The sequence below is a fragment of the uncultured Dubosiella sp. genome (assembly GCF_964018005.1).
Lineage (GTDB): Bacteria > Bacillota_I > Bacilli_A > Erysipelotrichales > Erysipelotrichaceae > Dubosiella > Dubosiella muris.
Genome location: NZ_CAXHOA010000003.1, coordinates 99628 through 157298 on the forward strand (window position 1 = coordinate 99628; position 57671 = coordinate 157298).

Here is a 57671-nt window from a genome sequence, read left to right on the forward strand (position 1 = left end):
ATCCACCGCGTTCTGTTTAAATTCGGCTGTAAATTGTTTTTTCTTGTTTGCCATAGATCTTTGCTTCCTTTCGTAGATAGTATAGTTCCATGACATAGGTTTGGTAAGTTAGACTCTCTATTCGGATTATCCTATTTATATTCTAACTTCAAGGTTTCCATGGTGGATCGTCGGTATTTTTGGATCAGGATCTTCAATGCGAAGGCTGCTTCCTTTTCCGTTTCGAATCTCATGTGGTTGAATGATACATAATCTTCTTTCAATCCATGCATCCGCTTCAGCCGCGGGTCGATCTCGAAGAACATGTTTTCAATGGTTGATGTATCGACATTCATTTTGAGCTTGGGGTGATAGTACCGACGATAAGACCGATTGATGTCCCGTTCGTTTTTGAGAAGTACCCAGCGATAATCCCTGAGCAGGATGATCTCTTTAGTATCGGATGGAGTAAAGTCCCTGGGCCCAAGATGAGGATGGTTTCTGAGCCATTCTTTTTTCAATTTCTCCCTTTTACTGCGGATCAAATCGTTCAGATAAATGTTGAGCTGATGATTGATGAAGCTCATGACGTGGAATGAATCCAAGATAGAGGACGCATTGGGAAAGAAGCGAGGAACGTATTCCATATAAGGTTTGTAGGCATCGCTTATGATGCCTTTTACGATACAACGTTCATCCAGCGGGATGCGGTGAAAGTATTCCTCCAATGTAGACTGCCGGCGATTCTCGACGATGTCGATGATCTCGCCTGTCGCGAAATCCATGATGACGAAAGCGTAATTGTGTTCCGGATCAATATTTAGGTAAACTTCATCAATCGAGATATATTCGGTGAGAGGAAGTCGCTGCATATCGACATAAGCGGTGAACAGGTCATGAACTTGTGTGTCTGACATATTGAACCGTCGAGCGACTGAACGAGTGGAAGCGTTGAGATCCTTCAAGGCATCGAGCACAAGGATCGGAGTAAGGTTGGTAAACTGTTTATAACGTTCTACGAAAGGGAATCTTTCATTGAATTGAAGACCGCAAGCAGGACAGCGCCATCTACGCTGTTTGAGACGGATGGTAAGATGAATATTACGTGGCGACAAGCCCACCCAATACGCTGAAATAAGTCCAGTAAAAACAGTGGCGAAGGCCACTGAATCCGCTAGACAAGTCCACCGATTTCAACTCAATGATATAACCTCCAGTTGTAAGATATCTATGGATGAGTATTTTCATATACTCGTCCAATCTTGCAATTAGGAGGTGTTTTTATGCGGGATGTTAAAAAAGTTTTGGAAATGCGTTCCCAAAACTATAGTCAGCGCCAGATTTCTGTAGCGTTGAAGATTTCCAGAGATACGATTCGGAAAATTTTCAATAGGGCTGACTCTAAAAAAATCTGCTGGTCTTCGATCCAGGACCTGAGCGAGCCGGATGTTCAAAATCTACTGTTTAGTGAAGATTTGAAAATCAATCTATCCATCAAACAGCCTGACTTTGGATACATCCACAAAGAATTGTTGAAACCCGGCACAACGATCAAACTGTTATGGGAAGAGTATGCAGATGCCTGTCAATCCATCCAGGCTCCCTTTTACCAATACAGCTACTTTTGCGAAAAGTATCGGGACTATGTCAAAAAACATAATCTTACGATGCACATCAATCATAAGCCAGGAGATAAATTGATGGTCGATTGGAATGGAACAAAAATGGCCGTTTATGATCGCTATACCGGCGAAATGATTCCAGCTTACCTATTCGAGGCGACTTTGCCTTTTAGCATGTATAGTTACGTGCAAGCTTGTCCGAGTATGAAAATTGGCGACTGGATTGACTGCCATATCCAGGCTTATGATTTCTTCAATGGTGTGACACGACTTCTCGTTCCGGATAATCTAAAGACTGGCGTTGTCTCCAATAAAAAATACGAGGATCCGATCCTAAATAGGTCTTATCAGGAAATGGCCGATCACTATGACACGACGATCATTCCGACCCGAGTTCGCAAACCAAAGGATAAAGCAGCAGTCGAAGGCACTGTAGGTGATTGTACAGTAGCCATTGTCGGAAAACTTAGAAACAGGAAGTTTTACTCATTCGAAGACCTGAATCACGCCATCCTCAAAGAATTGGAAAAATTCAACACAAGACCATTTCAAAAACGCGAAGGATCAAGAAAAACAGTATATATGGAAGAAGAGCTTCCTTTCATGAAGCCCCTTCCTGAATATCCTTTTGAAATGAGTGTATGGAAAAGAGCCAAAGTCCAATTGAATTATCATGTAGCGGTAGAAAAAATGAATTATTCCGTACCTCATGAATATGTTGGAAATTATGTGGACGTCAAACTCACGCAAAGCACAGTCACGATCTACTATAAGATGAATCAGATCTGCACCCACGATCGCCTGTACGGGCGTGTAAATCAATATTCGACAAATGAAAGCCATATGCCGGAAAACCATCAGCGATTCCAGTGGAATAAAGAACGATTCATGAAATGGGCTGCTTCCATTGGCGAAAACACTTTGACCGTCATCCAAAAATTATTCGCCCGATACAAGGTGGAAGAGCAAGCGTATAAAGGGTGCATGTCGCTTCTAAAACTCGCAGACAAATATGGAAAAGCCAGACTGGAAGATGCGTGTCAATTGGCGTTGGAGCACATCAGTCAGCCTGGATACAAAAATATTAAAATGATACTCCAATCGAATCAAGATTTGAAAGATAAAAAGAGCGGTCGCCAAAAGGAAAGCGACGTATACGCCTTCGTAAGAGGGAAAGAGTATTACGGAGGAAAATCCAATGGATAAAAAAGCTCTGATGACCAAACTCAAGCATATGAAGTTGCCAGTCATGGCCGAACAATATGAACTTCAAATGGCAGATCCCGCTTATGGCCAATTATCTTTTGATGAACGGTTTTCGGAATTGATCGAAATGGAGTACGCCAGCCGAGTCAACCATACGATCGAGCGTTATATAAAGAACGCGCATTTCTATGATTCGTCCGCCAATATGGAAGCGATCAACTATGATCCCGAAAGAAGACTGGATCGCTCTCAAATGGAGGAGCTGGCCACAAACAATTACCTTGAAAAAGGATTGAATGTGATCTTTGTCGGGGCTGAAGTTAGAATATAAATAGGATAATCCGAATAGAGAGTCTAACTTACCAAACCTATGTCATGGAACTATACTATCTACGAAAGGAAGCAAAGATCTATGGCAAACAAGAAAAAACAATTTACAGCCGAATTTAAACAGAACGCGGTGGATTATGTCTACGCGCATCCTGACATGACCGTCCAGCAATGCGCCGATCATTTGGAAGTCGGAAAAAGCACCTTGGCCCGTTGGAAACGCGAAGCCAAAGCCAACCCAAACCACGAAGTTCCATTTGTAGGATCCGGTCATTATTCTTCAGAAGCCGAAAAAGAAAACATACGGCTTCAAAGAGAATTGCGTGACACGCAGGAGGCTTTGAAAATCCTAAAAAAAGCCATCAGCATTCTGGGAAATTAACACAAGTCATCTATGAACTTGTCACACTGGAACACAACGCCGGAGTTCGCTTCTCCGTGTCCAGAGTGCTGCATCTTTTAAAGCTCTCCACCTCCGGGTATTACGATTTTCTAAAAAGAGAACCAAGCCAACAGGCGCTTCATAAAGAAGAAGTGAAAAAACAGATCAAAGATATTTATGAAGAGAGTCACCAGAACTATGGAGCACCCAAGATTGCAAAAGTTCTCGAAAAACAAGGGATCGTGATCTCACCGCGTACTGTCGGGCTGTATATGCGCGAGATGGACATACAGGCTCAATGGGTCAAAAAAGGCGTAAAAACAACCGTGGACAGCTGTTTCCATACCGAGTTGAAAAACGAATTGCAGAGACAATTCTCACCAGAAAAGCCGAATGCGGTATGGTGTAGCGACATCACCTACATCCGAACGAGATTGTCCGGATTCGTGTATCTGACATGCGTCATGGATCTCTATTCCCGGAAGATCATCGCGTGGAAATTGTCAAAAACGTTGGAAGTGACCGAAGTGCTGGAATGCATCGAAATGGCGAAAACTGTACGTCACATCGACCAGCCGCTCATCATCCATACAGACCGCGGGATCCACTATACATGCGAATTGTATCAACAAATGACCAGGGGGATGAAGCGGAGTTATTCGCAAAAAGGCACGCCGTACGACAACGCGTGTATCGAGTCGTTTCATTCATTGATCAAGCGAGAATGGCTAGGACGATGCGAGATCCAAAACTATCGGCATGCGTCCCGTCTCGTGTGGGAATACATCGAAGGCTGGTACAACACGATCCGGATCCACAGTCATTGCGAATACCAATCGCCCAATGACTATGAAATGGAATGGCACAAGCAAGAACGTAAGAAGTAGCGTGAAAAGAGAAAAAATTCTGAAGCACTCTTTACAGCGGGCTTTCCCCTGATAAGCTAGGGAGGCCATCGAACCCAATGTATACGATCAAGAAATTGGGTGATGGCAAAGAAAGTGGTTCAGGGGAAAAAGGGACCCGGTGTCAAGAGAGGAAGCGGAAGAAATTTTTCGAGTCAGACTACCAAGCGCGCAGTCAGGAAATAAAAAAATCTATTTATTTTATCCGTTTTCTTGACATAGGACCACTGATCGAAAAGCTGTACGACAAGATCGAGGAAAAAGACGCGATCATCCGCAAGCAGCAGAAGATGCTCTTTGGACGACAGAGCGAGAAAGCGGAAGCGATCCAAATGATGGAAAACATGGAGCCGTTGTTCACGATGGACTATCCGGAACCGAAACCGGAAGAAAAGACCCGGAAGGTCAAGGCGCACGAACGCCGCCGCTGTCCAAACCGGACCGACGATCTGGATTCCCTCCCGCATGAAAAAGTTTTGATCGAAGCGAGCGAAGAGGAAAAGACGTGCCCGTGGTGTGGAGGACGGATGATAAAGATCGGCGAGGAGAAAGTGCGGACGATCGTGAAGATCCTTCCACCGCTGATCATCATTGAAGATATGTGTACGGAAAGTTACGCCTGCCCTGCGTGTACGAACGACGGGGAAGGCGTTCTTTATAAAACGAAAGCGCCAGACGCCCTGATACCCGGATTGTATGCCGGTGCGCAGACGATCGCCTACATCGCCAACGAGCGGTATGTCAAAGGCGTACCGTACTATCAGTTGGAAAAAGAGTGGGACCGCTGGAAGCTGCCGATCAGCCGAAGGACGATGTCGAACTGGATGATGCTTGCGTCCGAAAATTATTTCGAGCCGTTATTCGAACGCATGAAAGGCCATCTATTGAAAGAAGAATACATCCACTGCGACGAGACAACGATCCAAGTCAAAGGCGAAGAAGGAAGAAAGGATACGACCAAGTCCTACATGTGGGTGTACAGCTCGGTAAGGGAAAGCGAACATCCGGTCCGATTGTTCGACTACACGCCAGGACGAGGAGGAAAATACGCAGCCAGCTTTTTAAGCGGGTTCACCGGCATCCAGATCACCGACGATTACGCGGATACAATCAGGTGGATCACGACCAAAGAGCGCTATGCTGGGCGCATATTTCGTGGACGCGCTGGAAGTGATAGAAGAAGAAACAGCTGCGGCGTACTGTATTCCATTGTGGAAAGCGCGAAAGCGAACGAGCTCGTACCGTATCAATACATACGCTATGTATTGGAAAAGTTGAACGGAAAGCTCGGCCAGCTGACCGATGAGATCCTGGATCAAGTGATGCCGTGGAATGGCGAAGTCAAAGAGCAATGCGGATGAAGCAAAGAAAATGAGGCGTTCATCTGTGGGAAGAGGTTCTCACAGGTGAATGCTTTTTTTCTAAGTTCTAAAATATTTCAAAGTTTTTATAGTAATTAGTAAAATATCTATTAGTGTAATTGGTTTTCTATGTTAGAATGTTTGGTAAGAAATGCCTTTGAAATCCAATAGATAATGTTATATGTTAAATATAATCTGATATATGACTTTATTTACCGGATAAATAGAAAGAGAGGGGATAAGGCGGTAGAAGTAGAATAGAAAGATAAGAGGAAAGAGCCAATATAAATTGGATAAAGCGATGCTGATAAAATGGAACGTATTTGTTTAGAAACATTTCTAATATTCATTTTTCATTATCCACAATTATCTAGATGTATATAGTGGCGGAAGTTTTGATTAACCGACTCTTCTTATGGATACCATCCTGTGTGCATTGTAGGAGGGGAGGAGATTGTAAGTGTTTCTTAGTATTGGTTTGGTCTTTGAATATTAGCTTTTTCACTTAGCTAATCCAGTAAAGAAGATGTTAAGTTGTAGAGTAGAAGCCAATAAATGAATGGACGTTATTTACTGACTTCTAGAGGTTTTTGATAGCATTTTATGAGTGAAGTGAGGGATATATTATGAAATTTAAATCTGTTGTAAAAACGAATAGAGATCTGAAAAAAAACGGATATAAAATGATTAAAAAGCTACACAAGATGGAAAAGATAAAGGGTACAGAAAAGGCCTATAGGGCTATATATGATGATACTTATATGTTTATTCTTTATTGTAAAGGATTGGTAGAAATGATTGAATTGGAATATGGTGAGAAGGATGAGTACATTCTTTCATTTAAGAAAAAATGTGAAAAATTCATGAATTATCTTTTATGTTTTTCAAAATCAAAAAGTAAAATTGATAAAAACTATTTAGCTAGCTTTTTGAAGAGTTATACAAAGTTTTTCAATAAAATTATTGAAAAAAATTACCCGTTTCTTGTTAATCAAGAACTGGTTGAGAAATGGAATATGGATTGTTTGATGGCATATATTGCAACATGGGGAATTTAACTAGTGGGAAGGGAATTAATTTATGCAATATACCATGGATGAAGCCTTGCCAATACTTAAAAAGGTACTCTCTGAAGGGAGACTGTCCATATTTGCGGGTTCAGGTATTTCGGTGGAATCAGGATTGCCTGCATGGGATGGTTTTGTTGATAAATATATAGAAATATGTGAAAAGCTGAATGAAAGTTTAGATTCATGTGATCAATTTACGGATATAATTAATGACGCAAAGATAAATAAAGATAAAAATCTAATATCTACTATTACTGCCTTGAAGGGCAAAATCAAAGAAGTAAAGATGCATGGGATTAATACAGATTTTTGTGAAGATATGCTCAGTGAATTTTTTTTCAGTGCGAAACCGTGTGATTATCATGAAATAATTGTTTCGACGAACTACAAGCATATCATAACTACAAATTATGATAATTTGCTTGAACAAGCGGCAAGTAAAGAAGGTTATACAAGTCTTTTAACGAAATCATATAGTTATACAGAACAACAGAATCTTTCTATGGCAATATATTCTGGAAAAATGGCAATTATTCATGCACATGGAAAAATCGCGAATATTAAATTGGATGAATTCATTTTAACAGAAGATGATTATCTTGCGATTATGAAACATAATCCTGGATTTAGACTCATAATAAACTCTGTTTTTTTAACTAATTCTGTGATTTTTGCAGGCTATGGAGGAAGTGATCCTCATTTTGAAGATATAGTCAGCGATTTAAATATGACATTAAACTGGAACTCCAAAGGGAGAGACCTGCCAAGATGTTATATTATGCTAAAAAAAGATAAAGTAACCCCGATTAGAGAATTTTTGAGTGATAAGCACAGGGTTGATATTATTACCTTTGAGGAATATTCTCAAATGAAAGATTTTTTGAGAGAACTAGAGAAATGTTCTCCAAGGCCAAAACCTTAAAATAAAAGAGTTATCCTCAAGTGATAGATTAAGCGAATAATAGCAGCTATAATAATAAAAGTCTTAGCAAAAGGTTTAGAAAACCTTTTGCTAAGATAAATTTCTATTTAGCATTGGCGAATTCGTTGTAGAGTCAAATATTTTTTTGCTTTGTAAAAGCAAACACTAGCTTTTCTGTTACATGATGTTGTGTCATTTGATATAAAATTTTGCGTTAGAAAGTCAACTTGCGGATAGTAGAATACAGGGTTCAATAATATTGCGTAGTGAGCAATAACTGTTTTAAATTGGGGATTGTTAAGAAAGAGCATAACGGGAATAAAGAGAGTTAAAAAAGCAATATCATTACCGAAATAATAATAGATACATCCAAGCCATGCAGTTAAAAAATAGTGTATATTATTATGTTTTAGAAAGTGGTGTGGAGATGATAGGATATTCACTAAAATTCCACCCCCATTACCCGTTATAAATCCGGATAAGATAATTACAGAGGGATTACTTGTATATTCCATCGCTGTGTCAATGCCAATGACTATAAAAGCACTAAGACAGAATATATCTAAAAGATAAATGAATACATCGAAATCCTTAAAATATTTTTTAAATATCTTGGAATCAACGATTAGCAAATAAATTATTGAAACAAGAACAATCCAGATTAAATAAGGTAGCGCCGATATGGTCATGATCCAAGGGATGCGCTTAAGTAATAGGGTATCTCTTAAAAAGCCTCCTCCGAAGGAATTTAAGAGAGAATAGAAAATTTTCTCTACTTTCTTTTTAGCCTCTTTTTTGGCGCCCTGTAATGCACATGAACAAATTCCCCAAAAGTTAAATAGCGAAACGATAGTTTTTGAATTCATAGATAATCCTCCTTTACTTCTCAAAACTTGTCTCTGCCTTTTTGTGGGCGAGTTGATTTTAACCCAATCGAGAAGGAGAATTCGAGGGAATTTCTAAAAATTTTAGGGTAGAAAGAAGTTTTGTAACTCCCTTGATTTTTATTAGAAACCTTTAGATATTTTTTCAGTATGTCGGGCATGATGCACATCTAGCCGGTGAAAGTCCGGACCACGGGTAGTCTACTGCCAAGTGTAGCGAACCACAAGCCGCAGACCGTGAGGTCGAGGGTGAAGGAAGTGAGGGAGCAAAGTTCTCGAGTCTACGAACGGAAACGTGATAGAAGGCCAAATGGTGGACAAGGTTGCAACACAAACTAAAGTCCGAAGAGTAGAACGTAAAGACCAAACCGGTAAATCACGAGGCTTGGAACGAAAGATGGACATCTTACCCCGAGAGATCTTGCGGACATTGAATCCGAAACCTTTCAAACAGGGATCGGTAACGAAAATGATGGTCGAAAAAGGTTTGTCGCAAGAAGTCAGCTGAGGTCATAGTAGTCCGGATCAGGATGAAGGACCGATTGTTTGTATAGTGTTTCCCGCTGGGAACAAGCGATATGGAACTCGAAAGTTGTCCTATACAAGCCAAGCGAGGAGCAGAAGCGAAATCTGTATTAAAAGATATGGGGATGGCTGCGAAAATCTTGCAAAGTCAAACGGTTAAACGAATACAGATAGATCGCCGTATACGAGACTCGCATGTATGGTGCGACGAGAGGGGCGCAAAATGATTGTTTTCCCCTCTACACTATTTTAAGAAAGAAAGGGTTATAAAAGTGGGAATCAATAGAACAAAATTAGCATCACTTTTTGTACAGTTTTTTAGGGATAAAAAACAATATACAAACTATAAATTATCTTCTTTACCAGAAGTAAATAAATCGATATTAGAAAACTGGTATTGTGGAAAAACAAAAAATAGTGCATCAAACTACATTTAAAAAATTCATCTCGAATCTCAAAAAAAGTATTGTTGATGATTATGAGGAATTGTCTGATTATGTTGCTGAAGAGTTTTATAAGAACGGAATTTTATATGATGAGGTTAAAAAAATTTTTGATGAAAATAAAGATAAAAAAGACTTTCATAATCTGATTAAACAGCTATTAGACTTACAGCCTTCTTTAACCATGCAGGATTATATTGGGCGAACTAATATAATTGATAGCCTAAAAAGCAATATACAAGAACACCAAAAAAATTTGAATTTAAAAATATAAGGAGAAATGAAAAAAGTTCTATTTCTATTCCTTCTTTAGGCGGGGGAGAAGATTCTGAATTAAATTATTTGATTTTAAATTTTCGAGATAATTATTCATTGGCAATTATTTTTGCGAATCAAGGGTTTATTTTAGAGTGCAAAAAAAAATAGTATAGAAAATATTATTGATAACTTAAAGGATGATGAAGGTATAAAAATGATTCTGGTATTCGTGGATATTATGGATAAAGAAGCAATACCTTTTGATTCAAATTTTCGTGAAAAGTTAATGAAAAAATATAATCTATTTTTTGAATTCATTAGGGAAAAAGAATTATATTCTATACCGATCCAAGGATTAGTCATGGAAAAAGAAGAAAAAAATATTTCTAAATCATTAAATCAGCATAGATATGCAAAACTGATTTTTGATAAGATTATTCGTTATTTCCCAATTATAGAAGATGAAATAATTTTTAATAATCATTCAGATAACATAAATAAAATCTCAAATCCTCTTATGGGATCTAAAAAAATTGAAAGATTTGCAAAAAAAAACTCTTATAAAGGATATTTATAATTATGACTATTTATCAAGACATTCAATTTATTTTGAGAGATCTCTGATTTTCAAAGAAATAAGTGGGGATTTTAAAGAAAGAAGACCCGTTATTGTTGAATTTGGGGCCTTCAATTCATTAATAACACATAATGTAATTGAAGAAAGTGAAAAAGCTTTTTTGTTTACTGAATCATTTCATGCTTATGAATTTATGAAGAAACTAAATAAGAAGTGTAAACTATTTGGTGATAATGTAAATATTAAATTATATTCGTTAGACTTACTGAATGTAGTAAATGAATGTTTGAATCAAATAAATAAAAAGGCGGATGTTATAGTCGTTGGATTTGGCTTAGGAAGCCGAATTAGTAATTTAACTGAGTTTATTCGCTATATATATAGTTGGCTATCAGATACAGGTGTTTTATTTATTTCTTTTTATAATCAAGATTATTTCGATTTAATCAACTCTCAAAATAGAAAGGCCAATAAACCCATAACAGCACTATATTCTCGGCTTGGTTATGAAAAGAAGAAAGATTCACCTTTACTAAAAAATTATAAAAGCTATTCAGTGAAAAATATTAAAACCGCCGTTTTAAAAAGTTTTAAAGAAACTGATATTGATATTTACACTTATCCATATCTTTCTGGAATAATAAAAATTAATGAATACGATAGGTCGGTTCTTGATGAGATTCGAGAGGCGGATAAAAATCATGCGAAACAAGGAAAATTTGGACAGTTTATCTATGCTATAGCTCATAAAAAAGATGAAGAAGTGAAAAATGAGAGTTCAAAAAATGAGGAATTAATAATTTTTTTAGAAAAACATAGAATTCTTTATTATGAAAAAAAAGATCATTTTGGACCAGATTCAAACGGATTATTGAAAAGTTTAGAAGGGGAAGATGATTTTTTAAAAGATACTTTACTTTTGAAAACGGTTGTTTTATATAAAAAAGATAAGGGCTATTCATCTGAAAAGGAATGGATATATATCATTTTGCCATGTAATTATTCAGTTAACTATAGTGATTCAAAATATGCGTTAGTACCGGAAAATGTTATAAATGGAAAATTCGGCCAAAGAGTTATTTCTCCTGTTTCTATTTTTATGTTAAAAGAAGAAAGAGCTGATTCGCAATACGATAATTTATTTTTTTCTTATCGGGATTCAATCACTACGAACTATATACTAGTGACTGGAAGCGCCAATAAAGGGGTTATAAAGTTGAAAAAAGATGATTTTTTCGCATTGGCGACAGAAATGGGTGTAAAATTAGAAAACCAATTTATTTAAAAAATTCTATATTTCAGGATATATATTTAAATGATGATATGAACAATGGATTGTTATGATATCAGTATATATCATAAGATTAAAAAAACGGAATGAGATACTCTATCATCAAATGAATGGTCCGCTGGATTAAGGGATGCATAAAATAGTATTGGGAAATAAGATGAGAGTACATCTGTTTAAAGAGTTTTTACACATGAAGGACTTTTTATAGACGTGATTCTATTTCCCACTTATGGATATATAGTATAATGTCACAGAAAAGGTGATTTTAATTACTTGTAGGAGGTAAAAAGATGAATAAATATTATAAATGGGGGGGGACTTACTGTTGCTGGTATAGTATCTCTTGGGGTTTTATTTTTAATTGAATCTAGTGAAAATAAAACTGCGCTACTTGAAACAGAAAAGGTTCAAGAGAAAGAGCAGAAGGAATATGATGAAGTACAAGATGCTTTCTTTGGGAAAGTGAATAATGTAAATGCTTCTTTTAAAGAATCTATTCCGGGTATTATTTGCTGGGGAGATTCCTTGACGGCGGGAGCTGGAGGAAATGGTGTGACGTATCCTAACGTGATCTCTTCAGAGTTGTCTTCTAAAATAGGTGAAAATTTAGATTTTTCAGCTTTGTTGCCGAAGGAATATCGGTTTCTTGCTTCTTCTCCGCGTGTGAATCAGTTTAATGTACCTGTAATAAATATGGGAGTTGGTGGAGAAAACACAGATACGATATTGGGGAGAAATGGTGTCATGCCAATGACAGTGGGACATGACTTTACGATTCCAAAAGAGCGGACATCGGTTTCGATTGAGATTGATGGCGGCTCTCCATTACGGCAAGGAAATGCTGGATTTGAGGTCGTTAGTATTGATGGTGTAGAAGGCACTCTTTCCATTCAACAAGAAACATACACATCGGCTAAGTATTCTTATTCTTTTATTCGTAATAAAGAAGGAGAGAGTAAGACAGTAACCGCTGGAACTCCACTTGTTCCTAAATATGATGAGGAATACTTGACTTATCTATCAGTTATATTTATAGGACAGAATGGTGGATGGAATAATGATCCGAATGTTTTGATTGACCAGCAAAGAGCGATGATCAATCACTAAACGGCAAATCAAGATAGATATATCATTGTTGGGTTACATACTCTTACGGCTGCGGAACGCGCAAGTTTGGAAAATGCAATGTCAGCCGAGTATGGGGATAAATATATTAATCTGCGTGAATATATGGGCTCTCAGCAAGCTGTGAATGACGCGAATGCGCTTGGTTATCCAATCAATTTTACAGAGTAGGATAAAGAAGATATGGAGAATGGAAAGATTCCTAAATGCTTTTTATCGGATGAGGTACATTTTAATGCAATTGGGTATAGAATTGTTGGAAATTTAATTTATGAGCGAATGGATTCCTTAGGGTATTTTGATGCTGTGAATGAATTAAATAAGATGAATTAAGATAGAAAAAAGGAAAGTATGGAGAATTGGGATGAAAAAGTATGTAAGAATAATGCGGAATTGGACGATTTATATTCTGTTTGGTACAGTGTTATTGACTATTTTTGGAATCTCTGTAAAAATGGTGTTTCTAATTTTTACTGGAGAGTTCGATGGTTCGGAAGGAGATAGTAGCATATTGCTTACTATTTTTTCTATTATTGTAACATTCTGGGTAGGTATCAACATTTACAATAGCTTGGATAAGAACGAAGTGTATAAAAACTTAGACCGAACCAAGCAGATGCTGGATAATGAGCTTAATATAATGAAAGAAAATCTAACGCAGCAATACGAAGTTCTCGAATCTAAGATAGAGGAAGAAATAAAAAAAATTGACGAGAGGAATGAGAAGACTTATGAACTGTTAGAAGATGTGGAAAATGAGTCGGTTGGTTTAACGAATACTTTGCAGAAGGTGCTTTTTCGTTCTGCTTTGGATCGTCAGAATACGTGGTATGAATTGTTTTACGAGTTTAGTGAAGAACTTCAGGAAAAAATTGACCCAAAATCTTTATGTACGATCATTGAAATTGAAGAATTGTATAATAGAACCTATAGGATTTATTATACGGGAGAATACTTTCATTACTTGCAAGACTACAGTACTCAAGGATTAGAATTGGTTCAGAAAGTTAATAAAACCCTTTTTGGTTTGGAAAAATCAAAGTGGAGGGATATTTACCTGGTGATTCGAGAAAGCGATTTTTTATTTTTTCGAGCGATATATTATAAAAGAGAAAGAAACGTTTCGAAATTCATTACGGATCTTAGTCAATCAATTGAAAGATTGAAGGTAATTAATGAATTGTTCAATAGTGGAGAAATAGCGAACTTATCCAATCTATGCTTGACGAAGCATTACAATACGCTTGCCTACTCCTATTTGCTTTTATTTGAAGTATTAGAATATGAAAGCTTTTTACAGGAAGCCAGAAAATGGGCGTTGGAAAGCACACAGAGACAAGATAAAAAGATTGTGTATCCGACATCTTTTCGCCATTTAGGAAATATTCATGAGAAATTAGGAAATTTGGAAGAGGCGATGAGTTTCTATGAAAAGATTTTAGAGGAATTTCCAGAAGATTCAAAAACTTTGTATTGTTCTTATTCTGCAATTTTGAAATATGTAAACTGTAAAATCCAAAAGGGTGATATTACCGATGAATGTAGAAAGAAATTGAATGATGCAGTCAAAGATTTAGAGAAAATAAGCTATAAAGATCAGAATGATTTTCAATTTAAAAATCTTCTTCTTTTTGGATATACTCTTCAATTTTATTTAGCTGAGAATGAAAAAAAGGTTGAATTGATGGAAATGATCAAAAGATTTCTTGAAAAGAATTCAGATCATAAAGGACTTTTTGATCCTCGATTTAGAGCGGATAATTTGAATCGGTTGGTTGACTATCAAAAGATTTTTGATATGGATAGTGAGTGGGTTAATAGTGGTTGTGGTCTATAGTTTTGGCTTTAGCAAGTAAGAGGGTTTGATTATGATGGATATAATGAACGATTTAATTGAATATTGCGAAGAAGAAAGAATACTTTCTTTGAAATTGAAAATTTTTATGAGGCAGGCATATGAGTAAGAAAAAAAATTTTTTATTTATAGCGATTATGGTTGTTTTGCTTGTAGCGTTTCCTTTTTTACTTGAAAAATTGTTACATACTCCTTCTCAATTTGGATTTGTAGATGGCAATAATCATTCAGAATGGGTAGGGTATTATAGTTCATATATTAGTGGTTTGATTACATTGTTAGGTGTGTACTGGACAATTCAATTTACTCAAGAGCAAAATCAAGAAATAATAAAAGAAGAAAATAAGCGATTTGCGACCCAATTAAGACTTGAAAATTATCCTTTGGTAGAGATCAAAGCTTCTGCCATAAAGAGGGAAAATATTCCATCCCCATCCATAATTTATTATAAACGTCAAAATGACAATGAGCCGGAAAAATTATTAATAAAATTTGAAATCAAAAATAAAGGAAAGTCGATTATATCTCAAGCATCTCTTATTTTTCCCGATAATAGTTCTGAGTTAGTAATAATAAATAATGGATTAGAGCCGAATGAAACTGGATCAGTGAATGTTATTTTGATGGCTCTTTCTGAAAAAAGAAATGAAGATGAAGCTTTTATATTCGATATTCATTATGAGGATATTTTTTACAATCAGTATAAGGCATCTTTTTCCTTGGATGTGGATGAAAGACTTGAAGAACTTAAGACTACTCAATTAGATAAGCCGATTTTTATAAAAGTGGGAAATATTGAAGAACAATCTTTGCCAAGAAGTCTAGGATATATAGAAAATTCAATTCCTTGTGACGAAGAGAAACAAAAATATCAAGATTTGGTTTATGAGGATATTTATAATGAGGTAAAGGAAAATTTAGAAGAAAAACTCAAAAAAATCAATGTTTCATTATCACAGCTGATTGCAATGGATAAAAAACAAATGGGAAGTAAAGTTAATATAAGTAAAAATGGAGAAATTTATAATGTTGAGAGAGCTATTTTTTTAAGGGTAGAATCTCCAATTCACAAGATATATTTCAAAATCGCAAAATGCGATGCAGTATTTGAAGTAGATTTTAAAAAGAAGGTTTGGTCATTAAAAGAATTTGAAGTGGATAAAAACAACTCAGCTTTAAATGGGTTTCAAAGACGGCGATTAAAATGGGCTGTTAGGAAGTATAAGAAAGGTAAGGATATCGAAAGAGTGGAAGCTGAGGAGAAGAAATGAGTAAGGAAAAACAAATAGTCTATACAGAACGCATCCTTTACTCTCCCTCTTCTTTTGCGCGTTCTGCCTTGCTGTTTTTACAGGAAGTGGGAAGACTGACTGCTCTCGAGCCTCATACCAAGTCCCGGTCCGGGTTGTCTTCTTATTTGTTGCTGCTGGTCCATTCTGGTTCTGGTTGTTTGGAAGTAGGAGAGGATAGCTATTTGCTTAGTGCGGGGGATGTTTGTTTTATTGACTGTTCGCATCCGTATTCGCATACGACATCCTCGGACTTGTGGACGATTTCATGGATCCATTTTTCAGGCTTTCAAATGGAGTCTTTGTATGAGAAGTATCGCTCGCGGGGAGGGCAGATCGTGTTTCGTCCTCCCTCGTTGTCCTCCTTTGAATCATGCGTGTCTTCGGTTTATGAATTGGCTTCCTCGCTGGATCCGATTCGGGATATGCGGATCAACGAAGTGTTGAATCACTTGATGACGTTGTTAATGGCGGAGTCATGGCATCCGGAATTTGTGGAAAGCGGGAAGCGGGGCGAGTTGGAACAGGTGCGGGAATACATCGCGTCTCATTATTTTGAGAAACTTTCTTTGGATTCTTTATCGGCGCTGTTTTTTATGAACAAGTTTTATTTGGCGAAGATTTTTAAAGAGAAGTATGGAATGACGGTAAACGCCTATTTGTCTTCCTGTCGTCTTGCGGCTACGAAGCAGAAACTTCGATTTTCTACTTGTTCTTTGGAGGAAATCGCGGCAGCGGTGGGCTGGAAAGACGCCCAGTATTTGAGCCGGATGTTTAAAAAGCTGGAAGGGATGACACCGGGGGAGTATCGGAAAAATTGGTAGAAATAGCTATTCCTATAAACCAATATAATCCAAAAGAATGCCAAGAATGTGCATTCTTTTTTTGTGCGGATTCCGGTAAAATAATTTATATTCGTTTTAAATGAATAAGGATTATTGTATTGATTTGAATAGATAAATGAAAGGAACAAAAATTATGGAAAGAAAAGTCGCTTTGATTACAGGAATTACCGGGCAGGATGGATCGTATCTTGCCGAGTTTTTATTGGAGAAAGGGTATGAGGTGCATGGCATCGTCCGCCGCGCTTCTTTGTCCAATACGTCGAGAATCGACCATTTGCTTGGCAAAATCACGCTGCATGAAGGAGATCTTTCGGATTCTTCTTCGCTGATCCGGATCATTGGTTTGGTCAAACCAACGGAAATCTACAACCTGGCCGCTCAATCGCACGTACAGGTTTCGTTTGATGTGCCGGAATACTCCGGCGATGTGGACGCCCTTGGACCATTGCGTGTTTTGGAAGCCGTTCGAATTTTAGGATTGACTGACACGTGCCGTGTTTACCAGGCATCGACGTCCGAGTTGTATGGAAAGGTGGAAGAAGTGCCACAGCGCGAAACGACGCCGTTCCATCCGTATTCTCCTTACGCGGTCGCAAAACAATATGGATTCTGGATCACGAAAGAATACCGGGAAGCGTACAACATGTTCGCGGTCAATGGCATTTTGTTCAACCACGAGTCGGAACGTCGCGGAGAAAACTTTGTAACGCGTAAAATCACATTGGCTGCCGGCCGGATCGCCGAAGGCTTGCAAGACCATTTGGAACTGGGAAACATGGACTCGCTGCGCGACTGGGGCTACGCGAAAGACTATGTCGAATGCATGTGGCTCATTATGCAGCAGGAAAAACCGGAAGACTTCGTCATCGCGACCGGCGAACAACATACGGTACGCGACTTCACGGAAAAAGCGTTTGCCGCCAATGGCATGACGATTCGCTGGGAAGGATCGGGACTCGATGAAAAAGGCTACGACGCCAAGACCGGAAAAATGCTCGTGTGCGTCAATCCAGCCTGGTTCCGTCCGACCGACGTCGACAACTTGTGGGGCGATCCAACCAAGGCGAAAACCGTACTTGGATGGGATCCGCAAAAAACTTCGTACGAAGAACTCGTGGAGATCATGGCCAAACACGACCGGGAACTCGCAAAACGAGAGAAGAAATTAGCCGCGGAATAAAGGCGAGGAGGAATAGAACATGATGGAAAAAGATTCGAAAATCTATGTGGCCGGCCATCGCGGGATGGTTGGATCGGCCATTGTTCGGGAACTGCAACGGCAAGGCTATACGAATATCATTACCCGCACGCATAAAGAACTGGATTTGACCGACCAGGTCGCGGTCCAAACGTTCTTTGAAGCCGAAAAGCCAGAGTACGTATTTTTGGCAGCCGCCAAAGTCGGTGGGATTGTCGCCAATTCCGAAGCGCTCGCCGATTTTATGTACGACAATATGATGTTGGAAATGAACGTGATCCACTCGGCTTGGAAAAATGGATGTAAGAAACTGGAGTTCCTTGGTTCGTCGTGCATTTATCCAAAATTCGCGCCGCAACCCATGCCGGAAAGCTGTCTTTTGACTTCGTCGCTGGAAGAGACCAACGAAGCGTATGCGCTGGCTAAAATTTCCGGATTGAAGTATTGCGAATATTTAAACCGTCAGTATGAAACGGATTATATTTCGGTCATGCCAACGAACCTGTATGGTCCAAACGACAATTATCACCCAACCCACTCTCACGTGCTGCCTGCCCTGATTCGTCGCTTTCACGAAGCGAAAGTCGAAGGAAAAGAGTACGTCACGTGCTGGGGAGACGGTTCGCCGTTGCGTGAATTTTTATATGTGGATGATTTAGCGAATTTATGCGTTTTCCTAATGAACAATTATTCCGGCAATGAAACAGTCAACGCCGGAACGGGAAAAGAGCTGACGATCAAAGACTTGACTGAACTGGTCGCAAAAGTGATTGGCTATGAAGGCGAGATCCGCTGGGACCCAAGCAAACCGAATGGAACGCCGAGAAAACTGCTGGATGTTTCCAAAGCGACAAAACTGGGATGGACGTATTCGACAGAACTGGAAGAGGGAATCCGCTTATCTTACGAAGATTTTTTATCCAATCCAATGCGGGCGGAGCGATAGATTATGAATGTGATCCTTTTATCGGGTGGCTCAGGAAAGCGGCTTTGGCCGCTTTCCAACGATGTGCGCTCCAAACAGTTTATCAAATTTTTTAAAAACGACTACGACGAATACGAGTCGATGGTGCAGCGGGTGTACCGCCAGATTTTGGAAGTGGATCCATCCGCTTCGGTGACGATCGCCACCTCCAAATCGCAGGCGTCTTCGATTCACAACCAACTGGGAGATTCGGTTTCGATTTCGATCGAGCCGGATCGCCGCGATACGTTTCCGGCCATCGCGCTCGCGTCTTCCTTCCTTGCGGATGTGAAAGAACTCGATCCGGAAGAAGTTGTGATTGTCTGTCCGGTCGACCCGTATGTGGATATTGAATATTATGAGGCGTTGAAAGAGCTGGAAGCGGTAGCGGCTTCGGGTGTTTCCAACCTCGTTTTAATGGGCATGGAACCGACGTATCCGAGTGAGAAATATGGCTATATCTTGCCTTCTTCACTGGATCATGTGGCTTCGGTTTCCCGGTTTTTAGAGAAGCCGGACGTGGATTTGGCTCGAGAATACATTGGCCAGGGTGCGTTGTGGAATGGCGGTATCTTCGCGTTTAAACTGGGGTACTTATTGGAGAAGGCGCATTCTCTCATCGACTTTGTCGACTATGACGATTTGTTTGCCCGTTATTCGTCTTTGAAAAAGATCAGCTTTGACTACGAAGTGGTTGAGAAGGAACCTTCGATTTCAGTGGTTCGTTACAACGGATCGTGGAAAGACGTGGGAACGTGGAACACATTGACGGAGACGATGCATGAAAACGTGATTGGAAAGGGAATCCTGCATCGCACGTGCGAGAATGTGCATATTATCAATGAACTCGATGTGCCGATTGTCGCGTTGGGACTGGATGACGTGGTCATTTCCGCCTCCCCGGAAGGCATTCTCGTTTCAGACAAGGAGCAGTCTTCGTATATCAAACCAATCGTCGACGATATTGAACAGGAAATCATGTTTGCTGAAAAGTCGTGGGGAAGCTATCAGGTGCTCGATGTGGGCGAGGAAAGTCTGACGATCAAAGTGACGTTGTATGCGGGAAACAAAATGAGCGTGCATTACCATCAAAACCGGGATGAAGTGTGGACGGTCATTTCCGGCCGCGGGAAGTGCATCATTAACGACAATGAAAGGTTGATTGGCGTAGGCGACATTGTCACGATGCAAGCCAATCAAATCCACTCGGTGGAGGCGTTGACCGACTTGCAAATGATCGAAGTGCAAATCGGTAAAGACATTCGCAAAGAAGATAAAATCAAAGTGGACGTGCAGTGAGGTTTGGATATGGAGAGAGCGTATAAAACTTCATTAAAATTTGGTACGGGCGGGATTCGTGAAAAAATGGGACCCCGCCCCAACCAGATGAATGAAAAGACGGTGGGTATCATTACCCAAGCTTTGGCAAATTATTTGAAATCACAATATGGCGAGGAAGAAATTCGGGTTTCTATCGGATACGATTCGAGAAGAAACTCCGATTTTTTTGCCTCAGTGAGTAAAAAAGTGCTATCAAGCAATGGAATAAAAACCTACGTATTTACTGAACTTGTACCGACACCCGTATTGGCGTATTCCATCGAACATCTAAAATGCCACGCGGGCATTATGATCACGGCGTCCCACAACTCGAAAGAGTATAACGGATACAAGGTGTATGGCGCTTCGGGCGTGCAGCTGACGCCGGAAGTGGCCCGGTATGTGCAGCAGGAAATTTTAAAGCTGGACTACTCGGATGTTTTGCTTGAAGGGAACAAAGAGTTGGAGTTCGAAGTGCCGGAATCGGCGTTGTTCGCGTTTTTGGAACAGGTGGAAAACGCCGTGATGCCGGTTGAAAAGAAAGAGCCAATCACGATTGCTTTTTCGGCGTTGCATGGCGCGTCCACCCGGCCGGCCCGGCTGATTTTGGAACGCAACGGATTTGATCGTGTCGTGCTGGAAGAGGAACAATGTGTTCCGCATGGCGACTTTCCAACGTGTCCTTCGCCGAATCCGGAAGAACAAAAGGCGATGGAAAAAGTGATGGCGCTTGGAACCCGTATTGGAGCGGATGTCGTATTCGCAACGGATCCGGACGGAGACCGGCTTGGTGTTGGCTTGTGGAATGGTTCGGGATATACGTTGCTTTCGGGTAACGAGATCGGCGTGCTGCTTTACGACTACTTGCTTGCGACAGGAAAAGAAGGCGGCAAGGTGTTTAAAACGATCGTGACGACGGATTTGCTGGATGACTTGGCCAAAGACCATGGACAGGAAGTCGTGAGTGTCTTGAACGGATTCAAATACATTGGAGACCAGGTCAATTTGCTGGCAGAGCAGGGAAAAGAGCAGGAGTTTATCCTTGGCGTGGAAGAGAACTATGGCTATTTGGTTGGTTCGTATGTGAAGGACAAGGACTCGATCGGGGCGTTGCTGTTGTTTTCGAATTTGGTGCAATACAATAAGAATCTTGGAAAAGACCCGTTGGATCGCTTGCAGGAAATCTATGACACGTATGGATACCGGGAACAGAAGGTAGTTTCGTATACGTTTGAAGGGGAAGAGGGAAAAAAGAAGATCGCTTCGTATATGGCTATGTTGCGCGATGTAAAACCGAATGCATACTGGGTGGAGAAACTGGATTATTTGGATGGCGTCAACGGCTTGCCGAAGGCGGATATTTTGAAGTTTGTTTCGAAAGACAAGGATTCCTTGATTGTGCGTCCGTCGGGTACGGAGCCGAAGCTGAAACTGTATTTTTCTTTGAATTCGGAGGAGTTGAAGGAGTTTATGGGGATGACGAGGCCGTTGGATGTGGTGCTGGGGGAGTTGTTTAAATTTTCGTAATGACAAAATGCCATTCTTTGTGGGAAACAATCTCTGGAAAATATTAAAGGGGCACAAATAGTGGGCTTTGATGGATTCAAGGGTGAATTAATTTAAATGAATAGAGGTATTCATACGGGATATTACGCCTTAAAAGAATACCTTTTTGTCCATAAAAAATACCTTATAAGCACTTTTTCTACTTATTGTGTATCAAATGGTATATAATACTAAAACTAAAAGGAGGAATTTTGATGTATCATGCGGAGGATATTGCGATTTATATAGTGAATTATTGTAATAAAAAGAGGATGGATATCACCAATTTAAAATTGCAAAAGTTACTATATTTCATCCAAGGAGGATTTTTTATAATGTTTGATGAACCTTGTTTTCAAGAGGATATCCAGTGTTGGCAATATGGTCCTGTTGTAGCAAGTGTATATTCTTCATTTCGTAAATATGGTTCAGGACCAATTCCAGAAATAAAGACTATAGAGGAATATGACTTTAATACGCAAGAGTTCATAAACAAAGACTGGGATTTTTCCTTTAAAGTCGGAAGCCATGAAACTGTAATTAATGTGATTCTTGAAGATTTAGCAAAATTATCTGCTTATGAATTAGTGGACATCACTCATAGACAACATCCTTGGAAAGATAATTACGAACCATATCATCGGAATGTGATTCCAAACGAAGAAATGCGTTCCTTTTTTCGGAGAAAATTAGATGAATGAGCAGGAGATGCTGAAACGCCTCTATGCCACGTCTGGAAAAGCTTCTGAAAAATCAAAGAAAGTTATTCCAGATAATAAAATAACTGAAGAGCGAGATAAGGAATTCAATGTAATAATAAAAAAACTGTTGGAAAGTAAGTGTAAAAAAGATGAGTCTGGAAAAATCTCTAACCCGATAAAATGCCGGGAATGTGATGAGGGACAGGAGTTCGATGACATTTTAGATAAAATAGATAGATTTATTTTCAATCATAAAAGAATTCCGTATCCGATAATCACGTTGATGATATTTAATTCTAGTGGAGAAATTTATGAAAATTTGTATCATACGATTGATGGCTTGATTGAGTATGCATCTACTAACGAAAAAGTAAAAGATGAAACAATCAACGAATTGCTTAGGTTACGAGATCATGTAGAATTAGCCAATGCACAGAGTACAGTAATTGATAGAGCAGAGGAAGCGGTTGAAAACAAAATCAAAAATGATATTAATAAACTAAATAAAAAGATAAAGGAGGCAAATAAACATTTTAAGAAAGTTGAAAATAAAACAAAAGAATTATCTAAGGAGCTAATAGGAATTGTTGCAATTTTTGTGGGTATAGCATTCGTAATGTTTGGAGGTACTAATCTTATTAACGGACTCTTTTCAGAGATTAATCCTCAAAAATTAATGCTATTGCTTTGTATAGGAAGTTTGTTTGGGGTTGTAATTATTGAAACAATTTACTATTTTATTATGATGGTTTTCGACCTCTCAGGGTTACATCAAGAATCAGGTGAAAGTGGGAAAACATTTGCCCAAAAAGCTGAAAAATATTTGTTTATTACTCTAATTATAACAGGTTGTTTAAACTTTTTAGGAATCAATAATATTGGTTGGTGATTTAATGGTAATAGGAAATAGATTTCCAAAAATTGCAATTGCGTTATTAAGTGTTTTGGGGATGTTGATTCTTGTTTTGATGATTCTTGGTTGTATCTATGGAATCAAGTGCCTGAGTAATAGAATAAAAAGTAAGAAACAAACCGATTAATAACTTTTCGACCTCCAAATCTTCCGGTATCCTAAGTGATGATATAGGAGGTCTTTTTTTATGTAACTTATTCCTTGATTTCTATAAAAAAGCGCATAAAAACCCTATTTTGAAAAACAGCGTTAATTTGTATCTCTTCCATCAAGACATTTGAAGTGCCTGATTCCTATATTCCACTGGAATCTCTATGCCCAGGTTTTCTAGTTTTGTCAAATAACTTTTGATCTTACTTTCCTTTGTCTTTGTTTGATAATAATTGCTTCCCAATTCCTTGTATGATTCTCCGTTTTTCAGCATATGATATGCAATCTTCAAAATTGAATGTCCCACTGCCACGATCGCTCTCTTTTTTCCGCGATGTGCCGCGATCCGGTTGTATAGAGAGGAAAAATAGCTTTCTTTTTTCATTACGGCAGAATGCGCGCAAACCACCAGAGTACTCCTTAGCAGTTTGTTTCCTTTTGTCGTTCGAGCGCTCAGTTTTTTCTTTGCCGATTCTTTGTTTCCCGGGCTGATTCCCGCCCATGAACAAATGTGGCGATCCGTGGGAAACCGACTCATATCGACACCAATCACAGATATGATGATTTTCGCGCTGTCTTCTCCGATTCCCGGAATCTGCGTTAATCGTTTGGCCGCTTCTTTCTCCGGATCGCTCATGGCGTCGTTGATATCCTGATCCAGTTCTCGAATATGCTTTTCCAATTCATCAATATGCTTGCGCAGTTCCCGGATCATTTTGATTTGAACCGGACTCAGCACGCCATTCATATCCTCGATCAACTTTGTTTTGCTCGCTTTTAATCTTCTTGAAATCTTTCTGTCTTTGATCATCTGGTCATAAACAGCTTCATCGAATTTTTCGCCTTCCAGAATGAGATCCAAAAGATTTCTCGCGCTTTTTCCATTGATATTGGATACTGTACCGGACAACTTGATATTTCCGCCTTCCAGCATTTTTTGGAGCCGGTTCAATTCGGCGGATTGGGTTTTTACCAGACTTTTCCTGTAGCTGACAAGCTCGCGAAGTTCGCGTTGGGAGCGATTGGGAATAAAGCTGGGAATCAATAAGCCATGACAAAGAAGATCGGAAATCCATTCCGCGTCTTTGATATCCGTCTTTCGACCGGGAACATTGCGCATATGCTGAGCATTGACAACAATCGGGTTCAAGTCGAAAGATTCAAGGACATTGTATAAAGGTTTCCAGTAAGAACCGGTGCTTTCCATAGCGACGGCTTGACAATGATTTTCCAAGAGCCAATCCGCCAAAGAGAGAAGTTCACGAGTGGAAGCACCGAATTCCTTGATCTGGGTGTTCTGCTCCTGACGAAGACAGGCGACGATCAATTTCTTGTGAACATCAATACCACAACAAACCGCATAAAGATTTTCCATAAACAAAACTCCTTTTCAAATAAAGCGGTCGGAACGGCTGCGTAGATCATTTTTTTATACGTTTTTTCGACGAAGCGATCAACAGATGGTGGTGCGTTCAACCGTCCCTCAATCAATTTTTTTTACGAGTTCGGAGCTCAAAAAAGAGACGACCTCTTCCGCTAATTCCAGTATAAAGAAAAAAGGAATGAAACAATAGATTTTTGTCTAAAGTTACATTCCGTGTGGTACACCTCGGAGTATGGAGATTTTTTATGTAACTTATTCCTTGGTTTTGGTAAAAAAAGCGCATAAAAACCCTATTTTGAAAAAAAGCGTTAATTTGTATCTCTTCCATCAAGACATTTGAAGTGCCTGATTCTTATACTCCACTGGAATCTCTATGCCCAGGTTTTCTAGTTTTGTCAAATAACTTTTGATCTTACTTTCCTTTGTCTTTGTTTGATAATAATTGCTTCCCAATTCCTTGTATGATTCTCCGTTTTTCAGCATATGATATGCAATCTTCAAAATTGAATGTCCCACTGCCACGATCGCTCTCTTTTTTCCGCGATGTGCCGCGATCCGGTTGTATAGAGAGGAAAAATAGCTTTCTTTTTTCATTACGGCAGAATGCGCGCAAACCACCAGAGTACTCCTTAGCAGTTTGTTTCCTTTTGTCGTTCGAGCGCTCAGTTTTTTCTTTGCCGATTCTTTGTTTCCCGGGCTGATTCCCGCCCATGAACAAATGTGGCGATCCGTGGGAAACCGACTCATATCGACACCAATCACAGATATGATGATTTTCGCGCTGTCTTCTCCGATTCCCGGAATCTGCGTTAATCGTTTGGCCGCTTCTTTCTCCGGATCGCTCATGGCGTCGTTGATATCCTGATCCAGTTCTCGAATATGCTTTTCCAATTCATCAATATGCTTGCGCAGTTCCCGGATCATTTTGATTTGAACCGGACTCAGCACGCCATTCATATCCTCGATCAACTTTGTTTTGCTCGCTTTTAATCTTCTTGAAATCTTTCTGTCTTTGATCATCTGGTCATAAACAGCTTCATCGAATTTTTCGCCTTCCAGAATGAGATCCAAAAGATTTCTCGCGCTTTTTCCATTGATATTGGATACTGTACCGGACAACTTGATATTTCCGCCTTCCAGCATTTTTTGGAGCCGGTTCAATTCGGCGGATTGGGTTTTTACCAGACTTTTCCTGTAGCTGACAAGCTCGCGAAGTTCGCGTTGGGAGCGATTGGGAATAAAGCTGGGAATCAATAAGCCATGACAAAGAAGATCGGAAATCCATTCCGCGTCTTTGATATCCGTCTTTCGACCGGGAACATTGCGCATATGCTGAGCATTGACAACAATCGGGTTCAAGTCGAAAGATTCAAGGACATTGTATAAAGGTTTCCAGTAAGAACCGGTGCTTTCCATAGCGACGGCTTGACAATGATTTTCCAAGAGCCAATCCGCCAAAGAGAGAAGTTCACGAGTGGAAGCACCGAATTCCTTGATCTGGGTGTTCTGCTCCTGACGAAGACAGGCGACGATCAATTTCTTGTGAACATCAATACCACAACAAACCGCATAAAGATTTTCCATAAACAAAACTCCTTTTCAAATAAAGCGGTCGGAACGGCTGCGTAGATCATTTTTTTATACGTTTTTTCGACGAAGCGATCAACAGATGGTGGTGCGTTCAACCGTCCCTCAATCAATTTTTTTTACGAGTTCGGAGCTCAAAAAAGAGACGACCTCTTCCGCTAATTCCAGTATAAAGAAAAAAGGAATGAAACAATAGATTTTTGTCTAAAGTTACATTCCGTGTGGTACACCTCGGAGTATGGAGATTTATTATAAATGAATTGAACACAACGACGAAAACAAAGACTTCTTCTTTTACGGAAGTCTATCTTTCTAGGAAACCTATGCCTGTCCGTACAAAAGACGGGGAAGGCGTTCTTTATAAAACGAAAGCGCCAGGTGCTCTGATCCCCAGCTCGTATGCCGGCGCGCAGACCATCGCGTACATCGCCAACGAGAGGTACGTCAAAGGCGTTCCATATTATCGGTTGGAAAAAGAGTGGAACCACTGGAAGCTGCCGATCAGCCGAAGGACGATGTCGAACTGGATGATGCTCGCGTCCGAACATTATTTCGAGCCGTTGTTCGAGAGAATGAAAGACCATTTCTTGAAAGAGGAGTACATCCACTGCGACGAGACGACGATCCAGGTCAAAGGCGAAGAAGGAAGAAAGGATACGAGCAAGTCGTACATATGGGTATACAGCTCGATGATGGAAAGCGAACATCCGGTCCGATTGTTCGACTACACGCCAGGACGTGGAAGAAAATATGCAGCCAGCTTTCTAAGCGGGTTCACCGGCATCCTGATCACCGACGATTACGCGGGATACAATCAGGCGGACTACGACCAAAGAGCGCTATGCTGGGCGCATGCGCGAAGGTATTTCGTGGACGCGTTGGAAGGACTAAGAGAAGCAGCGGAAGAATCGATCGCGTACCGGATGCTGGTACAAATGGCGAAGATCTTCCATATCGAAGCGAAGCTTCAAAAACGGACGAAAAAAGAATGGGAAAAAGAAAGGATGCTGCGCGAAAGCGAACGTGCTCGTACCGTATCAATACATACACTACATATTGGAAAAACTGAACGGAAAGCTCGACCAGCAGACCAATGAGATTCTGGATCAAGTGATGCCGTGGAATGGCGAAGTCAAAGAGCAATGCGGATGAAGCAAATAAAACAGGGCGTTCATCTGTGGGAGGAGGTTCTCACAGGCGAATGCCCTTTTCTAGACGCGGTTGTATTTCCCGCTTATCTTACTTTTTGATTTTTTTATATAAATTTATTATCTCTCTTTTTAAATCATCAGAAAATTCGAAAAACTCATCGAATATTTGATTAACACCGCCTTTTTTTTCTTCGATTGCTTTTTTTGAAGGATGTATAACTTCGCCGTGTTTGTTTTTTGGTGCTAATTCAAGGATTTCTGGAAAATTCCGATAATTATTGATGTAATATGCTAAAATTCCATGGCGAACAAAATCAGCTAGTCCATTATAAGTTACATGTTCCTCAGATATTATTTCTTTTGGCGTTAATATAAAGGGCGATTTATTATTCTCACAAACTGGGATTTTACATTTCTTTTTTATAAATTGATGGCTTGTTAAATCCCAAGAAACTAATTCGGTATTTTCCCAATAAAAACCAGTGTCTACTTTATATTCATCTAGAGTCTCTTTTGTAAAATCAACTAAATCAAAGAGGATAATTCTGGCACAAATATCCGAAATCCGATCTGATCCAATTTGCTTTATAAAAATGGTAAAATCTTCTAAATGAGTTAATAGATCCTCGGAAAAAGCCTCTGAGTCGATGATACTATCGCATAATTCTTTCCCGGTTATTGTCCCTAACCCCTTTCCTTGGGGATTAGATTTACAATATCCTAAATGAATAAAGTTACACTCGCTAAGGGAATTGCATAATTGGATTGCTTCTTCATATTTATCATTTTTCAGTAGAGAGACGAGTGTTTCCATAAAATCATTTATTTTATCCTCATATAATAATGTCCGTTGGGAGTTTCCACATCGAATTTTATGAGGATCAATAAATGCTTTTGTGTCTTTCTCCAAATTAATGTTAAAATGCTCAGAATTATCTGGAAGGTTATAAAAATCGTTAATATGCATCAATAAAGTTATCCTTTCTTTTTGTGTGAGATAAAACGTTTTATTCGATTTATTTTTACCATATTTTTTCTCACCAGTCAACTGTTTAATCGGAAAATACGAGTTAAAATTTCTTTTTTTGGTTTAAAAAGTGAAATCTTTTGAAGGATAATGAAAAAATCGATTTAAATGTAAATATCAATACAACAGATCCCCTATTGCTGAAAGAGAGGAACAGGTACTGAAAGTGGCGCCTGTAAGTATTCCGCTAATTTGTATCCACCCTGTAAGCTGGAAAAGTTCACTTAATTTGCTATGGAAGTCCATCTTATTAGAAAATTAAATACGGAGGAGAAGTCCATAAATAATCACGGTTATTCAAGCCGATGTCATTAAGTTAAATGATATCGAAGTTCTAGAACGAATCAGCGATTTTTAGAAATTACTAGAGCGTTGCAACTCTTTTGGCTCTTACAAGAAGTTTGTTACAGAATCCATTGAACGGAAGGAAGATTTATGATCCTTCCGTTTTTTTTGTGCATCTTCCTTTCTTTGGTCCGGATTGTGAAGTCCAATAGGATCAGGTAGCTTAGGAGGCGTCTTTATGTCTAAATCTCAATCGGTTATGCCGGTTTTTTCCGTCGATGATTTTTTGTTTGGCCATGATTTGATGGACGATCCAGACCAGAAATCTTATTTCGACAAAGAGAGCAACTCACTCCATTTATTCAAATGTCAAAAAAAATCAGTCCATCCTGTATGTCCTTATTGTGGAGAAGAGGCAACTCGCACGAATGGATGGGAACGACGTACTTGCCAGCTTTTTCCGATCCATGGCTTTTCTGTTTTTCTCCATATCCGTCAGCGACGTTTCAAGTGTGCAAATCCACATTGTTCGCACTACACGTTCACTTTGGAAACGCCGGGTTTCAAAGCCTATCAGCATCGCAGCGATTCTTTGAACATTGCGCTTTTTGCGTTGTCCATCTTTTTCAGCGATACGGCCCTTTCGCTTCTTTTCAGGCAGTTTGGACTCCAGATCAATCGGGAATCTATCCGCAACCTTTTCTCGCATATCGTGTAGCGGGTCACATTAGATTGATCGCAATCGTCAAACTATTTTCAATCCGATTTTAATATCGCCTCAATCTTGGAGGCGATGTTTTACCAACAACAGCAGCTTGGCGTACTTCTTTCCAAATGCTTTCTTGATCGACGGATGCACTTCGTAATCGTTGGAGAAAAGCAGATTCCCGAAAGTGGTCATATAGTTTTCTACGAAAGGAAGCAAAGATCTATGGCAAACAAGAAAAAACAATTTACAGCCGAATTTAAACAGAACGCGGTGGATTATGTCTACGCGCATCCTGACATGACCGTCCAGCAATGCGCCGATCATTTGGAAGTCGGAAAAAGCACCTTGGCCCGTTGGAAACGCGAAGCCAAAGCCAACCCAAACCACGAAGTTCCATTTGTAGGATCCGGTCATTATTCTTCAGAAGCCGAAAAAGAAAACATACGGCTTCAAAGAGAATTGCGTGACACGCAGGAGGCTTTGAAAATCCTAAAAAAAGCCATCAGCATTCTGGGAAATTAACACAAGTCATCTATGAACTTGTCACACTGGAACACAACGCCGGAGTTCGCTTCTCCGTGTCCAGAGTGCTGCATCTTTTAAAGCTCTCCACCTCCGGGTATTACGATTTTCTAAAAAGAGAACCAAGCCAACAGGCGCTTCATAAAGAAGAAGTGAAAAAACAGATCAAAGATATTTATGAAGAGAGTCACCAGAACTATGGAGCACCCAAGATTGCAAAAGTTCTCGAAAAACAAGGGATCGTGATCTCACCGCGTACTGTCGGGCTGTATATGCGCGAGATGGACATACAGGCTCAATGGGTCAAAAAAGGCGTAAAAACAACCGTGGACAGCTGTTTCCATACCGAGTTGAAAAACGAATTGCAGAGACAATTCTCACCAGAAAAGCCGAATGCGGTATGGTGTAGCGACATCACCTACATCCGAACGAGATTGTCCGGATTCGTGTATCTGACATGCGTCATGGATCTCTATTCCCGGAAGATCATCGCGTGGAAATTGTCAAAAACGTTGGAAGTGACCGAAGTGCTGGAATGCATCGAAATGGCGAAAACTGTACGTCACATCGACCAGCCGCTCATCATCCATACAGACCGCGGGATCCACTATACATGCGAATTGTATCAACAAATGACCAGGGGGATGAAGCGGAGTTATTCGCAAAAAGGCACGCCGTACGACAACGCGTGTATCGAGTCGTTTCATTCATTGATCAAGCGAGAATGGCTAGGACGATGCGAGATCCAAAACTATCGGCATGCGTCCCGTCTCGTGTGGGAATACATCGAAGGCTGGTACAACACGATCCGGATCCACAGTCATTGCGAATACCAATCGCCCAATGACTATGAAATGGAATGGCACAAGCAAGAACGTAAGAAGTAGCGTGAAAAGAGAAAAAATTCTGAAGCACTCTTTACAGCGGGCTTTCCCCTGATAAGCTAGGGAGGCCATCGAACCCAATGTATACGATCAAGAAATTGGATGATGGCAAAGAAAGGGGTTCAGGGGAAAAAGGGACCCGGTGTCAAGAGAGGAAGCGGAAGAAATTTTTCGAGTCTGGACTACTTAAACAGCTGAGAAAATTTTATCGGAAAGTGGCATTATCGAACTAGATATGCAGTAGAACTACTTATGTTCACTTTTTAATGATATGTTAAGCCAAATAAAACGAAAAACTCGTTTTTATTGATTTTTTTCTCTTTTTTGATAATAATTATAATGGGAATAGAAGGAGAAATATAGAAATATGTTGCTAGAGTTTGAATTTTCAAATTTTCTATCATTTAAAGAAAAACAAAAATTAGATTTAAAGGCTCAAAAAAGTAGAGTGAAAAACCAAAGGGTATATAAGTACGGAAAAAATAAGTATTTAAAATTTGCAAGTATTTTTGGTTCAAATGGTTCTGGAAAATCTAATTTAGTGTATGCTTTAGACTTTATGAAGGAAAGACTTCTAAATGAAGAAAGTAAAACGAAATATAATTATTTTAAATTAGATGAAAGGTTCAGAAATAAAGAAAGCTTATTTAATGTAGAAATATTAGTGGATGAAGAGATTTATGAATATGGGTATGAAATCTATTTAGCTACAAATCAAATTAAATCTGAATGGTTATACATTATTAATAAAAAAGGAGATAAAAAGGCTATATTTAATAGATCGTTAGATAAAAACGAGATAAAGTTTTCGGAAAAATATTTTAAAAATGAGAAAATAATAGAGAGGTTAAATGTTTATGGGGAAGACATAAAAGATGATGATAAGATTTTGTTTTTAAGTATAATGAATCAAAATAAGACTCATTTATATAAAAATAATGAAAAAAGTGAAATTATATTGTTCAAAAAAATCTTTGATTGGTTTCAAACAAAGCTTATAATTAATTTTCCAGAATATAGTTTTAATTCGCTTAGTTATTTTATGGAAGCAGATAGTAGCCAAGAATTGATTGAATTACTTAGATGGTTTGATTTTGGAATAGATAGTTATAAATTTATTGATGTTTCTAAAGATGAAATCATTGAAAATATACCGAAGCAATTTTTAAACAAAATAGAAAGAGAGTTTGAAATAAGAAATAAAACAAAACAAAACTTTTCAAAATTAGGATTGTTAAGAGGAAGAAAGAGTCATAAGAACTCATATTATATTATTGGGTATAACGAAGGGGAAGTAATATATAAAACTATAAAATTTATCCATCAAGGAAATAATGCTTTATTTGGGGTTTCCGAGGAGTCAGATGGAACATTAAAAATGCTGGATTTATTTGACATTCTTTTGGATAAAGATAATGACCGTGTTTATGTTGTAGATGAACTCGATCTTTTTCTTCATCCAAGCATTTCATATAAATTTATAAGTAAATTTTTAGAATTAGCCCAGAATAAGAATATTCAGTTAATTGTTACTTCTCATGAAACTAAGCTTTTAGATTTTAATTTATTGAGAAGAGATGAGGTGTGGTTTACGATAAAGCAATCGGATGGAGAATCAAATTTAGTAAATTTATCCAAATTTGCACCACGATCAGATAAAAAATTAGAAAAAGCTTATTTTGATGGAGATTTCGATATTATTCCAGAACAAAACCTTCACCACTCCAATCATTGAGAGACCCCAGAACATGAAAATCAAGGGTCTCCTTTTTTAGTAGGTGTATAAAAATCGCGAGAAGTTGACGCATAATTGAACCGAGCAAGGAGGAAAAGACGTGTCCGTGGTGCTGATTGTATTCATTCTTTACGCTATAATAAAAATATGAATAGTTCATTGTATCAAGAAGGTCTGGAAGAAAAGGTTGAACGGCTGGAAAAAGAAAACGAGTATTTGAAATCGCTTTTGGAAAAATATCAAATTGAATTTGATCCATTGCCTTTTATTCATGACGAAAAAATCACAGAAGTGCATGTGCGCTTTTTCTATTCCATGTTTCGTGGAAGAAGCGATGTGTACGCAAAACGGTCTGGAAAGCCGAATTCAAAGACGGGCAAGGCTGGTTATTATCCGCAATGCGCGAATTTTTGGAAAGATGGCTATTGTCCGCGCAAACAGGGAATGTCGATTTCATGCCAGAAGTGCGATAACAGGCAATATCTTTCGATGACAGGACCGGTTCTTATGGCGCATTTAAAGGGGGAAAAGGAAGATGGTTCCGACGTGATTGGAATTTATCCATTGCTCCCGGACGGGCGGTGTAATTTCCTGGTTTTTGATTTTGATGATCACGAAATGCTTGGAAATCAATGGATGGTGGAAGTGGATGGGCTGCGAAAGATGTGTCAAGAGTTGCATGTTCCATGCCTTGTGGAACGATCCCGTTCCGGGAATGGAGCGCATGTCTGGCTGTTTTTCAAGCACCCGATTCAAGCCGTTAAAGCCAGAAAGTTCGGAACGCTTTTATTGACAAAAGGATCGGAATCGATCGAGCTGAAATCATTTGCCTCGTATGATCGGATGATTTCTGCTCAGGATTGGCTGGAAAAAGGGAAGATCGGTAATTTAGTCGCGTTGCCGCTTCAGGGACGAGCGTTGAAAACGGAAACAGCGCTTTCGTGGATGAACATTGGAATCCATATCCGAATCAATGGCGAGCGTTAAAACATACGCAAAAAATCTCAGAAGAATTGATAGATGACTGCATTCAGAAATGGGATTATAACGATCTGCTAGGACCGTTATTTGATGGTTCTATCTGTGCGTTGGAAGAAGAGAAACCGTGGAATACATCATCTTTGATTTTTGCTCAAGAAGATGTAAGCGGAACGGTCAAACTGGTCCGTGCGAATCAATTGTATGTGGAAACCACAAATTTAAAACCAAGACTCCTTAATCAAATTCGCCGTCTTGCTTCGTTTTCCAATTCTGAATTTTATAAAACACAGCGAATGGGATATTCGACACATGGACTTTCGCGAATTATCGCTTGCTATGACAATTTTGAACGGTATATCGCGATTCCTCGCGGACTGGAAGAAAATCTTATTGGAAAATTGAACCAGGCTTCGATTGAATATGAAATTGAAGATCAGACGGCAATAGGATATCCATTACGAGTTCAATGGAAAGGGAACTTATATCCCCGGCAGCAACAGGCAGTGGATTCTTTGCGAAAACATAACTATGGAATTTTATCGGCATCGACAGCTTTCGGGAAGACCGTGGTTGGCGCCAGTCTGATTGCGCAAATCAAGAAAAGCACTTTGATTTTGGTCCATACAACAGAAATATTGAATGGATGGGTTGAAGAGCTGGAACGATTTCTTTCCTGGGACGAGCCGCTCCCTGAATATAAGACGCCTACGGGTCGAAAAAAGGTTCGAAAAAGTCATATTGGGGTTCTTTATGCGGGAAAGGATACATGCGCCGGAAAAATAGACGTGGCTTTGATTTCATCGGTTTCAAAAAAGGAAAGTGAGCACCCATTTTTACATCAATATGGAATGGTCATTATGGATGAATGCCATCATATTCCGTCAAAAACCTATGAGCAAGTCATTCAGAAAGTTCCGGCACGTTATCGTTATGGTTTTAGCGCTACGCCAAAACGGGAAGATGGGCAGGAGCCGAAAATATTTATGTATTTTGGACCGATTCGTTATCGTTTCAGTGCCAGAGATCGCGCCATGCAACAAGGGATCCAGCACCTGGTTGTCCCAAGATTTACATCGCTTCGTTTGGTGAATGAGAAAGAGATAAAGATCCAGGAAGCGTATCAAATGGCAATCGAAAACGTTAGACGAAACGATTTGATTGTCAAGGATATTCAGGAAGCAGTTAAAAAAGGGCGGACGCCATTGGTTCTTTCACGGTCCAGAAGGCATGCTCAATATTTATATCGGCGATTGGAAGGCGTATCGGATCAAATGTTTCTCTTACAAGGGGGCAAAACACCGCGAGAAAGAAGTGAAATCCGAAGGAAGATGAAGGAAGTTCGTGAAAATGAATCGTTGATTTTGATTGCGATTGACAAATATATTGGCGAAGGATTCAATTATCCTCGACTGGATGCTTTGTTTTTAACAACCCCTTTCAAAAACGATGTGAATGTGGAGCAATATGTAGGGAGACTGAATCGTGATTATGCGGGGAAAGAAAACGTGATTGTCTCACGCATGCCACACAATGCATTTACGATGAGAAAAACTACAAAGAGGTGTTTCAGAAAGACTTGAACCAGGCAAGACGAGAAGTTGTGGTTTGTTGTTCAAACATATCATGGAAAACATTCAAGGAATATAAATTATTATTTGAAGAAATGGAAAATCATGGATCTCGAATTTATATTTTTACAAATGAAAGCAACGATAATTCTAATTTGGAACGGGAAAACGGCAAGCTGATTTTTAGAAAAAATTTGTATGAACAATTCGCGGTCATCGATCGAAAAATCGTTTGGTACGGGAACATCAATTTGATTGGAGAAGATGCGGAAGAAGGTCGAGTGATGCGAATCGTGGATTCGAGAATTGCGGATGAATTGGTTTCTGGAATGGTAGAAGAGGATACTTTACAAATGAAATTGTTTTGATTGTGCCTTCTTTTCTTGGATTTAATGAAATAAGACATTCTTTGTGATAATCGAAGGAGATAAGCCAGTAAAGATATCTTATGGATAGGCACGGTAGTTTCGGACTGAAAACCTCGGCAGAACGTAAGTTTAGGCGAGGTGATTCGTTTAAAAATGACGAATAAAAAAGAACGAAGAAGAAAATATATTGTCGTTGAATTTGTTGCAAGAGGAAATGGAGCCAATCTATGCCTTTAATTTAAGCGTTCCGATATGCTATAATATACCAAATATAAGAGATGGGTGAATCATAATGGATAAGGGACTAAATTTAAAGAATAATTTTTTGAAAGAATTGATCTTCAGACTGGATTATTCTGGCTTATTGGATATGGATGTGGAAAAGAAAATCACTGATTTAAAAAACAATTTATATAACCGAGGGTATACAACGTTAAAAGAAAAAATCGAACAAGATATTTCTGTTAATGTCAATATGTTCAATGGAGTAGATAATAAAACAGAAGTGAAAAATACTACAGTATATGAATTTTCTAGTCCGAATAATAAGGTTTTTAAAATTTCAAAAAATTATATTATTTTTGATATAGATATTTCCGCGAATGAAACAACGTTTGAACATTATATTGATTTAATTACTTCTGTTATTTGTAAGTTAAGTGAGGAAAGATTCGTTAAATTTCACAGAATAGGATTGAGAAAAACGAATATCTGTCTTATTAAAGAGGGGACTGATTTAAAAGAGTATATCAATCCATCTATTTTAAGTATCTTTGATGATGATTTTCAGGAAATTCAAAACAGCAGTAAATTATTTAAAAATGAATTTCAAGTTCAATATACTGCTTCCCTTGTAAAGGGAACAATCACAAATAACGATATGTTGGAACCATGGAATCAATATTTATTGGATATTGACGTATTTAAAGAGGCGGAAGAGTTTGATAAATCAAAAGTCGATAAGTCATACTTAAAAATTATGAATTCGTTGATTTTTAATATCTATACCCAATCTTTAAGTGATAATTTTATTAGAAAACTTTCTGAAGAGGAATTCAAAGATGAGGATATATTAGGGGTGAATAAGAATGTATAAAAAAAATGAAAATTTTAAACCATTGCGTGTTCATGGTAAAACCCATTCTTCTGGAGAAGGAGCAGTGCATAGTTTCAAGCGTTCGTCTCCAAAAATGGTTGTGAAAGATCCGTATGTAAAAGTAGAGAAGCCTGTTTATTCAAGAATTATTGAAGTATATAAAGGAAAATAATGCAGTCATTTCCATACTTTATCCAAAATGAATTTTATTTAGAGGTATATATTATTGGATATAAAAATCAGGGTGAGGCCATTTTGATTGTTGTTGAAGTAGATGGAAGGGCAGTCTTTTGTGTGTTGATTGACAGTTACCATTGTAAAGATAAAAATCTCATTCAAGAAATTCTTGTGAAAAAGCGTATTCAATGGATAGATATTATTTGCTGGTCTCATCCTCACGGTGATCATTCCAAGGGAATGAAAGATATAATTAAAAATTATTCAAATGAAGATACTCTTATTTTGATTCCTGAAGGAGTGGAACTTTCACCGCAGAAGTTTTCAAAGGAAGTAATAAAACTATTTAGCTATCTTCGAGAACAAGTGGTGCAATCCGCAGAAAAATATAGAGTCATGAGTGTTTCTGATGGTAAAAATGTTTTATTTTATCACTGGCCTAAACCGAAATTCATTTATCAAACTCAAGAATTTCAATTAAAAATTAATTCATTCGCTCCTCCATCTCATTCTTTAAGGGCTAATCAGTTTTTGAATAGAATTGATAATAATCTCAATTCTATTGGTTTTGTGCTTGTTCTCGGAAACAAATATCTTGTTTTTACGGGAGATATAGAGAATAATGCCTGGTCACAACTTCCGCCTATTTTCATAAAAGATATTGATTTATTGAAGATTCCTCACCATGGATCGAAAACTGCGAATAAAGCGCTGGATTTATTTTCTGATATAGATATTTCGGTTTGTACGTCTTATATATGTGGTAATTCAAAATTACCGGAAAAAGAAATTATTGATTGTTATGAAAATATCTCGGCCGAAGTATATTTGACACAATCAATGAGGAGCGAAGAAAATCAAGAAGGATATGGAATGGTAAAGGTTAAATATAATTTGTTAAAGAGCACTAAGGAAGTTCAAATGTATGGAAATGCTATGCAAATTAAATAAATGGACTGCCATTCTTTTGTGCAGATTGGAAAGATTTTTGAGCTATGCGCTGGCCCTTGTGCATCTTGAATGTCGAGAAAAACTGTGGAAACAGAACAAAAGCCGGCAAGTTTAGAAGAGTTCATGAATAAACTATTTGATTAAGCTCTAGTTTAATTGAAAGGAGGAATCAATTATGAAGACAACGAGTTTTGAGGAAAGATTTGTTTTGAAGAATTTTGAAGATGCGATACGAATTCAAAAAATCATCAGTACACCGGCTGAACGAATTCCTAACCCTTATCCTGTGCGCACGAACAGGGACTTCAAAAGGTCGATGGAAAGGGTTTTAAAATGTCGGAAAACAAAATAGAAATAGAGTTATTTCCTTTATCGTGGTTGATAGACGAACTGAATAATAGCATATAAGAAGTCGAGATTGCGATGCTACGGATTGAGCATTCCATTAACTAGGTCCACCCGGTACGCTGAAAGAGTCCTCTCAATCCGCCATGCAAGACTATCTCGAAAAAATAAATACAAAGAGAAATCCATACTAAATATCCACTGGCTAAACTGGTGGTTTTTGGGTAACCAAAATCTTTAGGGGTTTCCCAAGAAATTTTATGGTTCTAAGAAACGGTCAGATGACGGAATGAAGTTGTCTGCCTTTTTTATTTCCTCTTGAAAAACAAAGCATTTATGAATCAAACAGTTTAAGTTATCGTTTTTAATTAGGCATCGTATAAAAATATTGTATAGAAGATATGTTGTAAAACTCATGGATATTAAGGTATTAAATATTTCAAATTTTTTTCCAATAAGATAGAAATTAAAGAAATTTTATATTTAATTTCATGCGTTTTTTTTATAAAATGAAATTAATAGGAATGAAACCGATAGAGAGGGAGATCAAATATAATGGATTTATTTGAAACGCTGGGTAATGAGAAGTTTTTTAATCCTTTAATTGGACCAAATAAGAAAGTATATTTCGAATGTATTACAGAACTTATTGAATATTCAAAAAAAATGCCTGTTTTATATAAAGACAACGTAAAGGATACACTAGAAATTTTTTTAAGAAATAAAACATATCGCGTCGAAAACGAGGATTTAGATAGTAACTTTGATGAAGGGGATGCGGATAAAATTATTCGAAAGTTTCAGGAATGTAGCTGGCTAACAGAACCGGAACTTGGAAGAAATGGAGAATATATAACAAATATTGCTGCGAACTGTAGAAGATTGATTGATTTTCTGAACAGTCTCATGAATCGAAAAAATGATGCAGCCATTTCGAATCGGATTCTTTCCATGGATGAAATTTTAAAAAGTGCATACAGTACTAACTCGGTGAGAAAAGACAGGCCATATTCTTCTATCCTTGTTCCATTAATGGAAAACGAAGCTGAATTGAAAAATGAAGTTCTGGATTTAAAAGACAGCATATCCATCATTATGAGCCGAATCACAGAAATTAATGATTTGTCGGGAATAGGTCACTACTTACTCAGTGACCAGTTTCTCGAAAAATTTTTTAAAGATTATTTTTATATGAAAAACAATGGCCTTATTCCAGCAATATTAAGAGATGTTGCCCAGCAATTAAGCGTGTTTAAACATGATACGTTGTTCAAAAAAGCGATTCAGGAATACAGTGTACGAATGGACGTGGAAGAAGAGGAAGCAGAGGAACAGCTTACAAAATATATTGATGAAATATATTTCTATATTACAGTTGAATATCCTGAGTATATGGAAAGAATTGACGAAAGTATAAACAAGTATTTTCGATTAGCCAATCTTCGATTGCGTCTGGTTACGAGCAATGGGCAAAATATCCAATCTTTAATGGATCAGATTCTTATGGTTGTCAAAGAGTCCAATAAGGAAGAACAACAGATAATTTTAGAAAAGCTGAATGGATGCATCCAAATCGAATCCCAAAAATATATATCCCGAAAATCGTATCAACACAAAAAACATCGTCGGTTGAATGAGGGATCTGCTGTTGTTGAAACGAAGGATTTGAGTGAGGAGGAAAAAATGAGAATTACAAATGAATTGATGAAGTCTTCGATTAATCCTTATTCAGTGGAAAGAACAGAGCGTTATTTTGCTAATTTATTCAAAGTCAGTGGTATGCCATATGTAAAAAGCGGAATGACTAAAAGCAAAGAAGAAGCTTTGATGTTTGTTTCTGCTTTTATCTATTCAGGTGACGAGAATTTTGGCTTCATTGTTGAAACTGAAGATGGAACTCATAAAACTCCTGTAGGAATAATTACAAATATGAAAGTAAAGAGGAAAAAATAATGGGAAATTTTGATTTTTTGGATCATCTAAAGGATGAAAATTTATTGAATTTTAAAAAATGTGTCAGGAAACTTCTGGACTCTACGTTTATTGTTTCTGAAAAAGACCCTGTACTTTATGATTATTTAACTTATTCTTCAAACAGGATCGATATGTCGAATTATTTAAAAATAATCGGATATGATCTTGTTGTTGATGAAGAATTAAAGTATGCGATGCTTATCCAAAACGAAGAGGATATGGAGACAGCAGGATTAAAGAAAATCAATCATGTGAATTTTTCGAACAAAGAAGTGCTGGTTTTAATTATTTTATGGATGTTGTTTTTGGAAAGATTTGGAAAATTCGAGAAAGTATACGTCGAGTTCGGGGATATTATCGACCGGCAAAAACAGTATGGAATAATTATGGGGTCTTTAACTGAATTGAAAACTGCACTCCAGAGATTTAAACGTTTTAGTTTAATATATTATACGGATACGGATTTTAAAGAAAATACCATTATTCATTTGTATCCAACTTTGCAGTTTGCTATGGATAAGAACCAGTTTATTCAAATAGTAAATGAAATGGCACCACAGTTAAACCATAATGAAGAAACTTTTGATTCGCAGGAGGAGAGGCAATGAATGAGATTCTTTTGAAAAAAGTATATTTAATAAACTGGTATGGGTTTGTTGATAAAACGATTCCTATTGGAAGAAGTTTATCCCTGATTACCGGCGAAAATGAATGCGGAAAATCAACGATTCTTGATGCGATCAAATACGCATTTACAGGTGACACAGAATTTAATAAAGCAACGTCGGCGACTAGAGTCGGAACTGGGCGAAGAACATTGTCTTCTTATACCAGATGCCTAATTGATCCAGACAATAAAAAATACGCGCGATCAAGTGATTCTCACCCAAGCGTATATACCCATATTGCATTAGAATATCATAATACCCTTTATGATACATATTTTGTCTTGGGTGTGATACTTGAAACAGATTCAAGTGATAATGTAAATAATTTTTGGTATGCACAAGATGGAAAAAGACTAGAAGATCTTTCATTTTTTCGTGAATCGGAAGGAAAAAAATTTGTTTTAAATGCAAAAGAATTCGGCATTAAAAATCAAGCAAAAATAATGAACAACAAGAAAGATGGCATTGAGAAATTCATGGCTATGACCGGATTAAAACTGCAAAATGATGGCATTATGAAATACCGGCGAAAATTGAAAAACATTATGACATACAATCCGGAAGCCAAGATTCAGCAGTTCATTAAGGAATCCGTGCTTGAAGAGAAAAAGATTAATATAAACAAATTAAAAGAAGCGAAAGAAAGCATTGAAGAAATCACGAAGTCCTTTACTATCCTTGAAAAAGAAATTAGAGAATTGGATGCGATTTTAAAAGCGTTTGATGACTATAAACGAATCTGCTCTCGATTAACAAAAGATGACATTAAAAGGGTTTACAAAGATCTTTTGGCGAACCAGAAAGAAAAAGAGAATAGTATCAAAGAGATGAAAGAGCATTGTCGCGAAATTGAAATGTTAGCAAAACGTATAGACCAAGAATTATTGGAGAAAGAGAAAAAAGATAAGGAGTTGAGGAAAGCGTTGCAGCATTATGATCAAATGGATGCGACAAAAGCGATTCGGGAAGAAAAGGAAAAATTGGATATACTTGGTAATGAAATGAAAGAATTATCTGAAAAAGAAAAAGAGATAAAGATTTTATTCAAACAAATAAAACAATTTATGGAAACAATCAAACTTGCAATGAAGCCATTGAATGTATCCGACCTGGATGATCCTTCTGCGGCAAGAAAAGAAGTGGACTCTTTGAGGGAGACTGTTAAACATTTATTTGAGCAGAATGCAGTAGAAATAAATCGTTTAAAAGGGTCTTTAAAGCAGATGGAAGAGGAAAAAATTGTGGTTGATCAAGTAATCAAAACATGCGAACGAAATCTTCCGGATTATTCAAAAGTACCTAATCAATATGGATTGCTTAATGAAATTAATAATAAATTCAAATCTCTGGGAATCCAGAGTGAAGCAAAGTTTTCCAGTGCGTATGTAGTGGAATTAAAGGATGAAGAATGGCGAAATTCAATCGAAACGTTTTTGGGCTGGCATCGCTATAGCGTATTGGTGGAACCGGAATATTTCGATATTGCGGATCAAGTGATGGATCGTTCACGCTATAAATATGTCGAATTAGTGAATACGAAATTGTTAAGCCGAAAGGAACCAAAAATTGTCGAAGACTCTTTGCTGAACAAATTGGTGATCAAAAACAAAATTGCACATACATATTTTGCTTACTGGTTAGGAAGAATCCATGCCGTAGAAAAGAAAAAAGTTTCTGTGCATGAAAATGCGATTTCCAAAGAAGGAAAGATTAGCCGAAATATGGCAGTTTCTTTTTTAAATTTTAATAAGATTGGTTCATATTGTCTTGGAGAAGATGCAGTGCTTCTTAATAAAGAAAGAGCGTTAAAGGAAAAGAAAGAATTAGAAGAGGAAGAAGTGCGAATTAGGGAAAATATTTATTTACAGCAAAGAAGAAAAATGGCGATTGACAATATGTTTCAAGCTTTAAATAAACAATATGATTTTGAAGCGCCAGTGAAAATGAAAGAGAAACAGGAGCAAATCGAGATATGCAAAGCGAGTATTCAAAAACTTGAAGATGCGTTAAAGAACAACAATGAATATATGGCGCTGGTTGAACGAATAGCGGAAATTGAATCGAGTCTCGTTATATTGAACCAGAGCATTGAGAAAAACAAAAAAAGAAAAATTCAGTTAGAACAAAAAAATGACTCATTAAAAATAGGAATTGAGCAACTCACAAAATCAATTGAAGAAAAGAACGGGCGAATTGATGCGTTTTCAATAGATTATTTAAGTGAATTTCGCGAGGCAAAAAAAGAGTATGATTTATTTTTAGCAAAAGAACGGGAATCCGGCGATGTGTTAGTTCCGAGTTCTCGAGAGAGAGCCGAAAGAGAAAAAAGCAGTTGTGAAAAAGATATTATCCAAAAGCAGTCGAACTATAATATGGGAAAATATCAGGAAGAGGAGTTACCGGTTGATTTTCAAAGCGAAGAGGTTTATCGAAAAAGGAAAAATAGACTGCAAGTAGATGATTTCGAAGACATCAAACAAAAATTAGCAATTCGAACCAAACAATATGAAAATATTTTTAAAAACGAATTTGTTTTAAAAATAAAGACAAATATCGAAGATGCCCATGCTGATATAAAAGAAATTAATAGACAGTTAAGAAAATTGCAGTTTTCTACTACTTATCAATTTGATGTGCGAAACGTTTCAGGAACGACGGACTATGCAAAAATTCTTGATTATGCGGAATATTTGAAAAAAAACAATCAAATTGGCAATTTACAGGGAACACTTGAAGGGATGAATGACTTTGACGAAAAGGAGGCAATAAAGCAGGAAGAGGAAATAAAAAAAATCATTAATAAAATTGTTGCGAAAGAGCACAACAATGAACTGGTTGATTTTTCCGACTATCGAAATTATATGGAATATGAAGTAATCGTCAACAATGAAGAAATCAAAAACGGGCGATTGTCAAAACTGGCAGGGTATAATTCGGGTGCCGGGACCCAGATTCCGTATACAATCATTCTTTCGGCTGCGTTGGCTATGATTTATAATGCACGCCAAAATTCGACTCGAATGGTTTTTATTGATGAGCCATTCGAGAAGATGAGTGATAAAAATATAAAGATTATGCTTAATTTCTTTAAATCCCAAAGTTTCCAGGTTATTTTTTGCGCTCCACCTAATAAACTGGATTCGATTGGGAAAGAATGCGCCGCTGTGATTCCAATCAAGAAAATTAGTAAAAGCAATATGACGGTCGGATGGGTTGAATTTAATGAATAAATATGAAAAAAATATCATCGAACAGTTATTGAAAAAACAATATGGACGGTTAAAGAAGTATAAAAACCGGAAAATAAAACAGAGAATTAGTATCTCAACGAATAGAATATTAAAGAATTATTCAAAGTACAATGTGGATCTTGAAGAGAAAAATTTTGTTAATCAAGCTATTTTCGCCTTGGAATCAAAAGGATTTATCACTGTGAGTAAAATAGAGCATAGTGATGACTATGAAAAGATTTATTTAGTCGAAGAGTCAGTGCCTTTATTGGAAGAATATGGTACGGAAAAATATGGAATTATCCCTAGATCTTTTATAATCAATGAACTGCAAAATATTTTAAAAAAATATAAAAATAGAGGAAAAATCGTTGATTTTTATATTTCTGAACTTACTGAGGCATTGAAAAACACCTTGATGCAAATTGATCTTGAAAAAGAGGAGGATATTTTAAAAATCTTATCTTTTTTGGAGACGAATGAAAAATTTTTGTATTTAAGAGAAGCGTCAATGCTGATTTTTGGAGATTCAAAATATTTTGAAAATAAAAGAAAATTCCAAGTGAATGGAGTACTCTCCCAATATTTGTCCTTTATCGATGAAGAAAGATTTGACGATGAAAATTTATTAAAACGTTTTAACATATATGACACAGAGCAGGAAATTTGTTTGAAAGGGCCGATGACGATCGAAATGTACGGTAAAGAAATTGATGTTGAGTGTTTTTCAGGTGGTGTTTCGTTTTCTATTCAAGATATAGAAAAAGTAAGCTTTATTTCAGTAAGGTGTGAAGAGGTTATGACCATTGAAAATAAAACGTCCTTTTTGCGAATGAACCATCCATATTGTTATATGTATTTGGGAGGATTTGCTACAAAAGCGCAAATCGCATTCATTAAAAAACTTTTCAAAGATAATCCAGATAAAATATATAGTCACTTTGGTGATATTGATGCAGGTGGTTTCTGGATTCATAAAAAATTGTGCGAACAAACTGGAATAAATTTTCAGCTTTTCCATATGAATAAAAATGATTTGAGAAATCCGACTTATTCTAATTGTTTACAGCCTTTGACTGAACAAGATCAAAAGAGGCTATGTACTTTAAAAGAGGATCTTATTTATGGTGAGTGTATTCATTATATGCTGGACCACAATGTGAAGCTGGAACAGGAAATAATTAGTTTGAATATTTCAAATCTATAAAAAATAAAGGAATTCAGCCTAGCAAGACTATGCTAATCATATTCATTAATTGTGCCGTAATAAAAACATGACCAGTTCATTTAAAGAGTTGATAAAATAAAAATTTTCTCAAATAAACAATCAAAATCCTCCAATCATGCGATATAATACTATACAGAGAGGAGAGAGGAATATGATTGCAAAGAAAGGTTTGATCATGATCGGCGGCTGCACGCTAGCCGTTTCCGCGATCACCGCGATTTCGTTTAAACAAGAAGAACAAAAAGTCAACGCCCCGATGATCACGGCCTGCCAGGCCCATCCCGGACGCACCGATGGCAGCGGATGCCACACTTGCCGAACAAACTGCGAAAAGTGGGGATTGTCGTATGGCGAATACCACTGCCACAACGGAGGCGGCTCGTCAAGCGGAAGTCAGGCGACGACGCCAGCCTACGACGCGCAAGACGAGCAGGCGCGCATCGCCGAACAACAGCGACTCGCCGAAGAAGCCCGCATCGCGGAACAAAAAAGACAGGAAGAAGAGGCGAAGCACCAGGAAGAGCTGCGGCTGGCCGAAGAAAAACGAATCCAGGAACAAAAAGAATACGACCAAGGCTATCAGGAAGGCTTCGACTACAAATGGAAAAACATCCACGATGATTTGTCCATCGAACAGCTGAAAGAAGACCAAAAAAGCGCGAAGTACCAGGAAGGCTACGAAAAAGGCTTTGCGGAAGCGCAAAAACAGTTAAACGAGGAAAAAGAAAAAGCGTACCAGTTCGGATACGACCAAAAGAAAAACGATCCAAACCTGTCGTTTCAAGAACCCGCGGATCAATCCGAAAACTATAAAAAGGCGTTCCGCAGCGGCTATGATACCGCCGAAAAGGAACTAACCGCCTTTACGCAAAAAGTGGCGAAAGAACACGCCAGCCACGACGGAATCCATCTCGACCATCTGGATGAAAACTTCCCGGACGGCGTGATCCACGCGACGTATACGCAAGCGTATCAAACGGCCTACCAAGAAGCCGAAGCCGATTACTTTGAGAAAATCGCCAACGAGGCGCGCCAAAACGCGCAGGAAAAAGTTTGGAACCAAGACCAGCAATCCGATCCACAATCCAAACAAGCGATCTCCGAAAAAGGAAAGGCGAAGTATCAAACGCAATTCGCCGCGTCCGTACAGGAAATAGAAAAAAATTGAAAGCCGAAAAAGCGAGCATCCAGGAACAAGGCTATCAAGACGGCTTGGAAGGGAAAGAGAAAGAGGACACGACCTTCTCGAAATACAAAAAGTACAAAATTTACAACGACCTCCAGTCGGCGTACCTTCAAGGATACAGAAAAGGCGAGGAGAAAAAGCAGGAGGAAGACAACATGTTTTTCGCCGGCGCGTTGAGCGTGCTGCTCACCACAATCGGTGGTGGTGGTTTGATCGCCTATAAAAAGCACAAACAGAAAACGATGTAGGAAAGAAACTCTGGAACAACAACCAGAGTTTTTTTTGAATAAAACATAAATAAACTGAATTTAATCTTTATAAAACACAGAATAAATGGTAAAATAGGTTCGTAAAAAGAAAGGAGAATCCAATGAACTATACACTCTACTCGCAACGTTTGGACGCGTACAAAAAGCACGATGGCTGGATCTATGACCGATTTCCCGCCACGTTTCGAACCCAGCTCGTATACATCGTCCGCGATCTGCCGGTCAAAGAACCGTTTTGGCAGCGCTTCAACCAATGGTTCGAACGGGAAAAAGGATGGACGCCCAAAATTTATTTTATTCAGGAATCGAGCCATCCGCAGCGCGAAAAGCTCGAATACCGTCTGGAACAACTCGACGATTTTGAATTTCTCGATTTAATCGACGGACTCTTTCATCAAATCACCGAGACGCTGGAACCCGCGGATTGGAACGATGCCGTGCAGGAGCTCAACCGCCGGTTCGAACAGCACCGCCTTGGCTATTTCTTTTCTCAAGGCCATATCCAGCGTAAAGGATAACGGCCTCTTTTCCTCTTAGACAAAAAATAAATATTTAACGATTCCTTCAAGTGCGATACAATGAATCCATCAAACAAAGAAAGGAAACAAGGATATGAACGCAAAGCCGCTCCAGCCATGGAAAACCGTGAACACAAAAACAATCGTCGACAATCCGTGGCTCAAGGTTCAAAAAAACGAGGTCGAGCTAGCCAGCCAAATGCGAATCCCGGACTTTTACACCGTCACGATTCCGGACGCGTCCGCCGTGGTCGCGCTCGATGAAAACGAAAACGTGATCCTGAAGCGAGAGTACCGCTACGCCCAGCAAAAGGAACTTATCGAGATTCCGGCCGGCGCGTTCGACGACCGGGAAACCGATCCGCTTGCCGTCGCGAAACGAGAGCTTCGCGAAGAAACCGGCTACGTGTCCTCGCACTGGATCGAGCTTGGCGCGACCGTCGACTGTTCCGCCAAGCTGACCAACACGATGCATTTGTTTCTCGCACTGTCGTGCACGAAAGCCGGAACGCCCGAACTCGACGCGACCGAGGACGTCGAAACGCTGCTCGTTCCGTTCGCGCAAGCCATCGACATGGTGATGCGCAACGAAATTTGCTGCAACAGCTCCTCCGCGGCCTTACTCAAAGCGCAGCATATCCTACAAAAAAGGGAAAAACAAAGTGCACATGAAAAAAGACACGATCGCCATGGCGGTCTTTCTCGTTGTCGGAATCGCCGTCAACGCCATCCTGATCACAAACCACGCCAAAACGCCGCGCCCCAAGCAGGAAACCACGCAAACCGAGAAAAATGAAAGCAGCGCCTTTTCGTTTGTCGGCGTGGGCGACCACTTGATCCACGAACCCGTTTACTATTACCAGACGCAGCCATACCATTTTGATTCGATTTACGAAGCGACCAAGCCAGCCATCCAAGACGCGGATCTGGCGTTCATCAACGCGGAAACGCTCATGGCCGGCGAATCGTTCGGACTTGGCGGCTATCCGATGTTCAACGGGCCCAAAGAGCTCGTCGACGCCTTGGACCGCACCGGATTCGACTGGCTGGCGCTCTCTTCCAACCACACCCTCGACCGCGGCGTCGAAGGCTTGCAAGCCCAGCTCGACGACTTGGCGACCCGGTTTCCCCACATCAGCGTGACCGGATCGCACCGGACGGCGGACGAGCCATACATCGTACGCGACATCAACGGCATCCGCGTCGGTTTGTTAGGCTACACGTATGGACTTAACGGCATGGAACTGCCCGAAGGTGAGGAATACCGCGTGGATCGTATCGACGAAGCCAAAATTCGCCACGACATGGAACAACTCTCAAAAATCAGCGACGTGCAGCTCGTGAGCATGCACTGGGGCGAGGAGTACAACACCCAAATCACCGAGGAACAGGCGCGTTACGCCAGACTTCTCCACGAGCTGGGCGCCGAAGTCGTCATCGGAACGCATCCGCACGTCATTGGACCGGTGGAAATTCTCAAAGGAGAGCAGCAGGACACGCTAGTCTACTACTCGCTTGGCAATTTCCTAAGCGCGCAGGACCGGCCCGAATGCATGGTGGGCGGCATGGCCGCGTTCGATCTGCGCTACGATTTCGCGACAAAAAAAGCCACGTTCGCCAATGTGCGGCTGATTCCAACTATCACCTACGTTTCCAGCGACTTGCAAACGTATTCCACCCATACGATCCATGACTATGACGACGCGCTGGGTGAGCGCGCAAAGCGGAACGCCCGTCACCAAAGCCTTCGCCAAAGAGTATGTGCAGTCGGTCGTCGGCCATCCGGACGGGGTGGAAGTCGTGCTCGAGTAAAAAGGCAAAAACACGGCATGTTCCAAGTGGATTTCAGCTTGACAAAAGCGAGGATTTCACGGAAACTTAATATATGTGTAAAATCCAATCACATGTTATTTAAATATAGGGTCATTACTCAGAAAGCAATTTGATTTTGCTGCGTTTAAGAAAGGATCAATATGGCTAAAAAGATAAACCAATTCAACCTGGACGAAATTTTTCGTCATTTAAGAACCAACATTGAGTTTTCCCAAATGGATGACGCGATCAAAGTGATCAACGTCGTATCCACGAATCCAAACGAGGGAAAATCGACCGTATCCACCAATCTGGCCCGGATTTTCGCGGACAAGTACGCGCGTGTGCTGCTCATTGACGCCGACTTGCGAAATCCAAGCGACCACAAAATGTACAAAGTGTCCAACGCGAGAGGACTGTCCAACTTGCTGAGCCGCTATGTGCCGGGCTCCAGCGTGCTTGGCTACGAGGAAATCGTCCAGTTGCAGTTTTCCAACGATTCGCTGCTTTACTTCCTGCCGACAGGAAGCCGGGTGCCAAACCCGACCGAAGTGCTTTCCTCGCACAAGTTCGAAGAATTCCTCGCCTCGGCCAGAGAAGAATTCGACTATATTATTATCGACTGTCCGCCGGTCAACCGCGTCAGTGACGGAATTCCGGTATCGAACGCGGCCGACGGCACGCTGTACGTCGTTTCGTCCAAAGAAACCGACAAGCGGGCGGCTAAAGCCGCGCTCGACGACATGGTGCGCAGCGGCGCGAACATTTTCGGCATCGTGCTGACCAAGGTGGAAGAGCTGAAATCGAAAAAATACGGCTATGGCTACGGTTATGGCTACGGCTATGGAAACGAGGAGAAGAAATAATGAAAAAACAAATCCTTCAAATCTCCGGCGCTTCGCTGCTCGCTTTCTCGTGCGTGCTGGCCGGCTGCTCCAAAGCGGACGACGTGTCGCTGGAAGACGCGACCGAAGTCGCCCTCGACGATTCAAACAACACAACGGAAACCGCGTCCAATATCGACGCCAAGGAACAAGATGGCGAGTATGTCGTCCAATTCAATGTCGACAACGGACAATATACGTACACCCTTGGCAAAGACGGCATCATCCGCGACTGCGTGTTCGATCGCGACCAGGGAACATCGACGGCCCACGCGCCAGCTGAGCAGCAGCCGGCGGCTCCGGCGGAAAACACCAATGAACAACAACCGAAAGAAGCCGAAAATCCAACGGAGGAAGGCGTCGTTTCCGAACAGGACGCCGTGAACGCCGCGCTGGCCAACGCGGGACTGGAAGAAGCCGATGTCAGCGAACTGAGCGTGAAGCTGAATAAAAAGAAAACCGAATACACAGTGGAGTTTGTGTACGGGGACGCGCGCAACCAAGTCACCGTCAACGCGGAAACCGGAGAAGTCATCAGCTCGATCTTTATTTAACAGGAATGAAGGTGGGGGACTATGACAAAACTTGGCGTTTATAAAAATATCATAGAAGGGATCATGACGATCGGACTCGTTTTTGTTTTCCCTTTTTCTTTTGTATTTAAAATCAAGCTCGTGCTCTTGTATTTTATCATCATGCATTTGGCCGGCCGGTACCGGGGCCGGGCCATCTTGATTTGGGACGAGCTGAAGCTGCTGCTACTCGGCTATATGGGCTACATTGGCGCCTCGCTGCTGCTGCTCGACTACGACCCGTTTTCGTGGGGGCAGTTCGGGTGGCTCGTGCTCTATTTGCTGTGTCACGGATTTTGCAACTTGCTCATCGCCCGTTACACCCACGTCGTGTTTTGGGACAAGTTGAAAAAAAACGTGCTCATCATTGGCGCGGGAACGACCGCCAGCCAGCTCTATGGAACGTGCCGCACCAACCGGTATTCCTTGCTCAATGTCAAAGGATTCATCAACTGCAACGACGATCCGTTTTTCCACCACGTCGACCAGACGATCGTGGAGCAGGAAAAGCCGATTTATCCACTCAAAGATTTGGAAAAAGTCATTGCCGAACAAGACATTGAAACCGTGCTGATCGCCATTCCGGAAATGAGCCGCAAAGACCAGCGCAAGCTGGTGGAACGCCTGATCAACCAGGTGGAAACAATCAAGTATTTGCCGCGGATGGAAGGACTGGTCACCTTCAACACGAAAATCGACGACTTTGACGGGCAGCTTATGATTTCAACCGCCGAAGGAACGATTACGAACACGGAAAAGATCTTCAAGCGCGGCATGGATATTTTAGCCGGCCTGGCGGGCTTGTGCGTGCTCGCGCCTTTGACGCTGTACGTCCGGCATCTCAACCACAAGCAAGGCGACTACGACCCGATTTTTTTCAAGCAAGTCCGAATTGGAGAAAACGGGCGGGAATTCACGATTTACAAATACCGGACCATGGTACCGAACGCGGAAAAAATTTTGGATGAGCTCATGGAAAAAGACGAAGCCATTCGAAAAGAGTACCAGGAAAACAAAAAGCTTCGCGACGATCCACGCATCACGAAGGCAGGCTCCTTTTTAAGAAAGACGAGCCTCGACGAGTTTCCGCAGTTCATCAACGTGCTGAAAGGGGAAATGTCGCTCATCGGGCCAAGACCTTACTTGCCTCGCGAAAAAGTCGACATGGGTCCGTATTATCAGGACGTCGTCAGCTCGAAGCCGGGCATTACCGGCATGTGGCAGACGCACGGACGCAGCGAAGTCAATTTTGAACAAAGGCTGGAGCTGGACGAATATTATTACCGCAACTGGAGTTTATGGCTCGACATCACCTTACTGATTCGAACCGTCAAACAAGTGCTCGGCGACGATGAAGGCGCCATGTAATCAGGGAAGGAGGACAAACCCCACATGAAAGAAAACCTCAAAAGACCCGGATTTTACGGTGCGATTCTCTCGTTTTGCTCTATTGCGACACTCATCGGCCTGCTCATTCGCCTCGATGCCATTCCTTTGCGGTTCATCGCGCTCGTGGCGCTCATCGCGCTGCTGCTCTTTGGCGTGGCGTGCCGCCTGTTCTTTAAAAGACCGCACACGATTTGGAAAAACGTGTTCGCCTGGATGATCATCACGCCGCTGACCATCGCGATGCTTGGCGGTTCGTGGTATGTCGCCAAAACAAACGAGCTGCTCTGGAGCCTTTCGATGAAAGAGAGAACATATATCAGCGAAGTTTGCGTCTACGTACCGCAAAACAGTGCCATCCAGTCGCTGCAAGAGCTCCAAGGCAAACGAATCGGCTATTATGAAACCGACGAGGATCAAACGAGCGTGGAAATGCTCAAGCAGTTCAAAAAGGAAGGCGTTTCGATCGAATCCAGCGCCTATCCTTCGTTGACGCCGCTCCTTGACGCGTTGAAAGCGAAAAAAGTGGAAGCGATCATCGCGCAGCGGCCGCTCATCGAAGCGCTGACGCAAGAAGACGGACTCCAGGAAAACCAGCCGCTTCGCGCGATTGCCACGAAAAAAGTCAAAGTCGAACTGGATCGGGGCCGATCCGCGACGCTTGATGTGACGAAGACGCCGTTCACGGTGCTGATCATGGGCACCAACGAGTATGGCAGCGTCAATGAAAACAGCGCCAACACCGTCAATATTTTGGCCGTCGTCAATCCGCAGGATAAAAAAAAACTGCTCGTTTCGCTGCCAAAAGAAACGTATGTGTGGAACAACAAGCTCGGATATCTTGGCATCCAGGGCACGCACGTCGTGCGACAGGCGCTCGAGCAGGAACTCGACGTGCCAATCGACTACACGGTCCGTGTCAACTTGACGACAATGACGGGCATCGTCGACCAGCTTGGCGGCATTGAAATCGACAACAAACAAGCGTTTGAAACGAAGTCGAAGCAAAAATTCGAACAAGGAAAGCTGTGGCTGGACGCCAAGCAAGCGTTGACGTATGTCCAGGAATGCCCGAACGATCCATCGAATCCAAACCAGGGCGAAATGGTCGTTCTCAGCGCGATGATCGAGAAAATTTTATCCTCGAAGGCGCTGGCCCACTTCGAAACGATTCAAAGTGTGCTCGGCGAGTCGATCCAGACGAGCATGAGCAAGGAGCAAATTGGCGATCTGGTCAAAATGCAAATGCTCCAGCGCGCGCCATGGACGCTTGAAATCGTTAGCGTGGAAGGCCGTTTGGAAGAAAAAGATATTGAGCCGCTAGGCGAAAAAGCGAACGTTCTCGTTTTGGACGATCAAACTCTCCAGCGAGTCGAACAAAAGATCGACGCGGTGTTGCGCGCCGGTTCGTAAAATCCAACAACGAAAGCCCGTATCCGGGCTTTTTTCTTAAAAATGGAAAAACAATCTTGCGGACGCTAACGATCCATGCTATGATGTTCAAGCAGTGAGATGGATCCTTAGCTCAGCTGGCAGAGCAACTGACTCTTAATCAGTGGGTCTAGGGTTCGAATCCCTAAGGATCCACCATCTTATCAAATGAAAGATCAATGAACCAACCGTTCATTGGTCTTTTTTTTACGTAATTTTCAAGTGTAAAGAAAAGGCAGATTTTTTTATGACCTTTTTTTTGGAAAAAAGATTTGGGAACGACAAAGTCTTCCCGAACGCCTCGCGCGCAAAAAACAAAATTCGCAATTTGACCGAAACGGAAATTTTAGCTGGTAGGCCGCATGCTATACTGAAACCGTCAAAGGAAGCGCTTACCAAACACGAGGAGGTGAGAATATGAACTTAAAAGATCTGCTCGATGAATCGTGTATCGACATGAATCTTCCACTGAAATCCAAAGCCGAAGTGTTCGACACCATGATCCATCACTTATACGAGGCGGGCATCATTCAAAACGAAAATCAATTCCGCCAGGCAGTCGAATACCGGGAAACCTTATCCGAAACCGGTTTGGAAGATGGCGTCGCCATTCCCCATGGCGTGGACGAATGCGTCAATCGGGCAGCCATCTCATATATCCGGTTAAAGGAGCCAATCGAATGGGAATCCATGGACGGAAAGCCGATCCAGCACATCTTCTTGATGGCGATCCCGGCCAATGGCGACAAGACCCACATCAAAATGCTTTCGGAGCTGGCGATGATGCTGATCCGAAAAGAAGCCAGAGAGGCGTTGAACGAAATCCAATCCCCTCAACAACTGTACGAAATCTTATAAACCAACAGGAGGAAACCATGAATATCGCGGCAGTTACTGCGTGCACCATCGGCGTCGCGCATACGTATATCGCAAAAGAAAAACTGATCGAAGCCGCTCAAAACCGCGGCCATACGATCCATGTGGAAACACAGGGCAACATCGGAATCGAAGAGGAACTCTCGCCGCAAGCGATCCAAAACGCCGATGTCATCATTTTAGCGGCCGATATTTCCGTCGCCAAACAAGAACGGTTCGCCGGCAAGCCAATCGTCCGCGTCAGCTCCGCTGTCGCCATCAAGCAGCCGGAAAAACTCATTGTCACCATTGAACACAAACTCAGTCAGGGGTGCGCATCATGAAAGAAAAGTTAAAAGCGCTCGTCGTGCAGCCCGTCCTGACCGGCATCTCCTACTTTATTCCCGTCATTTGCATGGGTGGCTTGCTACAGTCGTTTGGAACGATTTTAGGCGGCACCGGTGTCGAAGAAGCCACGGGCACGTTCGCCTACTATTTGTACCAGGGCGGCGCCCTCACAATGGGAATGGTTGTTCCCGTGCTGGCGGCCTACATCGCCTACGCGATTTGCGACCGGCCGGGTCTGGCGCCAGGCTTCCTGGTCGGCCTGTTGTCCGTTGAATACAAAATCGGGTTTGTCGGCGGCATCATCGGCGGTATCGCCGTGGGCTACTTTTGCAAGCTCGTCAAAGACAAGCTTCCGCTGAGCAAGGATTTGGCTTCTTTGCTGCCAATGCTCATTTTGCCAATTTTGGGCGGCTTGTTCGTCGTATTGTCTATGGACTACATTTTAGGGCCTGTCCTTGGCGGTCTGCAAAGCTATTTGTCCTCGCTGTTCGCCGAAATGCAATCCGGTTCGCGCATCGTCTTCGGTATGGTGCTCGGCGCCCTGATGGGTGTTGACTTAGGCGGTCCGGTCACGAAAGTCGGAACGACTGTCGTCAATGGACTCGTCGCCGACGGCATTCTCGGTCCGGAAGGCGCCAAAGTGTGCATCGGCGTCACCGCGACACTCGGTATCGGCTTGTCGACGATCATCAACAAGCGCAAATACACGGCCGCGCAACGCGCGACTGGAAAATCCGCCATCATTTTGGGCTGCTGCCAAATCGCCGAAGGCGGTCTGCCAATCCTGCTCGCCGATCCGCTGCGCGTTTGGCCGGCCACGATCCTTGGCAATATGGTGACCGGCGCGATCGCGATGTACTTCAACGTGCAGTCGCCTGTCATGATGGGTGGGCTCTTCGCCTTCCCGGTCATGAAAAATGTCTGGCCGGGCGCGGTTCTATCCGTCGCCATTGGAACGCTTGTCACAATCGTCGTGCTGGCGCTCTGTCGTAAAAACGTAACCGAAGAGCCAGTCAAGGCGCAAACCGCAAGCGCCGAGGCGATGCCGGAAAGCAAGCCCGCGCTGCAAACCGCGCCAGTCGCCAGCGCCGAAGCGATCGACACGAGCGACGACTTGGATATCCACATTGAATTTGAATAGGAGAACGCATATGAATAAAAAACAAACTCTCGATTTATTGAAGGAGAAAAAACTAATCTTTATTTTCAAGACCCAGCGCATTCAGGACGATGATTTGGTCCAGGCGGTCCAGGCCGTCGTCCAGGGCGGCGGAAAGTTCATTGAGCTGACGTACGACCAGCCGACCGGGGACGCGTGCGCCCACGCGCTTGGCTTGCTCAAAGAGAAATTCGGCGACCAGATCATTTTAGGAACTGGAACGATTTTAGACGAGCAGCAGGCGCAAAAAGCCATCGACGCGGGCAGCGAATACATCGTCGCGCCGAATTTATCCAAGGAAGTAAGCAAGTTGTGCCAGGAAAAGGATTTGATGTACATGCCAGGTGTCTTCACCGGCACGGAAGTCGTCAACGCGTGGAAGTGGGGCGCCGATGTTTTGAAGCTGTTCCCGGGATGCGAGATCACGCTTGACTACGCCGAAACGCTCATGGGCGTCATTCCGGTGCTGCCGTATTTCGCGGTATGCAAGATGGACGAGAAAATGTTTAAAGAGTGCTTGAAGATCGGCTACATTGGCGCCGGCATCAGCCGTGCTGTCAACAACCAGAAGCTCATCGCGTCGGGCGACTTTAAGGAAATCGAAAAACGAACCCGTCGTTTCGTGGAAATCGCCGCCCGTCCAAGCGATCATGTATGAGCGGCTACGCCAGGAAGTGTTTGACGCGTGCCAAATGCTTCCCCGAACGGGACTGGCGATTTTGACATGGGGCAACGTGTCGCGCGTCGACCGAAAAAACGAGGTCATCGCCATTAAGCCAAGCGGGGTGCCGTATGATATGATGAAGCCGGAAGACATCGTCGTGTGCGATTTGCAAGGGCGCGTCGTCGACGGGCACCTGCGCCCCAGCTCCGATTTGCCGACCCACGTCGCGCTGTACGCGGCGTGGCCGCAAGTCGAGGCCATTGTCCACACCCATTCGCCATGGGCGACGATGCTCGCGCAAGCCGGGATCGACTTAAAACCATTCGGCACCACCCACGCCGACACATTTTACGGCCCGGTTCCTTGCACGCGTCCGCTGGCGCGAAACGAAGTCGATGGCGACTACGAGCTGGAAACCGGTCGTGTCATTCTTGAAACGTTTCAGGAGCGAGGCATCGCGCCAGACCAGGTCCCGGCGGTGCTTGTCGCCAGCCACGGGCCGTTTGCCTGGGGACACGACGCGAAGCAGGCGGTTGAAAACGCGTTGGTGCTTGAACAATGCGCCTGGATGGCGGTGTTCGACCGCTTGATGGATCCGGAGGTCATGCCGGTGCCCGCGTATTTGCTGGATCGGCACTATCAGAGAAAACACGGAGAACACGCGACGTACGGTCAGCGGTAGGGAAAGGAGAGTATGCAGATGCAGCAAGCGAAAAGGAAAGCGGGTTCGGAGATTTTGGCCAAACTGCTCGCTCACGACGCCATGACGGTTAGCCAAATCGCGCACGATCTGCATAGAACCGAAAAACAAGTCCGAAGCCGGCTTGAGCAGGTGGAGGAGCTGTTGCGGGAAAACGACTGGGGAACGATTCAAAAAAAGCCGCGTGTCGGCATTTGGCTGGAGGCCGACGAAGCGCAAAAGGCGCAAATCGCCGCCTATGTCCACGCCACCGAGGCGGCGGGCGCCATTTTGATTGACGATCGCGAGAGCTATGTTTTGTACCGTTTGTTTAGCTTGGGGCGAAAGGAAGGACTGCAAGCCCGGACGTTGCTGGAT

57 protein-coding genes and 1 tRNA gene (1 of these 58 running past the window's edge) are annotated in these 57671 nt (G+C 40.8%); 53 read left to right on the forward strand and 5 right to left on the reverse strand.

The features are described 5' to 3' along the window. Positions 1 to 131: 131 nt before the first annotated feature. The gene (locus ABNS49_RS03330) at positions 132 to 1145 is read right to left on the reverse strand and encodes a transposase (protein WP_348687882.1); all 1014 of its coding nucleotides are present in this window, start codon (positions 1143 to 1145) and stop codon (positions 132 to 134) included. 117 nt (positions 1146 to 1262) lie between these two features. Here ABNS49_RS03330 and istA point away from each other — a divergent pair, with 117 nt between their 5' ends. The 7 genes from istA (at position 1263) to ABNS49_RS03365 (ending at position 7777) form a co-directional block, all read left to right on the forward strand. Next, positions 1263 to 2807, forward strand: a complete 1545-nt coding sequence (gene istA / locus ABNS49_RS03335; RefSeq protein WP_348687884.1) for an IS21 family transposase — start codon at positions 1263 to 1265, stop codon at positions 2805 to 2807. After that, on the forward strand, positions 2800 to 3138 hold the full coding sequence (locus tag ABNS49_RS03340) for an ATP-binding protein (protein ID WP_348687886.1): 339 nt from the start codon (positions 2800 to 2802) through the stop codon (positions 3136 to 3138). Before istA ends, ABNS49_RS03340 begins: the two co-directional genes overlap by 8 nt. Before the next feature lie 81 nt (positions 3139 to 3219). Continuing rightward, complete coding sequence (locus ABNS49_RS03345) at positions 3220 to 3519, forward strand: transposase (RefSeq protein WP_277820874.1); 300 nt, start codon at positions 3220 to 3222, stop codon at positions 3517 to 3519. Positions 3520 to 3545: 26 nt separating this feature from the next. After that, positions 3546 to 4406 (forward strand): IS3 family transposase, encoded by an 861-nt coding sequence (locus ABNS49_RS03350; protein ID WP_168353674.1) that lies wholly within the window; start codon positions 3546 to 3548, stop codon positions 4404 to 4406. A gap of 77 nt (positions 4407 to 4483) precedes the next feature. Further along, positions 4484 to 5785 (forward strand): transposase, encoded by a 1302-nt coding sequence (locus ABNS49_RS03355; RefSeq protein WP_348687888.1) that lies wholly within the window; start codon positions 4484 to 4486, stop codon positions 5783 to 5785. A 626-nt stretch (positions 5786 to 6411) separates the two neighbouring features. After that, positions 6412 to 6843 carry a hypothetical protein gene (locus ABNS49_RS03360; protein WP_348687889.1) on the forward strand — a complete coding sequence of 144 codons (432 nt, stop codon included), beginning with the start codon at positions 6412 to 6414 and terminating at the stop codon, positions 6841 to 6843. Positions 6844 to 6865: 22 nt separating this feature from the next. Continuing rightward, on the forward strand, positions 6866 to 7777 hold the full coding sequence (locus ABNS49_RS03365) for an SIR2 family protein (RefSeq protein WP_348687891.1): 912 nt from the start codon (positions 6866 to 6868) through the stop codon (positions 7775 to 7777). Positions 7778 to 7884: 107 nt separating this feature from the next. Here the strand turns inward: ABNS49_RS03365 and ABNS49_RS03370 are convergent, their stop codons facing one another. Continuing rightward, positions 7885 to 8643, reverse strand: a complete 759-nt coding sequence (locus ABNS49_RS03370) for a TRIC cation channel family protein (RefSeq protein ID WP_348687893.1) — start codon at positions 8641 to 8643, stop codon at positions 7885 to 7887. Positions 8644 to 9585: 942 nt separating this feature from the next. On the opposite strand from ABNS49_RS03370, the gene ABNS49_RS03375 reads away from it, so the two are divergent. The 14 genes from ABNS49_RS03375 (at position 9586) to ABNS49_RS03440 (ending at position 23486) form a co-directional block, all read left to right on the forward strand. Beyond that, positions 9586 to 9903, forward strand: coding sequence for a hypothetical protein (locus tag ABNS49_RS03375; RefSeq protein WP_348687894.1), 318 nt, complete (start codon positions 9586 to 9588; stop codon positions 9901 to 9903). Positions 9904 to 10125: 222 nt separating this feature from the next. Beyond that, positions 10126 to 10464, forward strand: a complete 339-nt coding sequence (locus ABNS49_RS03380; RefSeq protein ID WP_348687895.1) for a hypothetical protein — start codon at positions 10126 to 10128, stop codon at positions 10462 to 10464. Beyond that, complete coding sequence (locus tag ABNS49_RS03385) at positions 10421 to 11749, forward strand: hypothetical protein (RefSeq protein ID WP_348687896.1); 1329 nt, start codon at positions 10421 to 10423, stop codon at positions 11747 to 11749. Before ABNS49_RS03380 ends, ABNS49_RS03385 begins: the two co-directional genes overlap by 44 nt. 468 nt (positions 11750 to 12217) lie before the next feature. Then, on the forward strand, positions 12218 to 12862 hold the full coding sequence (locus ABNS49_RS03390) for a hypothetical protein (protein WP_348687897.1): 645 nt from the start codon (positions 12218 to 12220) through the stop codon (positions 12860 to 12862). 201 nt (positions 12863 to 13063) lie between these two features. After that, positions 13064 to 13213 (forward strand): hypothetical protein, encoded by a 150-nt coding sequence (locus ABNS49_RS03395; RefSeq protein WP_348687898.1) that lies wholly within the window; start codon positions 13064 to 13066, stop codon positions 13211 to 13213. 31 nt (positions 13214 to 13244) lie between these two features. Continuing rightward, positions 13245 to 14717, forward strand: a complete 1473-nt coding sequence (locus tag ABNS49_RS03400; RefSeq protein WP_348687900.1) for a hypothetical protein — start codon at positions 13245 to 13247, stop codon at positions 14715 to 14717. Between the two features lie 119 nt (positions 14718 to 14836). Next, positions 14837 to 16006, forward strand: a complete 1170-nt coding sequence (locus ABNS49_RS03405) for a hypothetical protein (RefSeq protein WP_348687902.1) — start codon at positions 14837 to 14839, stop codon at positions 16004 to 16006. Beyond that, the gene (locus tag ABNS49_RS03410) at positions 16003 to 16848 is read left to right on the forward strand and encodes an AraC family transcriptional regulator (protein WP_348687904.1); all 846 of its coding nucleotides are present in this window, start codon (positions 16003 to 16005) and stop codon (positions 16846 to 16848) included. The genes ABNS49_RS03405 and ABNS49_RS03410 overlap by 4 nt, the downstream gene beginning before the upstream one ends. Positions 16849 to 17002: 154 nt before the next feature. After that, complete coding sequence (gene gmd, locus ABNS49_RS03415; protein ID WP_348687906.1) at positions 17003 to 18049, forward strand: GDP-mannose 4,6-dehydratase; 1047 nt, start codon at positions 17003 to 17005, stop codon at positions 18047 to 18049. A 19-nt stretch (positions 18050 to 18068) separates the two neighbouring features. Continuing rightward, positions 18069 to 19013: a GDP-L-fucose synthase gene (locus ABNS49_RS03420; protein WP_289197611.1), complete on the forward strand. Its 945-nt coding sequence runs from the start codon at positions 18069 to 18071 to the stop codon at positions 19011 to 19013. Between the two features lie 3 nt (positions 19014 to 19016). Beyond that, positions 19017 to 20330 carry a sugar phosphate nucleotidyltransferase gene (locus ABNS49_RS03425; protein ID WP_289108568.1) on the forward strand — a complete coding sequence of 438 codons (1314 nt, stop codon included), beginning with the start codon at positions 19017 to 19019 and terminating at the stop codon, positions 20328 to 20330. A 9-nt stretch (positions 20331 to 20339) separates the two neighbouring features. After that, positions 20340 to 21878, forward strand: coding sequence for a phospho-sugar mutase (locus tag ABNS49_RS03430; RefSeq protein ID WP_289114131.1), 1539 nt, complete (start codon positions 20340 to 20342; stop codon positions 21876 to 21878). A 233-nt stretch (positions 21879 to 22111) separates the two neighbouring features. Next, on the forward strand, positions 22112 to 22597 hold the full coding sequence (locus ABNS49_RS03435; protein WP_289108599.1) for a type II toxin-antitoxin system antitoxin SocA domain-containing protein: 486 nt from the start codon (positions 22112 to 22114) through the stop codon (positions 22595 to 22597). Then, entirely contained in the window at positions 22590 to 23486 is an 897-nt protein-coding gene (locus ABNS49_RS03440; protein WP_290092551.1) for a hypothetical protein, read from the forward strand. Before ABNS49_RS03435 ends, ABNS49_RS03440 begins: the two co-directional genes overlap by 8 nt. A gap of 292 nt (positions 23487 to 23778) precedes the next feature. On the opposite strand, the gene ABNS49_RS03445 is transcribed toward ABNS49_RS03440, so the two are convergent. Together ABNS49_RS03445 and ABNS49_RS03450 are read right to left on the reverse strand one after the other, a co-directional pair. Beyond that, complete coding sequence (locus ABNS49_RS03445) at positions 23779 to 25035, reverse strand: IS110 family transposase (protein ID WP_348687908.1); 1257 nt, start codon at positions 25033 to 25035, stop codon at positions 23779 to 23781. A gap of 336 nt (positions 25036 to 25371) precedes the next feature. Beyond that, positions 25372 to 26628 (reverse strand): IS110 family transposase, encoded by a 1257-nt coding sequence (locus ABNS49_RS03450; protein WP_348687910.1) that lies wholly within the window; start codon positions 26626 to 26628, stop codon positions 25372 to 25374. A gap of 326 nt (positions 26629 to 26954) precedes the next feature. Between ABNS49_RS03450 and ABNS49_RS03455 the strand changes: the two genes are divergently transcribed. Further along, on the forward strand, positions 26955 to 27728 hold the full coding sequence (locus ABNS49_RS03455; RefSeq protein ID WP_289108590.1) for an IS66 family transposase: 774 nt from the start codon (positions 26955 to 26957) through the stop codon (positions 27726 to 27728). A gap of 142 nt (positions 27729 to 27870) precedes the next feature. Here ABNS49_RS03455 and ABNS49_RS03460 read toward each other — a convergent pair whose 3' ends face one another. Continuing rightward, positions 27871 to 28749 (reverse strand): hypothetical protein, encoded by an 879-nt coding sequence (locus ABNS49_RS03460; RefSeq protein WP_290092443.1) that lies wholly within the window; start codon positions 28747 to 28749, stop codon positions 27871 to 27873. A gap of 583 nt (positions 28750 to 29332) precedes the next feature. Between ABNS49_RS03460 and ABNS49_RS03465 the strand changes: the two genes are divergently transcribed. The 31 genes from ABNS49_RS03465 to ABNS49_RS03615 all read left to right on the forward strand — a co-directional run. Continuing rightward, a complete protein-coding gene (locus tag ABNS49_RS03465) occupies positions 29333 to 29812 on the forward strand; it encodes a transposase family protein (RefSeq protein WP_289108592.1) in 480 nt (159 codons plus the stop codon). A 213-nt stretch (positions 29813 to 30025) separates the two neighbouring features. After that, positions 30026 to 30325, forward strand: a complete 300-nt coding sequence (locus ABNS49_RS03470) for a transposase (RefSeq protein WP_277820874.1) — start codon at positions 30026 to 30028, stop codon at positions 30323 to 30325. A 26-nt stretch (positions 30326 to 30351) separates the two neighbouring features. Continuing rightward, a complete protein-coding gene (locus ABNS49_RS03475; RefSeq protein WP_168353674.1) occupies positions 30352 to 31212 on the forward strand; it encodes an IS3 family transposase in 861 nt (286 codons plus the stop codon). Positions 31213 to 31576: 364 nt separating this feature from the next. Beyond that, positions 31577 to 32944 carry an AAA family ATPase gene (locus ABNS49_RS03480; protein WP_289116187.1) on the forward strand — a complete coding sequence of 456 codons (1368 nt, stop codon included), beginning with the start codon at positions 31577 to 31579 and terminating at the stop codon, positions 32942 to 32944. A gap of 147 nt (positions 32945 to 33091) precedes the next feature. Further along, the gene (locus ABNS49_RS03485) at positions 33092 to 33931 is read left to right on the forward strand and encodes a hypothetical protein (RefSeq protein ID WP_348687913.1); all 840 of its coding nucleotides are present in this window, start codon (positions 33092 to 33094) and stop codon (positions 33929 to 33931) included. After that, positions 33886 to 35505 carry a DEAD/DEAH box helicase gene (locus ABNS49_RS03490; RefSeq protein WP_135979970.1) on the forward strand — a complete coding sequence of 540 codons (1620 nt, stop codon included), beginning with the start codon at positions 33886 to 33888 and terminating at the stop codon, positions 35503 to 35505. Before ABNS49_RS03485 ends, ABNS49_RS03490 begins: the two co-directional genes overlap by 46 nt. Beyond that, the gene (locus ABNS49_RS03495; RefSeq protein WP_135979971.1) at positions 35502 to 35861 is read left to right on the forward strand and encodes a hypothetical protein; all 360 of its coding nucleotides are present in this window, start codon (positions 35502 to 35504) and stop codon (positions 35859 to 35861) included. The genes ABNS49_RS03490 and ABNS49_RS03495 overlap by 4 nt, the downstream gene beginning before the upstream one ends. A gap of 292 nt (positions 35862 to 36153) precedes the next feature. Beyond that, a complete protein-coding gene (locus ABNS49_RS03500) occupies positions 36154 to 36957 on the forward strand; it encodes a TIGR04255 family protein (protein ID WP_135979972.1) in 804 nt (267 codons plus the stop codon). After that, on the forward strand, positions 36950 to 37129 hold the full coding sequence (locus ABNS49_RS03505; protein ID WP_135979973.1) for a hypothetical protein: 180 nt from the start codon (positions 36950 to 36952) through the stop codon (positions 37127 to 37129). The genes ABNS49_RS03500 and ABNS49_RS03505 overlap by 8 nt, the downstream gene beginning before the upstream one ends. Then, on the forward strand, positions 37129 to 38085 hold the full coding sequence (locus ABNS49_RS03510) for a hypothetical protein (protein WP_135979974.1): 957 nt from the start codon (positions 37129 to 37131) through the stop codon (positions 38083 to 38085). Before ABNS49_RS03505 ends, ABNS49_RS03510 begins: the two co-directional genes overlap by 1 nt. A gap of 175 nt (positions 38086 to 38260) precedes the next feature. Then, on the forward strand, positions 38261 to 38437 hold the full coding sequence (locus tag ABNS49_RS03515) for a hypothetical protein (RefSeq protein ID WP_168353557.1): 177 nt from the start codon (positions 38261 to 38263) through the stop codon (positions 38435 to 38437). Between the two features lie 548 nt (positions 38438 to 38985). After that, positions 38986 to 40383, forward strand: coding sequence for a Wadjet anti-phage system protein JetA family protein (locus ABNS49_RS03520; protein WP_348687916.1), 1398 nt, complete (start codon positions 38986 to 38988; stop codon positions 40381 to 40383). Further along, positions 40383 to 41012, forward strand: a complete 630-nt coding sequence (locus ABNS49_RS03525) for a DUF4194 domain-containing protein (RefSeq protein WP_289116183.1) — start codon at positions 40383 to 40385, stop codon at positions 41010 to 41012. Before ABNS49_RS03520 ends, ABNS49_RS03525 begins: the two co-directional genes overlap by 1 nt. Further along, entirely contained in the window at positions 41009 to 44302 is a 3294-nt protein-coding gene (locus tag ABNS49_RS03530) for an SbcC/MukB-like Walker B domain-containing protein (RefSeq protein WP_135979977.1), read from the forward strand. Before ABNS49_RS03525 ends, ABNS49_RS03530 begins: the two co-directional genes overlap by 4 nt. Beyond that, on the forward strand, positions 44295 to 45509 hold the full coding sequence (locus ABNS49_RS03535) for a Wadjet anti-phage system protein JetD domain-containing protein (RefSeq protein ID WP_135979978.1): 1215 nt from the start codon (positions 44295 to 44297) through the stop codon (positions 45507 to 45509). The genes ABNS49_RS03530 and ABNS49_RS03535 overlap by 8 nt, the downstream gene beginning before the upstream one ends. 172 nt (positions 45510 to 45681) lie before the next feature. Next, entirely contained in the window at positions 45682 to 46698 is a 1017-nt protein-coding gene (locus ABNS49_RS03540; protein ID WP_289108511.1) for a YHYH domain-containing protein, read from the forward strand. Beyond that, positions 46695 to 46964, forward strand: coding sequence for a DUF2799 domain-containing protein (locus tag ABNS49_RS03545; protein WP_135979979.1), 270 nt, complete (start codon positions 46695 to 46697; stop codon positions 46962 to 46964). The genes ABNS49_RS03540 and ABNS49_RS03545 overlap by 4 nt, the downstream gene beginning before the upstream one ends. Before the next feature lie 122 nt (positions 46965 to 47086). Continuing rightward, positions 47087 to 47503 (forward strand): hypothetical protein, encoded by a 417-nt coding sequence (locus ABNS49_RS03550; RefSeq protein ID WP_135979980.1) that lies wholly within the window; start codon positions 47087 to 47089, stop codon positions 47501 to 47503. Between the two features lie 94 nt (positions 47504 to 47597). After that, entirely contained in the window at positions 47598 to 48299 is a 702-nt protein-coding gene (locus ABNS49_RS03555; protein WP_289108513.1) for an NUDIX hydrolase, read from the forward strand. After that, positions 48193 to 49449, forward strand: a complete 1257-nt coding sequence (locus ABNS49_RS03560) for a CapA family protein (protein ID WP_277820791.1) — start codon at positions 48193 to 48195, stop codon at positions 49447 to 49449. The genes ABNS49_RS03555 and ABNS49_RS03560 overlap by 107 nt, the downstream gene beginning before the upstream one ends. A gap of 27 nt (positions 49450 to 49476) precedes the next feature. Beyond that, positions 49477 to 50181 (forward strand): CpsD/CapB family tyrosine-protein kinase, encoded by a 705-nt coding sequence (locus tag ABNS49_RS03565; RefSeq protein WP_135979983.1) that lies wholly within the window; start codon positions 49477 to 49479, stop codon positions 50179 to 50181. Beyond that, positions 50181 to 50753 carry a PepSY domain-containing protein gene (locus ABNS49_RS03570; protein WP_135979984.1) on the forward strand — a complete coding sequence of 191 codons (573 nt, stop codon included), beginning with the start codon at positions 50181 to 50183 and terminating at the stop codon, positions 50751 to 50753. Before ABNS49_RS03565 ends, ABNS49_RS03570 begins: the two co-directional genes overlap by 1 nt. A gap of 21 nt (positions 50754 to 50774) precedes the next feature. Continuing rightward, positions 50775 to 52139 carry an exopolysaccharide biosynthesis polyprenyl glycosylphosphotransferase gene (locus ABNS49_RS03575; RefSeq protein ID WP_135979985.1) on the forward strand — a complete coding sequence of 455 codons (1365 nt, stop codon included), beginning with the start codon at positions 50775 to 50777 and terminating at the stop codon, positions 52137 to 52139. A gap of 24 nt (positions 52140 to 52163) precedes the next feature. Further along, positions 52164 to 53570, forward strand: coding sequence for an LCP family protein (locus ABNS49_RS03580; RefSeq protein ID WP_289113924.1), 1407 nt, complete (start codon positions 52164 to 52166; stop codon positions 53568 to 53570). Positions 53571 to 53671: 101 nt separating this feature from the next. Then, positions 53672 to 53747, forward strand: a tRNA-Lys gene (locus ABNS49_RS03585). A 258-nt stretch (positions 53748 to 54005) separates the two neighbouring features. Next, positions 54006 to 54446, forward strand: coding sequence for a PTS sugar transporter subunit IIA (locus ABNS49_RS03590; RefSeq protein ID WP_135979987.1), 441 nt, complete (start codon positions 54006 to 54008; stop codon positions 54444 to 54446). Between the two features lie 17 nt (positions 54447 to 54463). Next, positions 54464 to 54787: a fructose PTS transporter subunit IIB gene (locus ABNS49_RS03595; RefSeq protein ID WP_135979988.1), complete on the forward strand. Its 324-nt coding sequence runs from the start codon at positions 54464 to 54466 to the stop codon at positions 54785 to 54787. Further along, a complete protein-coding gene (locus ABNS49_RS03600) occupies positions 54784 to 55932 on the forward strand; it encodes a PTS fructose transporter subunit IIC (protein ID WP_135979989.1) in 1149 nt (382 codons plus the stop codon). Before ABNS49_RS03595 ends, ABNS49_RS03600 begins: the two co-directional genes overlap by 4 nt. A 10-nt stretch (positions 55933 to 55942) precedes the next feature. Beyond that, positions 55943 to 56608, forward strand: coding sequence for a hypothetical protein (locus ABNS49_RS03605; RefSeq protein WP_135979990.1), 666 nt, complete (start codon positions 55943 to 55945; stop codon positions 56606 to 56608). Continuing rightward, positions 56601 to 57296 carry an L-ribulose-5-phosphate 4-epimerase AraD gene (gene araD, locus ABNS49_RS03610; RefSeq protein ID WP_135979991.1) on the forward strand — a complete coding sequence of 232 codons (696 nt, stop codon included), beginning with the start codon at positions 56601 to 56603 and terminating at the stop codon, positions 57294 to 57296. Before ABNS49_RS03605 ends, araD begins: the two co-directional genes overlap by 8 nt. Positions 57297 to 57314: 18 nt before the next feature. After that, positions 57315 to 57671, forward strand: partial view of a PTS sugar transporter subunit IIA gene (locus ABNS49_RS03615; protein WP_168353558.1) — the beginning only. Its footprint extends 1584 nt past the window's final position; only the first 357 of its 1941 coding nucleotides appear in the window; the start codon lies at positions 57315 to 57317; its stop codon lies off the right edge, out of view.

Excerpts from the sequence above, each read along its gene's own strand:
- istA (WP_348687884.1), top strand. The coding sequence starts at position 1,263 with ATGCGGGATGTTAAAAAAGTTTTGGAAATGCGTTCCCAAAACTATAGT.
- ABNS49_RS03340 (WP_348687886.1), top strand. The coding sequence starts at position 2,800 with ATGGATAAAAAAGCTCTGATGACCAAACTCAAGCATATGAAGTTGCCA.
- ABNS49_RS03345 (WP_277820874.1), top strand. The coding sequence starts at position 3,220 with ATGGCAAACAAGAAAAAACAATTTACAGCCGAATTTAAACAGAACGCG.
- ABNS49_RS03355 (WP_348687888.1), top strand. The coding sequence starts at position 4,484 with ATGTATACGATCAAGAAATTGGGTGATGGCAAAGAAAGTGGTTCAGGG.
- ABNS49_RS03360 (WP_348687889.1), top strand. The coding sequence starts at position 6,412 with ATGAAATTTAAATCTGTTGTAAAAACGAATAGAGATCTGAAAAAAAAC.
- ABNS49_RS03365 (WP_348687891.1), top strand. The coding sequence starts at position 6,866 with ATGCAATATACCATGGATGAAGCCTTGCCAATACTTAAAAAGGTACTC.
- ABNS49_RS03370 (WP_348687893.1), bottom strand. The coding sequence starts at position 8,643 with ATGAATTCAAAAACTATCGTTTCGCTATTTAACTTTTGGGGAATTTGT.
- ABNS49_RS03380 (WP_348687895.1), top strand. The coding sequence starts at position 10,126 with ATGGATAAAGAAGCAATACCTTTTGATTCAAATTTTCGTGAAAAGTTA.
- ABNS49_RS03395 (WP_348687898.1), top strand. The coding sequence starts at position 13,064 with ATGGAGAATGGAAAGATTCCTAAATGCTTTTTATCGGATGAGGTACAT.
- ABNS49_RS03400 (WP_348687900.1), top strand. The coding sequence starts at position 13,245 with ATGAAAAAGTATGTAAGAATAATGCGGAATTGGACGATTTATATTCTG.
- ABNS49_RS03405 (WP_348687902.1), top strand. The coding sequence starts at position 14,837 with ATGAGTAAGAAAAAAAATTTTTTATTTATAGCGATTATGGTTGTTTTG.
- ABNS49_RS03410 (WP_348687904.1), top strand. The coding sequence starts at position 16,003 with ATGAGTAAGGAAAAACAAATAGTCTATACAGAACGCATCCTTTACTCT.
- gmd (WP_348687906.1), top strand. The coding sequence starts at position 17,003 with ATGGAAAGAAAAGTCGCTTTGATTACAGGAATTACCGGGCAGGATGGA.
- ABNS49_RS03420 (WP_289197611.1), top strand. The coding sequence starts at position 18,069 with ATGATGGAAAAAGATTCGAAAATCTATGTGGCCGGCCATCGCGGGATG.
- ABNS49_RS03425 (WP_289108568.1), top strand. The coding sequence starts at position 19,017 with ATGAATGTGATCCTTTTATCGGGTGGCTCAGGAAAGCGGCTTTGGCCG.
- ABNS49_RS03430 (WP_289114131.1), top strand. The coding sequence starts at position 20,340 with ATGGAGAGAGCGTATAAAACTTCATTAAAATTTGGTACGGGCGGGATT.
- ABNS49_RS03435 (WP_289108599.1), top strand. The coding sequence starts at position 22,112 with ATGTATCATGCGGAGGATATTGCGATTTATATAGTGAATTATTGTAAT.
- ABNS49_RS03440 (WP_290092551.1), top strand. The coding sequence starts at position 22,590 with ATGAATGAGCAGGAGATGCTGAAACGCCTCTATGCCACGTCTGGAAAA.
- ABNS49_RS03445 (WP_348687908.1), bottom strand. The coding sequence starts at position 25,035 with ATGGAAAATCTTTATGCGGTTTGTTGTGGTATTGATGTTCACAAGAAA.
- ABNS49_RS03450 (WP_348687910.1), bottom strand. The coding sequence starts at position 26,628 with ATGGAAAATCTTTATGCGGTTTGTTGTGGTATTGATGTTCACAAGAAA.
- ABNS49_RS03455 (WP_289108590.1), top strand. The coding sequence starts at position 26,955 with ATGCCTGTCCGTACAAAAGACGGGGAAGGCGTTCTTTATAAAACGAAA.
- ABNS49_RS03460 (WP_290092443.1), bottom strand. The coding sequence starts at position 28,749 with ATGCATATTAACGATTTTTATAACCTTCCAGATAATTCTGAGCATTTT.
- ABNS49_RS03465 (WP_289108592.1), top strand. The coding sequence starts at position 29,333 with ATGTCTAAATCTCAATCGGTTATGCCGGTTTTTTCCGTCGATGATTTT.
- ABNS49_RS03470 (WP_277820874.1), top strand. The coding sequence starts at position 30,026 with ATGGCAAACAAGAAAAAACAATTTACAGCCGAATTTAAACAGAACGCG.
- ABNS49_RS03480 (WP_289116187.1), top strand. The coding sequence starts at position 31,577 with ATGTTGCTAGAGTTTGAATTTTCAAATTTTCTATCATTTAAAGAAAAA.
- ABNS49_RS03485 (WP_348687913.1), top strand. The coding sequence starts at position 33,092 with ATGAATAGTTCATTGTATCAAGAAGGTCTGGAAGAAAAGGTTGAACGG.
- ABNS49_RS03500 (WP_135979972.1), top strand. The coding sequence starts at position 36,154 with ATGGATAAGGGACTAAATTTAAAGAATAATTTTTTGAAAGAATTGATC.
- ABNS49_RS03505 (WP_135979973.1), top strand. The coding sequence starts at position 36,950 with ATGTATAAAAAAAATGAAAATTTTAAACCATTGCGTGTTCATGGTAAA.
- ABNS49_RS03510 (WP_135979974.1), top strand. The coding sequence starts at position 37,129 with ATGCAGTCATTTCCATACTTTATCCAAAATGAATTTTATTTAGAGGTA.
- ABNS49_RS03515 (WP_168353557.1), top strand. The coding sequence starts at position 38,261 with ATGAAGACAACGAGTTTTGAGGAAAGATTTGTTTTGAAGAATTTTGAA.
- ABNS49_RS03520 (WP_348687916.1), top strand. The coding sequence starts at position 38,986 with ATGGATTTATTTGAAACGCTGGGTAATGAGAAGTTTTTTAATCCTTTA.
- ABNS49_RS03525 (WP_289116183.1), top strand. The coding sequence starts at position 40,383 with ATGGGAAATTTTGATTTTTTGGATCATCTAAAGGATGAAAATTTATTG.
- ABNS49_RS03530 (WP_135979977.1), top strand. The coding sequence starts at position 41,009 with ATGAATGAGATTCTTTTGAAAAAAGTATATTTAATAAACTGGTATGGG.
- ABNS49_RS03535 (WP_135979978.1), top strand. The coding sequence starts at position 44,295 with ATGAATAAATATGAAAAAAATATCATCGAACAGTTATTGAAAAAACAA.
- ABNS49_RS03540 (WP_289108511.1), top strand. The coding sequence starts at position 45,682 with ATGATTGCAAAGAAAGGTTTGATCATGATCGGCGGCTGCACGCTAGCC.
- ABNS49_RS03550 (WP_135979980.1), top strand. The coding sequence starts at position 47,087 with ATGAACTATACACTCTACTCGCAACGTTTGGACGCGTACAAAAAGCAC.
- ABNS49_RS03555 (WP_289108513.1), top strand. The coding sequence starts at position 47,598 with ATGAACGCAAAGCCGCTCCAGCCATGGAAAACCGTGAACACAAAAACA.
- ABNS49_RS03560 (WP_277820791.1), top strand. The coding sequence starts at position 48,193 with ATGGCGGTCTTTCTCGTTGTCGGAATCGCCGTCAACGCCATCCTGATC.
- ABNS49_RS03565 (WP_135979983.1), top strand. The coding sequence starts at position 49,477 with ATGGCTAAAAAGATAAACCAATTCAACCTGGACGAAATTTTTCGTCAT.
- ABNS49_RS03570 (WP_135979984.1), top strand. The coding sequence starts at position 50,181 with ATGAAAAAACAAATCCTTCAAATCTCCGGCGCTTCGCTGCTCGCTTTC.
- ABNS49_RS03575 (WP_135979985.1), top strand. The coding sequence starts at position 50,775 with ATGACAAAACTTGGCGTTTATAAAAATATCATAGAAGGGATCATGACG.
- ABNS49_RS03580 (WP_289113924.1), top strand. The coding sequence starts at position 52,164 with ATGAAAGAAAACCTCAAAAGACCCGGATTTTACGGTGCGATTCTCTCG.
- ABNS49_RS03590 (WP_135979987.1), top strand. The coding sequence starts at position 54,006 with ATGAACTTAAAAGATCTGCTCGATGAATCGTGTATCGACATGAATCTT.
- ABNS49_RS03595 (WP_135979988.1), top strand. The coding sequence starts at position 54,464 with ATGAATATCGCGGCAGTTACTGCGTGCACCATCGGCGTCGCGCATACG.
- ABNS49_RS03600 (WP_135979989.1), top strand. The coding sequence starts at position 54,784 with ATGAAAGAAAAGTTAAAAGCGCTCGTCGTGCAGCCCGTCCTGACCGGC.
- ABNS49_RS03605 (WP_135979990.1), top strand. The coding sequence starts at position 55,943 with ATGAATAAAAAACAAACTCTCGATTTATTGAAGGAGAAAAAACTAATC.
- araD (WP_135979991.1), top strand. The coding sequence starts at position 56,601 with ATGTATGAGCGGCTACGCCAGGAAGTGTTTGACGCGTGCCAAATGCTT.